56 protein-coding genes and 1 tRNA gene (1 of these 57 running past the window's edge) are annotated in these 57434 nt (G+C 52.0%); 37 read left to right on the top strand and 20 right to left on the bottom strand.

The annotated features are described in order from the left end of the window. Positions 1–500 carry the 3' end of a pitrilysin gene (gene ptrA / locus EYY67_RS15900; protein WP_131693858.1) on the top strand. It extends 2386 nt beyond the left edge of the window, so 500 of the gene's 2886 nt are visible here — the last part of the coding sequence; the start codon falls outside the window, past its left edge; the stop codon is at positions 498–500. A gap of 75 nt (positions 501–575) precedes the next feature. On the opposite strand, the gene argA is transcribed toward ptrA, so the two are convergent. Next, positions 576–1901 carry an amino-acid N-acetyltransferase gene (gene argA / locus EYY67_RS15895; protein WP_095923236.1) on the bottom strand — a complete coding sequence of 442 codons (1326 nt, stop codon included), beginning with the start codon at positions 1899–1901 and terminating at the stop codon, positions 576–578. A 228-nt stretch (positions 1902–2129) separates the two neighbouring features. On the opposite strand from argA, the gene amiC reads away from it, so the two are divergent. Continuing rightward, positions 2130–3380 (top strand): N-acetylmuramoyl-L-alanine amidase AmiC, encoded by a 1251-nt coding sequence (gene amiC, locus EYY67_RS15890; RefSeq protein WP_131693857.1) that lies wholly within the window; start codon positions 2130–2132, stop codon positions 3378–3380. Positions 3381–3486: 106 nt separating this feature from the next. Here amiC and EYY67_RS15885 read toward each other — a convergent pair. Next, positions 3487–3563 (bottom strand) — tRNA-Met (locus EYY67_RS15885). A gap of 220 nt (positions 3564–3783) precedes the next feature. Between EYY67_RS15885 and mltA the strand changes: the two genes are divergently transcribed. After that, positions 3784–4896 (top strand): murein transglycosylase A, encoded by a 1113-nt coding sequence (gene mltA / locus EYY67_RS15880; protein WP_013574173.1) that lies wholly within the window; start codon positions 3784–3786, stop codon positions 4894–4896. A 33-nt stretch (positions 4897–4929) separates the two neighbouring features. Next, positions 4930–5745: a tRNA cyclic N6-threonylcarbamoyladenosine(37) synthase TcdA gene (gene tcdA / locus EYY67_RS15875; protein WP_119822832.1), complete on the top strand. Its 816-nt coding sequence runs from the start codon at positions 4930–4932 to the stop codon at positions 5743–5745. On the opposite strand, the gene csdE is transcribed toward tcdA, so the two are convergent. Then, complete coding sequence (csdE, locus tag EYY67_RS15870) at positions 5733–6167, bottom strand: cysteine desulfurase sulfur acceptor subunit CsdE (protein ID WP_119822831.1); 435 nt, start codon at positions 6165–6167, stop codon at positions 5733–5735. The genes tcdA and csdE overlap by 13 nt on opposite strands. A gap of 26 nt (positions 6168–6193) precedes the next feature. Further along, positions 6194–7399: a cysteine desulfurase CsdA gene (gene csdA, locus EYY67_RS15865; protein ID WP_119822830.1), complete on the bottom strand. Its 1206-nt coding sequence runs from the start codon at positions 7397–7399 to the stop codon at positions 6194–6196. A 187-nt stretch (positions 7400–7586) separates the two neighbouring features. Between csdA and EYY67_RS15860 the strand changes: the two genes are divergently transcribed. The 4 genes from EYY67_RS15860 (at position 7587) to rlmM (ending at position 10800) form a co-directional block, all read left to right on the top strand. Continuing rightward, entirely contained in the window at positions 7587–7808 is a 222-nt protein-coding gene (locus EYY67_RS15860; protein ID WP_095923231.1) for a YgdI/YgdR family lipoprotein, read from the top strand. A 483-nt stretch (positions 7809–8291) separates the two neighbouring features. Next, entirely contained in the window at positions 8292–9212 is a 921-nt protein-coding gene (locus EYY67_RS15855; RefSeq protein WP_095923230.1) for a transcriptional regulator GcvA, read from the top strand. Between the two features lie 93 nt (positions 9213–9305). Beyond that, complete coding sequence (locus EYY67_RS15850; protein WP_095923229.1) at positions 9306–9701, top strand: DUF423 domain-containing protein; 396 nt, start codon at positions 9306–9308, stop codon at positions 9699–9701. Further along, positions 9694–10800, top strand: a complete 1107-nt coding sequence (gene rlmM, locus EYY67_RS15845; protein ID WP_095923228.1) for a 23S rRNA (cytidine(2498)-2'-O)-methyltransferase RlmM — start codon at positions 9694–9696, stop codon at positions 10798–10800. Before EYY67_RS15850 ends, rlmM begins: the two co-directional genes overlap by 8 nt. A 119-nt stretch (positions 10801–10919) precedes the next feature. Here rlmM and xni read toward each other — a convergent pair whose 3' ends face one another. From xni to queF, 3 genes are all read right to left on the bottom strand, one after another. Further along, positions 10920–11672 carry a flap endonuclease Xni gene (gene xni, locus EYY67_RS15840; protein WP_119822829.1) on the bottom strand — a complete coding sequence of 251 codons (753 nt, stop codon included), beginning with the start codon at positions 11670–11672 and terminating at the stop codon, positions 10920–10922. Positions 11673–11750: 78 nt separating this feature from the next. After that, positions 11751–13115 (bottom strand): nucleotide 5'-monophosphate nucleosidase PpnN, encoded by a 1365-nt coding sequence (gene ppnN / locus EYY67_RS15835; protein ID WP_095923226.1) that lies wholly within the window; start codon positions 13113–13115, stop codon positions 11751–11753. 169 nt (positions 13116–13284) lie between these two features. Continuing rightward, positions 13285–14130 carry an NADPH-dependent 7-cyano-7-deazaguanine reductase QueF gene (gene queF / locus EYY67_RS15830; RefSeq protein ID WP_119822828.1) on the bottom strand — a complete coding sequence of 282 codons (846 nt, stop codon included), beginning with the start codon at positions 14128–14130 and terminating at the stop codon, positions 13285–13287. 76 nt (positions 14131–14206) lie between these two features. Here queF and syd point away from each other — a divergent pair, with 76 nt between their 5' ends. Beyond that, positions 14207–14758 (top strand): SecY-interacting protein, encoded by a 552-nt coding sequence (gene syd / locus EYY67_RS15825; RefSeq protein ID WP_131693856.1) that lies wholly within the window; start codon positions 14207–14209, stop codon positions 14756–14758. Between the two features lie 636 nt (positions 14759–15394). Here syd and EYY67_RS15820 read toward each other — a convergent pair. Next, entirely contained in the window at positions 15395–16633 is a 1239-nt protein-coding gene (locus EYY67_RS15820; protein WP_131693855.1) for an MFS transporter, read from the bottom strand. A gap of 189 nt (positions 16634–16822) precedes the next feature. Between EYY67_RS15820 and EYY67_RS15815 the strand changes: the two genes are divergently transcribed. The 3 genes from EYY67_RS15815 to EYY67_RS15805 are packed head-to-tail and all read left to right on the top strand — an operon-like array spanning position 16823 to position 18422. Continuing rightward, positions 16823–17137, top strand: coding sequence for a YqcC family protein (locus tag EYY67_RS15815; RefSeq protein ID WP_095923222.1), 315 nt, complete (start codon positions 16823–16825; stop codon positions 17135–17137). A gap of 1 nt (position 17138) precedes the next feature. Continuing rightward, positions 17139–17918, top strand: a complete 780-nt coding sequence (truC, locus tag EYY67_RS15810) for a tRNA pseudouridine(65) synthase TruC (protein WP_131693854.1) — start codon at positions 17139–17141, stop codon at positions 17916–17918. Positions 17919–17972: 54 nt separating this feature from the next. Beyond that, positions 17973–18422 (top strand): flavodoxin, encoded by a 450-nt coding sequence (locus EYY67_RS15805; RefSeq protein ID WP_095923220.1) that lies wholly within the window; start codon positions 17973–17975, stop codon positions 18420–18422. An 89-nt stretch (positions 18423–18511) separates the two neighbouring features. Here EYY67_RS15805 and EYY67_RS15800 read toward each other — a convergent pair whose 3' ends face one another. The 4 genes from EYY67_RS15800 to map all read right to left on the bottom strand — a co-directional run bounded on the left by EYY67_RS15800 (position 18512) and on the right by map (position 23498). Further along, a complete protein-coding gene (locus tag EYY67_RS15800; RefSeq protein ID WP_013574189.1) occupies positions 18512–18901 on the bottom strand; it encodes a DUF3461 family protein in 390 nt (129 codons plus the stop codon). Positions 18902–19036: 135 nt separating this feature from the next. After that, complete coding sequence (dapD, locus tag EYY67_RS15795; RefSeq protein WP_119822824.1) at positions 19037–19861, bottom strand: 2,3,4,5-tetrahydropyridine-2,6-dicarboxylate N-succinyltransferase; 825 nt, start codon at positions 19859–19861, stop codon at positions 19037–19039. Positions 19862–19907: 46 nt separating this feature from the next. Further along, positions 19908–22598 carry a bifunctional uridylyltransferase/uridylyl-removing protein GlnD gene (gene glnD / locus EYY67_RS15790; protein WP_131693853.1) on the bottom strand — a complete coding sequence of 897 codons (2691 nt, stop codon included), beginning with the start codon at positions 22596–22598 and terminating at the stop codon, positions 19908–19910. Between the two features lie 108 nt (positions 22599–22706). Beyond that, a complete protein-coding gene (gene map, locus EYY67_RS15785) occupies positions 22707–23498 on the bottom strand; it encodes a type I methionyl aminopeptidase (RefSeq protein WP_131693852.1) in 792 nt (263 codons plus the stop codon). A gap of 367 nt (positions 23499–23865) precedes the next feature. On the opposite strand from map, the gene rpsB reads away from it, so the two are divergent. From rpsB to EYY67_RS15680, 21 genes are all read left to right on the top strand, one after another. Continuing rightward, positions 23866–24591 (top strand): 30S ribosomal protein S2, encoded by a 726-nt coding sequence (gene rpsB, locus EYY67_RS15780; RefSeq protein WP_095923217.1) that lies wholly within the window; start codon positions 23866–23868, stop codon positions 24589–24591. Positions 24592–24738: 147 nt separating this feature from the next. Beyond that, a complete protein-coding gene (tsf, locus tag EYY67_RS15775) occupies positions 24739–25590 on the top strand; it encodes a translation elongation factor Ts (protein ID WP_131693851.1) in 852 nt (283 codons plus the stop codon). 158 nt (positions 25591–25748) lie between these two features. After that, positions 25749–26480, top strand: a complete 732-nt coding sequence (gene pyrH / locus EYY67_RS15770) for a UMP kinase (protein ID WP_095923215.1) — start codon at positions 25749–25751, stop codon at positions 26478–26480. Between the two features lie 108 nt (positions 26481–26588). Continuing rightward, positions 26589–27146 carry a ribosome recycling factor gene (gene frr, locus EYY67_RS15765; protein WP_013574196.1) on the top strand — a complete coding sequence of 186 codons (558 nt, stop codon included), beginning with the start codon at positions 26589–26591 and terminating at the stop codon, positions 27144–27146. Positions 27147–27302: 156 nt separating this feature from the next. Further along, positions 27303–28496 (top strand): 1-deoxy-D-xylulose-5-phosphate reductoisomerase, encoded by a 1194-nt coding sequence (gene ispC / locus EYY67_RS15760; RefSeq protein WP_131693850.1) that lies wholly within the window; start codon positions 27303–27305, stop codon positions 28494–28496. Positions 28497–28783: 287 nt separating this feature from the next. After that, positions 28784–29542, top strand: a complete 759-nt coding sequence (ispU, locus tag EYY67_RS15755) for a (2E,6E)-farnesyl-diphosphate-specific ditrans,polycis-undecaprenyl-diphosphate synthase (protein ID WP_095923213.1) — start codon at positions 28784–28786, stop codon at positions 29540–29542. Positions 29543–29551: 9 nt separating this feature from the next. After that, positions 29552–30400: a phosphatidate cytidylyltransferase gene (cdsA, locus tag EYY67_RS15750; RefSeq protein ID WP_095923212.1), complete on the top strand. Its 849-nt coding sequence runs from the start codon at positions 29552–29554 to the stop codon at positions 30398–30400. 41 nt (positions 30401–30441) lie between these two features. Then, positions 30442–31797, top strand: a complete 1356-nt coding sequence (gene rseP, locus EYY67_RS15745) for a sigma E protease regulator RseP (protein WP_095923211.1) — start codon at positions 30442–30444, stop codon at positions 31795–31797. Between the two features lie 36 nt (positions 31798–31833). Continuing rightward, complete coding sequence (bamA, locus tag EYY67_RS15740; RefSeq protein WP_095923210.1) at positions 31834–34254, top strand: outer membrane protein assembly factor BamA; 2421 nt, start codon at positions 31834–31836, stop codon at positions 34252–34254. Between the two features lie 152 nt (positions 34255–34406). Continuing rightward, on the top strand, positions 34407–34904 hold the full coding sequence (gene skp, locus EYY67_RS15735) for a molecular chaperone Skp (protein ID WP_095923209.1): 498 nt from the start codon (positions 34407–34409) through the stop codon (positions 34902–34904). 2 nt (positions 34905–34906) lie between these two features. Next, on the top strand, positions 34907–35929 hold the full coding sequence (gene lpxD, locus EYY67_RS15730; RefSeq protein WP_095923208.1) for a UDP-3-O-(3-hydroxymyristoyl)glucosamine N-acyltransferase: 1023 nt from the start codon (positions 34907–34909) through the stop codon (positions 35927–35929). A gap of 148 nt (positions 35930–36077) precedes the next feature. Beyond that, a complete protein-coding gene (gene fabZ / locus EYY67_RS15725; RefSeq protein ID WP_095923207.1) occupies positions 36078–36533 on the top strand; it encodes a 3-hydroxyacyl-ACP dehydratase FabZ in 456 nt (151 codons plus the stop codon). Between the two features lie 3 nt (positions 36534–36536). Beyond that, complete coding sequence (gene lpxA, locus EYY67_RS15720; protein WP_095923206.1) at positions 36537–37325, top strand: acyl-ACP--UDP-N-acetylglucosamine O-acyltransferase; 789 nt, start codon at positions 36537–36539, stop codon at positions 37323–37325. Positions 37326–37343: 18 nt separating this feature from the next. Then, complete coding sequence (lpxB, locus tag EYY67_RS15715) at positions 37344–38492, top strand: lipid-A-disaccharide synthase (RefSeq protein WP_131693849.1); 1149 nt, start codon at positions 37344–37346, stop codon at positions 38490–38492. Beyond that, on the top strand, positions 38489–39085 hold the full coding sequence (gene rnhB / locus EYY67_RS15710; RefSeq protein ID WP_119822817.1) for a ribonuclease HII: 597 nt from the start codon (positions 38489–38491) through the stop codon (positions 39083–39085). Before lpxB ends, rnhB begins: the two co-directional genes overlap by 4 nt. A 71-nt stretch (positions 39086–39156) precedes the next feature. Further along, a complete protein-coding gene (gene dnaE / locus EYY67_RS15705; RefSeq protein WP_131693848.1) occupies positions 39157–42639 on the top strand; it encodes a DNA polymerase III subunit alpha in 3483 nt (1160 codons plus the stop codon). A gap of 12 nt (positions 42640–42651) precedes the next feature. Next, the gene (accA, locus tag EYY67_RS15700) at positions 42652–43611 is read left to right on the top strand and encodes an acetyl-CoA carboxylase carboxyl transferase subunit alpha (protein WP_013574209.1); all 960 of its coding nucleotides are present in this window, start codon (positions 42652–42654) and stop codon (positions 43609–43611) included. A gap of 190 nt (positions 43612–43801) precedes the next feature. Continuing rightward, positions 43802–45949: a lysine decarboxylase LdcC gene (locus tag EYY67_RS15695; RefSeq protein WP_131693847.1), complete on the top strand. Its 2148-nt coding sequence runs from the start codon at positions 43802–43804 to the stop codon at positions 45947–45949. Between the two features lie 86 nt (positions 45950–46035). Next, positions 46036–46425, top strand: coding sequence for a VOC family protein (locus tag EYY67_RS15690; protein WP_131693846.1), 390 nt, complete (start codon positions 46036–46038; stop codon positions 46423–46425). A gap of 7 nt (positions 46426–46432) precedes the next feature. After that, positions 46433–47779 (top strand): tRNA lysidine(34) synthetase TilS, encoded by a 1347-nt coding sequence (tilS, locus tag EYY67_RS15685; RefSeq protein WP_131693845.1) that lies wholly within the window; start codon positions 46433–46435, stop codon positions 47777–47779. A gap of 56 nt (positions 47780–47835) precedes the next feature. Next, complete coding sequence (locus EYY67_RS15680) at positions 47836–48156, top strand: c-type cytochrome (protein WP_131693844.1); 321 nt, start codon at positions 47836–47838, stop codon at positions 48154–48156. A gap of 66 nt (positions 48157–48222) precedes the next feature. On the opposite strand, the gene rof is transcribed toward EYY67_RS15680, so the two are convergent. Next, a complete protein-coding gene (gene rof / locus EYY67_RS15675) occupies positions 48223–48483 on the bottom strand; it encodes a Rho-binding antiterminator (RefSeq protein WP_095923198.1) in 261 nt (86 codons plus the stop codon). Then, positions 48470–48670 (bottom strand): YaeP family protein, encoded by a 201-nt coding sequence (locus EYY67_RS15670; protein WP_015696108.1) that lies wholly within the window; start codon positions 48668–48670, stop codon positions 48470–48472. Before EYY67_RS15670 ends, rof begins: the two co-directional genes overlap by 14 nt. A 215-nt stretch (positions 48671–48885) precedes the next feature. Here EYY67_RS15670 and EYY67_RS15665 point away from each other — a divergent pair, with 215 nt between their 5' ends. The 3 genes from EYY67_RS15665 (at position 48886) to nlpE (ending at position 50606) form a co-directional block, all read left to right on the top strand. Next, positions 48886–49446 (top strand): YaeQ family protein, encoded by a 561-nt coding sequence (locus tag EYY67_RS15665; protein WP_095923197.1) that lies wholly within the window; start codon positions 48886–48888, stop codon positions 49444–49446. Next, the gene (gene arfB, locus EYY67_RS15660; RefSeq protein WP_408637201.1) at positions 49413–49862 is read left to right on the top strand and encodes an alternative ribosome rescue aminoacyl-tRNA hydrolase ArfB; all 450 of its coding nucleotides are present in this window, start codon (positions 49413–49415) and stop codon (positions 49860–49862) included. Before EYY67_RS15665 ends, arfB begins: the two co-directional genes overlap by 34 nt. Before the next feature lie 66 nt (positions 49863–49928). Next, positions 49929–50606 carry an envelope stress response activation lipoprotein NlpE gene (gene nlpE, locus EYY67_RS15655; RefSeq protein WP_131693843.1) on the top strand — a complete coding sequence of 226 codons (678 nt, stop codon included), beginning with the start codon at positions 49929–49931 and terminating at the stop codon, positions 50604–50606. 78 nt (positions 50607–50684) lie between these two features. Here nlpE and proS read toward each other — a convergent pair whose 3' ends face one another. From proS to metN, 6 genes are all read right to left on the bottom strand, one after another. Further along, positions 50685–52403, bottom strand: coding sequence for a proline--tRNA ligase (gene proS, locus EYY67_RS15650; RefSeq protein ID WP_119822813.1), 1719 nt, complete (start codon positions 52401–52403; stop codon positions 50685–50687). Between the two features lie 118 nt (positions 52404–52521). Continuing rightward, a complete protein-coding gene (gene tsaA, locus EYY67_RS15645) occupies positions 52522–53229 on the bottom strand; it encodes a tRNA (N6-threonylcarbamoyladenosine(37)-N6)-methyltransferase TrmO (RefSeq protein ID WP_131693842.1) in 708 nt (235 codons plus the stop codon). After that, a complete protein-coding gene (rcsF, locus tag EYY67_RS15640) occupies positions 53226–53633 on the bottom strand; it encodes an Rcs stress response system protein RcsF (RefSeq protein WP_015696113.1) in 408 nt (135 codons plus the stop codon). Before rcsF ends, tsaA begins: the two co-directional genes overlap by 4 nt. A 185-nt stretch (positions 53634–53818) precedes the next feature. Next, positions 53819–54634, bottom strand: coding sequence for a MetQ/NlpA family lipoprotein (locus EYY67_RS15635; RefSeq protein ID WP_095923192.1), 816 nt, complete (start codon positions 54632–54634; stop codon positions 53819–53821). 62 nt (positions 54635–54696) lie between these two features. Next, positions 54697–55350: a methionine ABC transporter permease MetI gene (locus EYY67_RS15630; protein WP_015696115.1), complete on the bottom strand. Its 654-nt coding sequence runs from the start codon at positions 55348–55350 to the stop codon at positions 54697–54699. Next, on the bottom strand, positions 55343–56374 hold the full coding sequence (gene metN / locus EYY67_RS15625) for a methionine ABC transporter ATP-binding protein MetN (protein WP_095923191.1): 1032 nt from the start codon (positions 56372–56374) through the stop codon (positions 55343–55345). The genes EYY67_RS15630 and metN overlap by 8 nt, the downstream gene beginning before the upstream one ends. Before the next feature lie 178 nt (positions 56375–56552). Here metN and gmhB point away from each other — a divergent pair, with 178 nt between their 5' ends. Then, positions 56553–57119, top strand: coding sequence for a D-glycero-beta-D-manno-heptose 1,7-bisphosphate 7-phosphatase (gmhB, locus tag EYY67_RS15620; RefSeq protein WP_095923190.1), 567 nt, complete (start codon positions 56553–56555; stop codon positions 57117–57119). Positions 57120–57434 lie beyond the last annotated feature (315 nt).

Raw genomic sequence — 57434 nt, 5'->3', positions numbered from 1 at the left:
AACAGTTAGGCTATGCCGTGTTTGCTTTCCCTATCCCGGTCGGGAAGCAGTGGGGGATTGGTTTCCTGCTGCAAAGCAACAGCAAGCAACCCGATTATCTGTATCAGCGTTATCTGGCGTTTTATCCGCAGGCTGAAAAGCGTCTGCGTGAGATGAAGGATGATGAGTTCCTGCAATATAAGCAGGGACTGGTAAATGAAATGCAGCAGCGTCCGCAGACCTTAGATGAAGAAGCCGATCGTCTTGGCAATGACTTCAGTCGCGGGAATCCTCAGTTTGATACCCGTGCGAATGTCATCCGGGTGATTGCGGGGCTGACACAAACTCAACTGGCGGATTACTTCCATCAGGCCGTGATTCAACAGGATGGTCTGGCGATGTTGTCACAGGTTTCGGGGAATGACAGCAAGACGCCGCAATATGCCGCGCCTGCAGGCTTTAAAACCTGGCCGGATACCTCAACGTTGCAACAGGCGTTTGAGCCTCACGCCGCTAGATAACCTGATGATATTCAGGGAAAAACAAAAGGACACATGAGCGTCCTTTTTTACGGCTTAAGAATGGTTTGCAGGTTTCTAGAGTTCAGCAATCAGGATTTTTGAACGACGCTGGTAGTTGTACATTTCCTGTTTCTGAATCGGCAGAACATCCACTTCCGCAGGTTTGAAGCCGCGCTCCTGGAACCAGTGAATGCTGCGGGTTGTCAGGACAAACAGCCGGTTCAGCCCCATCAGTTTCGCCTGGCTGGCAACACGTTGCAGCAGCATTTCACCGCGTGAGGAACTGCGGTAATCCGGGTGAACCGCCACGCAGGCCATTTCGCCGATCCCTTCATCATGGAACGGGTAGAGCGCCGCGCAGGCAATGGTCAGGTTGTCCCGCTCGATAATGGTGAATTTATCGATTTCCATTTCCAGCTGTTCGCGGGAACGGCGCACCAGAATACCTTGTTGTTCCAGCGGCCGGATAAGCTCAAGGATGCCGCCAATATCATTGATTGTGGCGCGGCGCACTTGTTCGGCACTTTCCATCACGATTTGCGTACCAATGCCGTCGCGGGAGAACAGTTCCTGAACCAGCGCGCCATCTTCCTGATAACTGATCAGGTGGCTGCGGCGGACACCGCTGCGGCAGGCTTTTACCGCGCCACGCAGGAACCGCACGGTACCGGAAAGATAATCTCCGCTGGATTCCATCTTGTCGATTCGCAGCTGTGCATCATTCGGGAACAGTTCGGAAATGATGTTGCCTTCCTCGTTGATCACTCCCTGCGAAGAACAGAAGCCGATCATTTTTTCCGCTTTCAGCTTAATCGCCAGTTGCGTCGCCACTTCTTCCGACGTCAGGTTGAAGCTTTCACCCGTGACAGAAACCGCTACCGGGCCGAGCAACACAATGGCGTTGCTGTCGAGCTGACGGTGAATGGCTTCTTCATCGATACGGCGGATACGGCCACTGTGGCAGTAATCAATCCCGTCATCGACGCCCAAAGGCTGAGCGATGATAAAGTTACCGCTGACCACGTTGATGTGCGCGCCTTGCAGTGGCGTATTATTCAGACTCATCGAGAGCCGCGCCGTGATATCGAGCTGTAACAAGCCGGCTGCCTGCTTGACCAGTTCGAGAGCACGGGCATCGGTGACGCGAATGTTTTTATGATAAATCGGTTCGTAATTATGCTCAGAAAGGTTCTCATCAATCTGCGGGCGGGCGCCATACACCACCACCAGACGGATGCCTAAACTGTGTAACAGTCCGATATCATTGACAATGTTGCTGAAGTTCTCATGTTCAATGGCTTCTCCACCGAGCATTACAACGAATGTTTTGCCACGGTGAGCATTAATATAGGGAACTGAGTGGCGAAATCCCTGAACCAGTTCAGTACTACGTTCCTTCACGGCAAAACCTCGTTTGAATTTTTATTCGTAATTTTTGTATTTTTATTCTTTTGTGGGGCTGTGGCAAGTAGGAAATCTCTGTTTTTGTTTTAACACTTATGACAAACAGTCAACAAACTGATTAATCGGGTAAATGTTTAGGAATGACTTGCAGGATATGATTCGTTAGAATTCGTAATCTGCTTTTTTTATCCTCTGTTTTTACTTTTGAAGACTTTTTGAGACTGCATGACTGACGATACTCACAATCCCGGAAGACGACGCCTCCTGCAAACCGTAGCTGCTTCCTGGATGCTCAGTGTGAGTAAAGTGGGTTTTGCTGCCAGCTCGCAGGTGATCGCCGTGCGTATCTGGCCTTCTTCAACCTATACCCGCATCACCCTCGAATCCAGCACCCCCTTAAAATATAAACAGTTTTTGCTCAGCGATCCGCCGCGCGTGGTCATTGATATCGAAGGCGTTCATCTCAACAGCGTCCTTAAAGGTCTGGGTGAAAAGGTTCAGCAGAGCGATCCTTATATCCGTCAGGCGCGGGTGGGGCAGTTTGATCCCAAAACGGTTCGCATGGTGCTGGAACTCAAACGCGCCATCAACCCGCATGTTTTCACTTTGAAACCGGTCGCGGAGTTTCATAACCGGCTGGTGGTTGATCTGTATCCGCAAGAGGGGGAAGTCACCGCACAAGATGATCCGCTGCTGGCCTTGCTGGAAGATTATAACCGCGGGGATGTGGCGAAAAACCTGCCGCCGGAAACGCCGAAAGACGGACAGGCGGGCAGAAGCCGTCCGCTGGTGATCATGCTCGATCCCGGGCATGGCGGCGAAGATCCGGGGGCTATCGGCAAATATAAAACCCGTGAAAAAGACGTGGTGCTACAGATTGGCCGCAAGTTACAAAAACTGATCGCGCGTGAACCCAACATGAAAGCGCACATGACGCGTAATGAAGACGTGTTTATTCCCCTGAAAGTGCGTGTGGCCAAGGCGCGAAAGCTACGGGCCGATCTTTTTATCTCTATCCATGCGGATGCCTTTACCAGCCGTGCCGCGAAAGGCTCGTCGGTATTTGCCTTGTCGACCAAAGGTGCCACCAGTTCAGCAGCACGTTTTCTCGCACAAACGCAGAATGAATCTGACCTGATAGGCGGCGTCAGTAAAAGCGGCGACCGGTATCTGGATCATACGATGTTTGATCTGGTTCAGACCGCGACCATCAGCGACAGCCTGAAATTTGGCAAAGAAGTGCTGACCCGTATGGGGAAGATTAATCATCTGCACAAAAACAAAGTGGATCAGGCTGGATTCGCCGTGCTGAAAGCGCCGGATATTCCGTCCATTCTGGTCGAAACGGCGTTTATCAGTAACATCAATGAAGAGAAAAAATTGCGAACGTCCCATTTTCAGCAGCAGGTGGCGGAATCCATTCTGGCAGGGATCAAAGCGTACTTCGCGCAAGGTGGGATGTCGGCGAGGGGATGAGTAAGGCAGGGCGGGACGACGACTCCCGTGGTTTGCCGGAATTCAGATACAAAAAAACACCCGTTAAGGTGCTTGTTGTTTTTACTTTACTGCTTGTTTTAGTAGTTGGTTGCGGGGGCCGGATTTGAACCGACGACCTTCGGGTTATGAGCCCGACGAGCTACCAGGCTGCTCCACCCCGCGTCCGATGGAGGCGAACTATACTCCCCATGAGATTTCGTGCAACCCTTTTTTGAATTTATTCAAATAAAGCACTTAGTTGCTGGCTTTTTATCCACAAAATGGCCGTTTGAGGTCCAATTTGGCTCAGTACACTTTTTTCGACTGTGGCAATTCCTTTCTGATAGTCCGTTTGTTATCGTTTCGCCAGTCATTTCCCTGAAAGTAAGAGAGCGCGGCAATAATGAAAGGACGTTGGAGTAAGTATCTGCTGGGTGGTTTGGTGCTGGCGGTGCTGGCGGGTTGTTCTTCGCGACCGACTGACCGGGGTCAGCAATATAAGGATGGCCGTCTGGATAACGCGCTCGAATACGTGAATGAGCCGAACGCCACAGGCAAGCCGGTGAATGCGCTGGATTACTCCAATCAGGTGGCCGCCGTTCAAATCGCCTCTTCTTCTTTATATGGCCGCAATAACACCACCTTTCAGGCCGTCGAGCAGTGGCTGCGCTCCGGCGCGGATACCCGCAATCTGAGCCAGTACGGCATCAGTGCCTATCAGATGGAAGGGGCCGACAATTTTGGTAACGTGCAACTGACCGGCTATTACACGCCGGTGGTGCAGGCACGCTATACCCGTCAGGGCGAATTCCAGTACCCGCTTTACCGGATGCCACCTAAACGTGGACGTCTGCCGGATCGCGCCTCTATTTACTCCGGTGCGCTGAGCGATAACTACGTCGTGGCCTGGACCAACTCCCTGATGGATAACTTCATGATGGAAGTGCAGGGCAGCGGCTATGTCGATTACGGCGACGGTCGTCCGTTTATGTTCTTCGGTTATGCCGGTAAAAACGGCCATGCTTACCGCAGTATCGGCAAAGTGCTGATTGACCGTGGCGAAGTGGCGCGCGAGAACATGTCGATGCAGGCGATCCGCCAGTGGGCAGATACCCACAGCCCGGCAGAGGTGCGCGAGCTGCTGGAGCAAAACCCGTCTTTCGTGTTCTTCAAACCTGAGCCTTTCGCCCCGGTGCGCGGTGCCAGCGGTGTGCCGCTGATTGCCAAAGCCTCCGTGGCGTCTGACCGTTCGCTGATCCCGGCGGGCACCACGTTGCTGGCAGAAGTGCCGGAGCTTAACGATAAAGGCAAGTTCACCGGTAAATATCATATGCGCCTGATGGTCGCGCTGGATGTTGGCGGGGCGATTAAAGGACAACATTTCGATATGTATCAGGGGATTGGCCCTGACGCCGGACATTCCGCAGGATTTTATAATCACTACGGGCGCGTCTGGGTGTTAAAATCAGCGCAGAACGGCAAACCGCTGTTCACGGCTTACGCACCATCAAACTAGATTTCGACATAACGTACTGAGGTTTATTTTTTCATGACAGCAACATACTCCGACGCTTATCAGCAACGCTTTGGCGGCACTGCCCGGCTTTATGGCCAGCAATCGCTTGAGCTGTTCTCACAGGCTCACGTCTGTGTGATTGGTATTGGCGGAGTGGGGTCATGGGCGGCGGAAGCGCTGGCCCGTACGGGAATTGGCGCGATCACGCTGATTGATATGGATGATGTCTGCGTGACCAACACCAACCGGCAAATCCACGCGTTACGTGAAAATGTCGGGCAGGCGAAAACGGAAATCATGGCGCAGCGTATTCTGGCGATTAACCCGGAATGCAAGGTGACCTGTATCGACGATTTCATCACGCCGGACAACGTAGAGATGCTCAGTCAGGGATTTAGCTATGTGATTGATGCCATCGACAGTGTGCGGCCAAAAGCGGCGCTGCTGGCCTATTGCCGCCGTTTTAAAATCCCGGTGGTGACTACCGGCGGCGCGGGCGGACAGATTGACCCGACACAAATTTCCGTCGTGGATCTGGCGAAAACCATTCAGGATCCGCTGGCGGCAAAACTGCGCGAACGGCTGAAAAATGATTTCAACGTGGTGAAAAACAGTAAAGGGAAGCTGGGGATTGATTGTGTCTTTTCCAGTGAACCGCTGATGTACCCGCAGGCGGATGGCTCAGTATGCGCTTCACGGGCAACGGCAGAAGGCCCGAAACGAATGGATTGCGCGTCCGGGTTCGGCGCGGCGACGATGGTCACCGCCACCTTTGGTTTTGTCGCCGTGTCTCACGTTCTGAAAAAAATGATGGCGAAAGCGCAGCGTCAGGCGGCTCAGGCAGCCTGACGGGCAAGGGCGATCACGCCTTCTGCCAGCGCGTTCAGTCCGCTGGAACGGCTGGTGCTGAGTTGTTCCCGCAAACCTAGAACATCAAACAACGCCAGCGGATCCCGCTTTAAGATTTCTTGCGGTGTTTTGCCTTCCACGGCGGTCAGCAGAACCGCCAGCAAACCTTTGACGATCCGCCCTTCACTGTCGCCATAGAAGTGCATCGTCCCGTTCTCCGTTTTTTCCGCACCGAGCCAGACGCGATTTTCACAGCCAGACAGTTCGTGGTCGGGTGTTTTCAGTGACGGATCCAGCGGTGGCAACGATTTCGCCAGCAGGATTAACTGACGATAACGATCTTCCCACTGACTGAATGACGCGAATTTCTCCGTCAGTGAGGATTCAGTGATCTCATGGCCGAAAGGATGTGGCGCTGACATGGTGTTCCTCGAAGTCTTCAATGATGTTAATCCGCCAGCAGGTCGAGCGCATAGTGAACTGCCGTGACCAGCCGGGTGACGTCCTGCTCATTATTATAAGGCGCGAACGAGGCACGCAATGTTCCGCTGATGCCCAGCGCCTCCATCAGGGGCTGGGCGCAATGTTGCCCGGCACGTAGTGCAATCCCCTGTTCTGCCAGTAACGCCACCAGATCACTGTGATGCACACCGGCAATATCAAATGCCAGCAGCGATGAATTCTGACAGCGGAAACTGCGGAAACCTTCAAGTGCAGAAAGCTGCTGTTCAGCCAGCGTCGCAAGACGTTGTGCATGCGCTTCGGCAGCGGGCATATCGACCTCTTTCAGCCAGGTCAGCGCGGCCGCCATTCCTATTACTCCGGCAATATTTGGCGTACCGGCTTCGAAACGATGCGGCACCGCCTGAGGGATAAATCCCGTCATGGATGCCCGGGTCAGCATTTTGCCCCCGCCTTGCCACGGTGCCATGCTTTCCAGTAATGCCGTTTTGCCGTACAGCACGCCGATACCGGTCGGCCCGTAAAGCTTATGACCGGAAAAGGCGTAAAAGTCGATATCCAGCTGCTGAACGTCCGGCGGACAATGCACCACACCTTGTGCGCCATCGATCATCACCGGCGTACCGTTAGCGTGTGCCAGCTCGATGGCGCGGGCAATATCGGGCATGCCGCCGGTGACATTCGACATTTGCGTCAGCGCCAGCAGGCGGGTTTTGCTGTTCAGCAGGGCAGGGAGCGCCTGAACATCCGGTACGCCGTCAGTATCCAGCGGCAGCGTGATGACCTGCGCCTGACACTGTTCAGCCACGATAAGCCACGGGATCAGGTTCGCGTGATGTTCCGCCTGACTGACAATGATTTCATCGCCGGGCTGTAAACGCGGGCGTAGCCAGCCTTGTGCCACCATATTGACGGATTCTGTGGTCCCCCGTGTCCAGACGATATCCTCAGAACGCGGCGCGTTAATCCATTGTGCGGTCAGCGTTCTGGCCTGTTCATAGGTTTCAGTCAGGTTTTGCGCGGCACGATGCTGGCTGCGGTGAACGGTGGCCCCTTCCTGAGAATAGAAATTCAGGGTGGCGTCGATCACGGCCTGCGGTTTCAGTGCTGTGGCGGCGCTGTCGAGATAACACTGCCCCTGAGACAGCGCGGGAAACTGTTGACGGAAATCAGCAGGATTAAAATCAGTCATACGAAATCGGATCCTTCGGCCTGAGTGAGAAATACAGGTGTATCTGTAACACAAGCCACTTATTCATTTTAGGAATGGTTACCTGGAAATTTATCAGAGGTTTGTTATGCTGAATTACGATGACTAGAAGCATTAGCCTGGAGTCTTACCAGGAATTTAAAGCATTTTAATCTGCAAGGAGTCTATGATGAAGAAGATCGCCGCCGTAATTTCTGCTGCACTGCTGACGACAACACTTGCCGCCTGTTCGAGCAACTACGTGATGCATACCAACGATGGCCGTACCATTGTTGCGGATGGCAAACCGAGCACCGACAGTGATACCGGTATGATCAGTTATACCGATGCGTATGGCAACAAGCAGCAGATCAATAAATCTGAAATCAAAGAAATGGCAGAAGGGAATTGATCCCCGATGTGAACACCTTGAGTCTGATGCTCAGGTAACCTCACACTGTGCTTTATGACAAAACCGGCCCCTCTTGCGATGTGGCCGGTTTTGTCACATTATGCGCTCGCCTGACGACCCTTTTGCCCGCATCGCACAGCATGAACGGCAAAAAAAGGGTAAAAAAAAGCACCGCAAATTGCGGTGCTAAAAAATCACTTTGGACAGACAGGGTAATGTACAGGAAGTGAAAAGTTTGTAGCATTCAAGCTACGTGTCCGGATTGCCAGACAATTGCAAACACAACATCACAACCACAAGCCAAAAGTATTTCAGCATCCTCATACCAATCTACTTTTCGTTCCGGCTCAGGAAGTGGCGCCACTATAGGTTTTTGCCTGTACATCCTCAACGGACAAATTATAATGTCTCGGATTAAAAAAACTAATATCTAAACCCACGGACAGGCGTTCCGCTTACCGGCGAATAAGAAGTATCCATTCTATGTCAAAACGTTTACCGCCTTTGAATTCACTGCGGGTGTTTGATGCCGCAGCGCGCCACCTTAGTTTTACTAAGGCTGCCGAGGAATTGTTCGTCACGCAGGCCGCTGTTAGCCACCAGATTAAGTCACTTGAGGACTTTTTAGGGCTAAAACTGTTTCGGCGGCGAAACCGGTCTTTGTTACTGACCGAAGAAGGGCAGAGCTATTATCTGGATATTAAAGAGATATTCTCATCCCTGAATGAAGCCACGCGCAAACTGCAGGCGCGCAGTGCAAAAGGGGCGCTGACCGTCAGTTTGCCGCCAAGCTTTGCGATTCAATGGCTGGTGCCAAGATTGTCTGGCTTTAACTCAGCTTATCCGGGCATCGATGTGCGCATTCAGGCTGTCGACCGTGAAGAGGACAAATTGTCCGACGATGTTGACGTCGCTATTTTCCATGGACGGGGCAACTGGCCGGGGTTACGGGCAGAGCGTTTATATGCGGAATATTTACTGCCCGTTTGTTCTCCCTCTTTGCTGATGGGCGATAATCCGCTGAAGGAACCGGCCGATTTAAGCCATCACACGTTACTGCATGACGCTTCCCGCCGCGACTGGCTGGCTTACACCAAGCAACTGGGTTTGCAGCAGGTGAATGTGCAGCAGGGGCCGATTTTCAGCCACAGTGCGATGGTGGTGCAGGCGGCGGTTCACGGGCAGGGCATCGCGCTGGTGAATAATGTTATGGCGCAGACTGAAATTGAGGCCGGGCGTCTGGTGTGTCCGTTCAGTGAAGTGTTGATCAGCAAAAATGCTTTTTATCTGGTTTGTCATGACAGTCAGGCAGAACTGGGTAAAATAGCCGCCTTTCGTCAGTGGATCCTCGCCCGCGCAGCCAGCGAGCAGGAAAAACTGCGTTTTCGTTTCGATCAGGCATAAGGCCAGATCGCCGGGGATAGAAAGTTGTAAGTCTGTCGATATGACTGTTTTGTCAGGGTTTTATCGGCACATAATGATAACAGGTAACGCATAATGACCAGTCGTTCAATGTTGATCTTTGCCGCCATCAGCGGCTTTATTTATGTCGCTTTCGGAGCCTTTGGCGCACACGTGTTGAGCCAGTCGCTCGGCGAAGCGGAAATGGCATGGATCCATACCGGGTTAACTTATCAAAGTATTCATACGCTGGCGGTGATGATTCTGGGTGTTGCGATGCAGCGCCAGCGCAATGTGTGGTTCTACTGGAGCAGCGCCTTTTTAGCGCTGGGAACCGTTTTATTCAGCGGCAGCCTCTATTGTCTGGCGCTGTCACATCTCCGTTTATTCGTTTTTGTCACTCCGATTGGCGGTACCTTGTTCCTGGTCGGTTGGATTTTGTTGTTGATCGGCGCATTGCGCCTGAAGAAAAAGGCCGAACGCCATGAATAAAGTTGCTCTCTACTGCCGTCAGGGTTTTGAAAAAGAATGCGCAGCAGAAATTACCGACAAAGCCGCGAAGATGGAAATCTTCGGGTTTGCCCGCGTAAAAGAAAACAGCGGATATGTGCTGTTTGAATGTTATCAGCCGGATGATGCTGACAAGATTGCGAAGAATTTGCCGTTCCGCGAACTGATTTTTGCCCGTCAGTTAATTGTGGTCGGTGAATTGCTGAAAGATTTACCGCCGGAAGATCGCGTTTCTCCGATCGTCGGCATGGTCCAGAACGTGATCACCAACGGTGGCGAGTTGCGCGTGGAAGTGCCGGACACCAATGAAAGTAAAGAACTGACCAAGTTCTGTCGCAAACTGACGGTGCCGCTGCGTGCTGCGATGCGTGAACGTAAGGTTCTGGGCAAGAAAGAGAATGCGTTGCGCCCTGTCGTCCATGTGTTCTTCATTGCGCCGGGTTGCTGTTATGTCGGGTATTCCTACAGTAATAACAATTCACCGTTCTATATGGGGATCCCGCGCCTGAAATTCCCTTCCGAAGCGCCAAGCCGTTCAACGCTGAAACTGGAAGAAGCTTTCCACGTCTTTATTCCTGCCGATGAGTGGGATGAGCGTCTGGCAAGCGGCATGTACGCCGTCGATTTGGGCGCGTGTCCGGGCGGCTGGACCTATCAGCTGACACAACGCAGCATGATGGTAACGGCCATCGATAACGGCCCGATGGCACCAAGCCTGATGGAAACCGGTCAGGTGATCCATCTGCGTGAAGATGGCTTCCGCTATAAATCCACCAGTACCAAGAACTACTGGCTGGTGTGTGACATGGTAGAAAAACCGGCGAAAGTGGCGGCACTGATGTGTGACTGGCTGGTCAACGGCTGGTGCCGTGAGGCGATTTTCAACCTGAAGCTGCCAATGAAAAAGCGTTACGAAGAAGTGTCGAACATTCTTGAGCGCATCGACGAACGTCTTAAAGAAAATGGCGTGAATGCCGAGATCTTCGCCAAGCAGCTGTATCACGATCGCGAAGAAGTCACTGTGCACATTCGCCGTTTCTGGTCGGCAATTGGCGGACGTCGCGATGAGCGCGATCGCTGATACTGGTCATACTTCGGGTTGCTGATGCGTTGGCTGCGTGTGTTCACCCTGCCGCCTTCCTGCCACTCGGATTATTCAGAGTATCTTTCCTGAGCGCTTCCTTTTGAGAAGCGCTTTTTTTATGGCAGGCGCAGTTGCTGTAAGTTGCCGTCCAGCGCGACGTCGGTTTGCAGCGTCGACACCCGTTTGCAGGCATAGGCCAGTTCCCGGTGCTCCTCCAGCTTATGACGCCATTTTTCCGGCACGCCTTCCAGATTGTCGTAAAGTGCATCCAGCGAGCCAGTTTGCGTCAGCAAGGTGACCGCTGTTTTCGGGCCAATGCCCGGCACGCCCGGAATTTTGCTGCTGCTGATCCCCGCCAGTCCCCAGTAGTCGGTCAGCTGGTGCGGCAATACACCAAAGGTTTCCTGCACAAAAGGCATATCCAGCCAGCGTTTCTGAAAATAATCGCGGATCTGGATATTCGGTGCCAGTAACTGACAGTAACCTTTGTCCGTTGAAACGATAGTGACCTGATGACCGCCCGCCGACACTTTTGCTGCCAGCGTCGCCGCCAGATCATCGGCTTCATTCCCCGCCGAGTGCCAGCAGGCGATGCCCTGCGCTTCGAAACCGGCTTTCAGGCTGGGCATTTCCGCGAACAGGTTGTCCGGCATCGGTGAACGTCCGGCTTTGTAGTCCGGCAGGCACTGATGCCGCCAGCTGTCGGCCCGGTCGTCTTCATCGAACACGGCGACGGCATGAGTGGGTTGTGTATGTTGGATCAGTTGCCCGATAGCATTCTGGCAGGTCACCAGACAAGGCGAGCCCTGCACCGCATGGATCCGGCGGATCAGGTTCAGGGCATCGATAATCAGCAGATGTATAGCCATGATAATCTCCATAATAAAGGCGACTCGCGTCGCCCTTAGATCTGCTTCAGAAGTGTGACTGGTCGTATATTCAGCCGGTCAGGCACAAATCTCATAACAAGGGATGTACGCGCTGCCCGGCAATTTCATGCGGTGCTGTGCGACAAAACCTTGCAGCAGGCTGTCCATTTTTTTCATTAAGGCCGGGTCACCGTGCAATTTGAAGCGCCCGTGTTTTTCGATGGCGTGGATCCCAAATTCTTTGACGTTACCGGCCACAATCCCGGAGAAGGCGCGGCGCAGGGCAGCGGCCAGTTCCTGTGGTGGCTGGTTTGGATAAAGATTCAGGTTCGCCATGTTTTCATGATTTGGCTCGAACGGATGCTGTAAATCAGGCGCAATACGAATCGACCAGTTGAAGCTGTAGGCATCACCGCTGTTACGGCGGTTCTCTTTCACCAGCGGCATAGCGTGTTTCATCTGACGGGCGACTTCGGTCGGATCGTCGATAATGATGGTGTAGAACTTACAGGCTTCCTCACCCAGCGTCTCTTTAATGAAGGCATCGAGAACGTGGAAATAGTCGGCGCTTTCTTTCGGGCCGGTGAGGATCAGCGGTAAAACCTGATCGCTGTTTTCCGGATCCATCAGAATGCCCAGCAGATACAGCAATTCTTCTGCCGTGCCCACGCCGCCCGGGAAAATAATGATCCCGTGGGCAATGCGTACGAACGCCTCAAGCCGTTTTTCGATATCCGGCATGATGATCAGTTCGTTAACCAGCGGATTCGGTGGCTCGGCGGCAATAATCGAAGGCTCGGTCATGCCGATGAAGCGTCCGGCTTTGTAGCGCTGCTGCGCATGCCCCACGGCGGCCCCTTTCATCGGCGCTTCCATCGCACCCGGCCCACAGCCGGTACAAATGTTCAGTTCGCGCAATCCCAGCTGGCTGCCGACGTTACGGGCGTACTGGTATTCGATTTCATTGATGGAATGGCCGCCCCAGCAGACCACCATGTTCGGATCTTCATCCAGATGCAGGGCGCGGGCGTTGCGTAAAATAGAAAACACCAGGTTAGTCAGATGCGCTGAATTTTCGGTATTCAGATTCTGGTAGCGACCGGCGTTGTCGATTTGCCCGCTGACGAAGAGGATATCGCGCAGGACGGCAAACAGGTTGGCCTGCAACGAGCGGATAATCCGGCCATCAACAAATGCATCTTCCGGCGGGTTCACCAGTTCAAGTTTCACGCCACGCTCTCTGCGCAGCACATTGATATCAAAGCTTTCGTAACGATCGAGGAGTTCTTTACTGCTGTCAGTCTGGCTGCCGCTGTTAAGCACGGCCAGAGAACAATTCCGGAAAAGTCGGTACAGGTCGCTGCTCGCGGTGCGTTTAAGCATGTCCACTTCCAGCTGCGACAACAAATCCATTGAGCCTAACGGGCTGATATGTGTAATCAAAGTTGCTCCTTGACACCAACGGGTGCAGTGATTAGTTCTGCTACCTGATGACGGCGTATGATTTTTCGGATCATGTTTTTTGCGCCGTCTGTGATTAACAGTAACCGCGTCATCAGGCTTTTACCAATGCTGACAGAGCGTTAGCTCAGATCTTGAGCAACGTCTCGCATTATTGTCTGACAAGTCTCGCTGTTGCAGGTTCAAACGGGAAGTTGGATCGCCATGGGTTGATGTCCAGACCGCCGCGGCGCGTATACCGTGCATAGACGGCAAGCTTTTCCGGCTGGCAGAAGCGCAGAAGATCATTGAAGATGCGTTCGACACATTGTTCGTGGAATTCGTTGTGATGGCGGAACGACACCAGATAGCGCAGCAAAGCTTCGCGGTCGATTTTCGGGCCGCGATACTGGATTTGCACGGAACCCCAGTCAGGCTGATGGGTGATCAGGCAATTGGATTTCAGCAGATGGCTGACCAGTGATTCTTCAACGATATCCTCGCCTTTGGCCGTCGCCAGATAATCCGTGCTGAATTCGTAACTGTCGATTTCAATGTCCTGATCATCGATGCAAACGCCGTCAAAATGCCCGACCGGTGAGCCTTCAATCTCCGACAGGCGGCTGACAGTTACCGTAACATCACCTTGTGCGCAGGCGCTTAAATCGCGGGTTAAGGTTTCCTGCACGGACTGCCAGTCCGGGAATACCGTCTGGTTGAAACTGTTCAGATAGAGCTTGAAGCTTTTGGACTCGATCAGGTTCTGGCTGTTAGCATTCAGACTGATTTCGCCCACGGCAACCTGCGGCAACCCTTTAGCATTGAGCCACGACAGTTCATACAGCGTCCAGATATCTGCGCCATGAAAGGGCAGGTTGTCAGGGTATAAACCCAGGGGTTCGCGGTTCATGCTGCGTGGCACGGCCTGTAATAAAGACGCGTCGTAGTGATCGACATAAGCCGTACTTTTACCCAGCGTCAGTTGCGCCAGGGCGGGGTTATCCTGATATGAGGACATGCTGTCACCTTACGAAATAGGTACAATAAAGAATAATCCCTAGTTTACCCCAGCCTTACCGGAAGATGAGAGAATTATGGAGTCTGAAGTTTCTGTAGCATTGCGTGAATTTACTCAGCGTTATGTCGATCTCTGGCAACAGGAAACCGGCATGCCGCCCGCCAGCGAAGCCCTTTTGGGTATGGCGTCACCTTGTGTGGTGAAAACGGAGGAAGATAAGGTTTACTGGCTGACGCAGACGTTTATCCCTGAAGCAACGCTGCAAAATGTGGAGCGCGCGCTGGAATTACAATTGCGTCCCGAAGCCCATGCGTTTTACACCACGCAATATGCCGGTGACATGACCGCCAGCTGGCAGGGAAATGCGCTGACGTTATTGCAGGTCTGGAGCGAGGATGATTTCACCCGCTTGCAGGAAAATCTGATCGGCCATCTGGTGACGCAAAAGCGGCTGAAACTGACGCCAACAGTCTTTCTGGCGACCACCGATTCTGATCTGGATATGGTCTCGTTATGCAATGTGACCGGCAATGTGCTGCTCGAACAATTCGGCAGTAAAAAACGCACTATACTCTCGCCATCGTTGCCAGAATTTCTTACAATGCTGACCGCTGTTTACCCCGCCTGATTTATATCCGTTGAACACCCCATCCCGCAGAGCACAAATGGCTCACAAGCGTGTGAGAGATCTCTCACAAAGGCTGTAAGAGATCTCGCTAATTTGACTTAATTATCTTCTGCGGTAAATGTGTTAACTATTTAAAAACAACACTTTAGGTTTTAAACGGGGTGTGAGGCGGCTTACGCGCCCTGGATATGGCTTACAGCCTGTCTTGCCCGGAAGGGCGAAATCAACGATTCTAGTCGGGCAGAAAGGAAGCATGAAACAGAACATCAGGATGATGGCTGATTCATCAAGAAGGGGACGACTCAGGAAGAGTCAGGACGGCATCGGATTATGCCAGGATGTTTCAGGACGAAACCAGGGACACCTCCAGGACGGAGAAGAGAGCTCACAAAGGAAGCTGAGCGGGTCACAGATGACCAAGGGATTTCAGTCAGGATGACTTAGGACAGACCGTCAGGATGAAAGTTGGACGATGCGAAGGACAGCCGGTTAGGATAACCGCAGGAAAAGTTTTCAGGGATTGAGCAGGGAGCACTTAGGTAGCTGGATTGCTATAAAACGAACCGGGGGCACTGTGTAAACAGTGCCCCCAACTTTTTGTCTCAATAAAATTTTCCCGCCGGACACTCCCGCCTGTCAGCCGATTGCCCCTAATACATCATCCTGTCCCTGCTTTTTCGGTAACAGGAATAACGTGGCGAAAATATCCAGCAGATAAATTGCCGCCAGCAAAGTAATGGCCGCGGTAAATGACACCTGCGCCACCAGCATGCCGATCACCAGCGGACCAAAACCGCCGACACCGCGTCCAAGGTTAAATAACAGATTTTGCGCCGTCGCCCGGACACGCACCGGATAGAGATCGGAAATCAGCCCGCCGTAACCGCCAATCATGCCATTCACAAACATGCCCATCAGCGCGCCCGCGAATAACATCAGCGTCGGGTCAGTCAGTTGTGCGTAACACACCACCATCACGACCGCACCAATCTGATAAATCAGGAAGATTTTCCAGCGCGGGAAACGATCCGACAACATGCCGAACAGCCAGATGCCAAAGGTCATGCCGATCACGGTTACGGCGGTCCACAGGCCGGATTTGGTCAGCGAAAAACCAAAGTTTTTCGACAGGTAACTTGGCATCCAGATCATCAGTCCGTAATAGCCAAAGTTCTGCACGGAACAGAGGATCAGAATGCCGAGGCTGGCTTTGGTGGTGGCTTTATCGCGGAACAGTAATTTAATGCGGCTGAACAGAGAGCCGTCATTGCTGGCGGTGGCGCTTTTTACGAAGGCTTCCGGTTCGCCCATCGTCCGGCGGATCAGGAAAGACGCCAGCGCGGGCAGCAGACCGACCAGGAACATGCCGCGCCAGCCGATAATACCGAGCAGAAGTGGCGTCAGGAAGGCCGCCATTAACACGCCGAGCTGCCAGCCCATGCCGACGTACGCCGAGGCACGGTTGCGTTTTTCGGCAGGCCAGGCTTCTGCTATCAGCGCCATGCCGATCCCAAATTCACCGCCCAGTCCGACACCGGCCAGCGTGCGGTAAATCAGTAAATCCCAGTAACCTTGTGCAAAGGCACACAAACCGGTGAACAGGGAGAACATCAGGATAGTGAAAGTCAGGACGCGGATACGGCCGAAACGGTCGCTGATCGGACCAAAAATCACGCCGCCCAGCACCGCGCCAATCAGCGTCCAGGTCACCAGTGAACCGCTTTGTGAGGATGACAGGCCAAATTCGCTGGTGATGGCCGGGAGCATGAAACCGAGGATCAGTAAATCGAAACCGTCCATGGCGTAGCCGGTGACGGACGCCAGCATGGCTTTTGCGGGGGTTGCATGGGCTTTTTGAGTGTGTTTTGCGGACATGAGGACACATCTGTAAAGAAAAAAGTGGCGGTAGTTTGCCCGTATCGGGCGTTTATCGCCACCATGAAAATCTTATGGTTGAATAGATAAAATGGATACGATGCAGAAAGTTGGGGCATCAGTCCTTCAATGTTATGCTTTGCGCCCCCGGCGGAGGCTGCCCGGGGCCATGAACGAAGAGAGTCATTGATGAATACAGAAAACCAGGTTCGCCAGATTTTAGAAGACATCGAGCAGGCTATGCGCGATGACAAATTGTGGCATGCCACGCCGCCGGAACCGGAAGCCTTTGAAAGCAAAGAGCCGTTCTCCGTGGATACCCTGTCGGCTGAGCAATGGTTGCAGTGGGTGCTGATCCCGCGCATGTACGCCTTGCTGGAAGCCGATGCGGCACTGCCCACCCGTTTTGCTATCACCCCCTATTTTGAAGTCGCGATGCCGGAAGCAATCCGTTTGCTGACCCAGCTGCAACGCCTCGACGATTTGCTGAATATAGAAGACTGACATGCTGGAAATTTTGTATCAGGACGAACATCTGGTCGCAGTGAATAAACCTGCGGGCATGCTGGTTCATCGCAGCTGGCTCGACCGGCATGAAACGGTGTTTGTGATGCAGACATTGCGTGACCAGATTGGTCAGCATGTGTTTACGGTTCACCGGCTGGATAAGCCGACATCCGGCGTTTTACTGCTGGCGCTGTCCAGCGACGTGGCGCGTTTGCTGTCGCAGCAGTTTGAAAATAACCAGATGAGCAAGACGTATCACGCCGTGGTGCGCGGATATGTGCCGCAGGACGGCACCCTTGATTACGCGCTGACCGAAGAGCTGGATAAAATCGCGGATAAGTTTGCTAACCCGGATAAAGCGCCACAGCCCGCCGTCACGCATTATCGCGTGGTGGCGCAGGTGGAAATGCCGGTGGCGGTCGGGCGTTATGACACGGCCCGCTACAGCCTGATGGAACTGAAACCGGACACCGGCCGTAAACACCAACTGCGCCGGCATATGTCGCATTTGCGCCATCCGATTATCGGTGACAGCGCCCATGGTGATTTAAAGCAAAACCGCGGCATGACGCAGCATTTCGGCTGTTCAGGATTGATGCTTCACGCCAGCCATATGCAACTGCCGCATCCGGTGACCGGCGAATTATTATCGCTGCACGCCCGCTGGGATCACCGCTGGCAAAACGTGGTGACGCAGTTTGGCTGGCAGGGGAAAATCCCTGGGCTTGAAAGGGTTGAGTTTGCTGAAACTTGCCGTCAGGATAATGAACAAATTTAAGATCTCCGCACGATATTTTGGCGGGGGAGCGACCATCACACAGGAGTGAAGCTCATGGCAGAAGTCGGAATTTTTGTCGGTACGGTATACGGCAATGCGTTACTCGTCGCAGAAGAAGCGGAAACCGTGCTGAAAGGCCAGGGCCATGACGTGAAACTGTTTGAAGAAGGCACGCTGGAAGCCTGGCAGTATTACCGTCATCACTTTGTGCTGATCGTGACATCCACCACCGGTCAGGGCGATTTGCCGGACAGCATCGCGCCGCTGTATGTGGCGATCCGCGACACCGTGGGTTATCAGCCGGAACTGCGTTACGGCATGATTGCGCTGGGCGACATCAGTTACGATCATTTCTGCGGCGGTGGTCATAAGCTGGATGATTTATTGCAGGAGCAGGGCGCATCACGCGTGGGCGAAATGCTGGAAATCGATGCCATGGAAACCGCCGAGCCGGAAACTGTTGCTATCCCGTGGGTAGAAAAATGGGGCCAGTTGCTGAAATAAAAAGCCGCTGTTCTCCGGTTTCGCGCAATTAAAAAGGTCAGGCAAATGCCTGACCTTTTTTGTATTCAACGTATTCCCTGCGGAATTTATCAGCGACCGTTGGTGAGTTTTTCCAGATCAGATTCAATCTCAGAAATTTTATTCGCCACCACGGATTCGAGATGACGCAGGTCATCAAGAATTTTACGTTTCAGATCCACTTCCACCTGATCGCGCTGACAAATCTGATCCAGCTCATCAATGACATAACGCAGGTTCGGGCTGATTTCATGGATTTCTTTGTAGCCTTGCCCTGCGTTGTCGGCAACGATGGTTTTGCGCTGGCGCGGGTATTTAAACTTCACGCTTTTTGCAAAAAACTCGCCTTTATCTCTGCGGAAATAGATCTTCAGAATGTCGTTATTGGCCTCCTGACGCAGGCTGTAACGATCAATATCGTCGGGATTATTAATGCCCAGGCTTTTCAGATTGTCATACATAGCGCTACCTTCGTTTAGGAGAATATTTAACGGTCATGATGAACCGAAGAAGAATTCGAATCGTTGATTAATGACACAATTTGCCATCAGCAAGATAAAAAAATAGCGGGTAACTGATACCCGCTATTTTTAATCTTAGTCGATGGTACGCAATAACTCATTCAGGCCGGTTTTGCCCAGGGTTTTTGCATCCACTTTCTTGACGATAACCGCGCAGTACAGGCTGTATTTACCGTCTTTGGACGGCAGGTTACCGGAAACCACTACCGAGCCAGCCGGCACGCGACCGTAATGCACTTCGCCGGTTTCGCGGTCATAAATTTTGGTGCTCTGACCGATGTAAACGCCCATGGAAATCACAGAGCCTTCTTCAACGATCACGCCTTCAACGATTTCTGAACGTGCGCCGATGAAGCAGTTGTCTTCGATGATGGTCGGGTTAGCCTGCAACGGCTCCAGCACGCCGCCGATGCCCACGCCGCCGGACAGGTGTACGTTTTTACCGATCTGCGCGCAAGAGCCGACAGTCGCCCAGGTGTCTACCATGGTGCCTTCATCAACGTAAGCGCCGATGTTGACGTAGGAAGGCATGAGCACGGTGTTGCGGGCAATGAATGCGCCTTTACGCACGGCAGCCGGTGGCACCACGCGGAAACCTTCACGCTGGAAACGCGCTTCGTCGTAGTCAGCGAATTTCATTGGCACTTTATCGAAGTAACGGCTTTCACCGCCTTCCATTACCTGGTTGTCATTGATTCTGAACGAGAGCAGTACCGCTTTCTTCAGCCACTGATGCGTCACCCATTCGCCATCAATCTTCTCAGCCACGCGCAATTCGCCGCTGTCGATTTTGCTGATAACCTGAGTGATGGCGTCGCGCGTTACGCTGTCAACGTTAGCCGGGGTGATGTCCGCACGGCGCTCGAAGGCTTGTTCAATAACGGTTTGTAGTTGCTGCATCCTGTTCTCTTTCCTGAATTGGTTTTAAAAGATAGTGGTACTTGTATCACATTTTATCGCCAGGGTTGAGTGCCTCAGTTAATCGGCGTGTGATTTCCTGGCGGGTTTGCTTATCCAGCGCGCGACGCTCGCCATTTGCCAGAATAAATAAGTCCTCAACGCGTTCGCCGATGGTGGAGATTCGCGCACCGTGCAGCGAAAGCCCGAGATCAGAGAACACTTCCCCGACGCGGGCCAGCAGGCCGGGCTGATCGAGCGCCACCAGTTCCATATACGTCCGGCGATCCGTATGCGTTGGCAGGAAACTCACTTCCGTCTGTACGCTGAAATGCCGCAGTTTCGGCGAAGGACGTCGGGCACGCGGCGGCTGATAAGCCTGCGTCATCGACTGTTCCAGCGCATAACGGATCGCTTCATGGCGATCCTGTGCCAGCGGGCTGCCGTCCGGCTCGAGCACGATAAAGGTGTCCATCGCCATGCCGTCGCGGTTGGTGAAAATTTGCGCGTCATGAATGCTCAGATTGCGCCTGTCGAGCTCACCGGCAACGGTGGCAAACAGATACGGGCGGTCGGGGCTCCAGATAAAGATCTCCGTCCCTCCGCGTGTTGCCTGACGGCTGACCAGCACCAGCGGTTTGGTGGAGTCATGTTCCAGCAGATGTCTTGCGTGCCACGCCAGCTGATTCGGCGAGTGACGCAGGAAATAATCCGCCCGGCAACGGCTCCAGATCCGGTGCAGCGCTTCTTCATCAATGTTATCCATGCGCAGCAATGCCAGTGCCTGCAAACGGTGATGACGCACACGTTCGCGCAGATCCGGCGTGTTTTGCATACCGCGGCGCAGCTGTTTTTCAGTGGCAAAATACAGTTCGCGTATCAGGCTCTGTTTCCAGCTGTTCCATAAGGTTTCGTTGGTGGCGCAGATATCCGCCACGGTCAGACTGACCAGATAACGCAGACGCACTTCGCTTTGCATTTCGGCAGCGAACTGCTGAATTTCGTTAGGATCCTGAATATCGCGCCGCTGTGCCGTGACCGACATCAGCAAATGACAGCGAACCAGCCACGACACCAGCTGGGTTTCGCGGGAGTTCAGCCCGTGCAGCTCAGCAAATTCCAGCACATCCTGCGCGCCGAGAATGGAGTGATCGCCGCCACGGCCTTTGGCGATATCGTGGAACAACGCCGCCATTAACAACAATTCAGGCTGCGGCAGGCGCGGGTACAATTCCACGCACAAAGGATGCTTTGGCCGCGTCTCTTCATGGGCAAAACTTTCCAGTTTTTGCAGCACGCGGATCGTGTGTTCATCCACGGTGTAGGCGTGGAACAGATCAAACTGCATCTGCCCGACGATTTGCCCCCATTGCGGCATATACGCCCACAACACGCTGTGGCGATGCATCGGCACCAGCGCGCGCGAGACGGCACCGGGATGGCGCAGGATAGCCATAAACAGCTCGCGCGCCTGCGGGATCATGCACAGCGGCTCTTTGAGATGGCGGCGTGCATGGCGCAGCAGGCGCACGGTGGTGGAATAGATACCTTTGATTTCACGGTGGCGCACCATCAGATGGAACATGCTGATAATGGTTTCCGGACGGCGCTCAAAGAGCGTGCTGTCGCGCAGATCAATCAGATCACCACGCAACTGGAAATCGTCATCCAGCGGGCGCGGTTTCTCATTCGGGCCGATGGCCAGAATCGCCTCATCGAACAACTGCAATAACATCTGATTCAGCTCGCCGACCCGGCGGGTCATGCGGTAGAAATCCTTCATCATGCGTTCGACAGGCTGGTTGCCTTCGCCCTGATATTGCAGCAGTTGCGCCACGCTTTGCTGACGGTCAAACAGCAGACGGTTGTCGTAGCGGGGCAGCAGCAAATGCAGCGCAAAACGGATGCGCCACAGGAAACTCTGGCATTCGAGCAGTTCGTTGCGCTCGGCTTTGGTCAGAAAACCAAACGCTACCATTTCATCGAGCGAGGTCGCGCCAAAATGACGGCGGGCGACCCACAGAATCGTGTGAATGTCGCGCAGGCCGCCTGGGCTGCTTTTGATGTCCGGCTCAAGGTTATAACTGGTACCGTGATAACGCTGATGACGTTCATTCTGTTCATCAATCTTGGCGCGGAAAAAGTTTGGCGAAGGCCAGAATCCGTCGCTGAAAATGTGCTTCTGCATGCTGAGAAACAGCGCGACATCGCCGCAAATCAGACGGGATTCGATCAGGTTGGTAGCTACCGTTAAATCGGCCAGCCCTTCCAGCAGACACTCTTCCAGCGTACGGACGCTGTGACCGACTTCCAGCTTGAGGTCCCACAGCAAGGTAATCAGTTCGCCAATCCGCAATGCCTGTTCATCGTTAAGGCGTTTCTGACTGAGCACCAGCACGTCGATATCAGATAAAGGATGCAGCTCACCACGTCCGTAACCGCCCACGGCAACCATCGCGGTTTCCGGAATATTGTCGAAGCCGTAGAACGTCCACAGACGTTGCAACAGCTGATCGATGTAATGCGTCCGGGCATCCACCAGCTCTTCCGCCCGTTGCCCCGCATTGAAGGCATCCGCCAGCCACGCCTGAAACTGTTCCATATGCTGTTTCAGGCTCTGACGGTTTAAATCGTCATCCGGATAAACAGAAGGGGACGCGGGCTGTGGCGGAAAAGTGCGGGTGAGATCCTGCGGGGTTTGCAGTTGCAGGTTCTTTTCAGCAGAGAAGTTTTCAATCATGGGTGCGCAGCCCTACACGTGAGAGACCAATAAACGTGAAAGATAAAAAAACCGGCTTTCGCCGGTTTGATTCACAGATTTATACCCTCTCCGCAGAGCGGGTGACTGTTAGTCGTGCGTCAGAATAGCCGGGATGGTGTCATCCTTACGCAGCGTCATAATTTCACAACCGTTATCTGTCACCACAATAGTATGCTCGTACTGAGCCGACAAGCTGCGATCTTTAGTTTTTACTGTCCAGCCGTCTTTCATGGTGCGGATACGGTAATCGCCCGCGTTGACCATAGGTTCAACCGTGAACGCCATCCCCGCCTGCAACACCACGCCGCCGTCATCCGCATCGTAATGCAGAACCTGAGGTTCTTCGTGGAAACCTTCACCGATGCCATGACCGCAATATTCGCGCACCACCGAGAATTTCTCGGCTTCCACGAACTTCTGGATCTCTTTACCCAGCGTGCGCAGGCGGATACCCGGCTTGATCATGCGCAGCGCGATATACAAACTTTCCTGGGTGATGCGGCACAGGCGTTCGCCAAGGATCGTGGGTTTACCCGCGATGAACATTTTTGAAGTGTCACCGTGGAAACCGTCTTTAATGACGGTCACGTCAATGTTGACGATATCGCCATCTTTAAGGATTTTATCTTCGCTCGGAATGCCGTGGCACACCACTTCGTTAACGGAGATACACACGGATTTCGGGAAACCGTGGTAATCCAGACAGGCAGAAACCGCCTGTTGTTTGTTCAGGATATGATCGGCACAAATGCGATCCAGCTCGCCGGTGCTGACGCCCGGCTTGACGAAAGGCTCAATAATTTCCAGCACTTCCGCGGCCAGACGGCCCGCCACGCGCATTTTTTCGATATCTTCAGGGGTTTTGATTGAAATAGCCATGTGTTGTCCTGCAGGTTCTGTGCATCAGGTGTGCTTTATTTCTACACCGATGTCGTCAATAATTAGCTGTGGCTTATGGTATCAGCCCTGATATTTGCTGCCAAACTATCATTTCCCGGAGAGCAATCCGGTGAACAAAAGTTGCTGCCGGGCCGTTATTTATGGTATAAAGCGCGCCGGCAATCCGCTCTGAGTCTTACGACGCTGAGGGATTAAAGCCAAAATCACTCATTGTGTACTTATTAACGTAAGTAATAACACACACGTATCGACACATACGCCGGGGTGCCCTGGGAATTCGTTCTACAGGGTCGGTTGTATGGGATACGTGGAGGCATAACCCCAACTACTTAATAGAGGTTTTATCATGGCAACTGTTTCCATGCGCGACATGCTCAAGGCCGGTGTTCACTTCGGTCACCAAACCCGTTACTGGAACCCGAAAATGAAGCCATTCATCTTCGGCGCTCGTAACAAGGTTCACATCATCAACCTTGAGAAAACTGTTCCAATGTTCAACGAAGCTCTGGCTGAGTTGCAGAAGATCTCCTCCCGTAAAGGTAAGATCCTGTTCGTTGGTACTAAACGCGCAGCAAGCGAAGCGGTAAAAGAAGCTGCACACAACTGCGACCAGTTCTTCGTGAACCATCGCTGGTTGGGCGGCATGCTGACTAACTGGAAAACCGTTCGTCAGTCCATCAAACGTTTGAAAGATCTGGAAGTTCAGTCTCAGGACGGCACTTTCGAGAAGCTGACCAAGAAAGAGGCGCTGATGCGTACTCGCGAACTGGCTAAGCTGGAAAACAGCCTGGGTGGTATCAAGGATATGGGTGGTCTTCCTGATGCTCTGTTCGTTATCGACGCTGATCACGAACACATCGCAATCAAAGAAGCTAACAACCTGGGTATCCCGGTATTCTCCATTGTTGATACCAACTCCGATCCGGATGGCGTTGACTTTGTTATCCCTGGTAACGATGACGCAATCCGTGCAGTAAATCTGTACCTGAGCGCTGTTGCTGCCACTGTCCGTGAAGGCCGTTCGCAAGATCTGGCTGTTCAGGCAGAAGAAAGCTTCGTAGAAGCTGAATAATAAGGCTAGCTCAGCAGAGCCCTTATTAACCAGGTATTGAAATATGTTGGTTAGGGGGCCTTTATTGGCCCCCTTTGCTTATCTTAAATGCGAGAAATATCTCACCGCAAAATACTTTTTTGTCCTGAGATAATCGAGGAAAATACAATGGCTGATATTACCGCTGCCCTGGTAAAAGAACTGCGCGAACGTACTGGCGCGGGCATGATGGATTGTAAGAAAGCTCTGGTTGAAGCAAATGGCGACATCGAGCTGGCAATCGAAAACATGCGTAAATCTGGCGCGATCAAAGCTGCGAAAAAAGCAGGCAACGTTGCTGCTGACGGCGTGATCAAAACCAAAATCGAAGGCAACTTCGGCGTGATTCTGGAAGTTAACTGCCAGACTGACTTCGTGGCTAAAGATGGTGGTTTCCAGGCATTCGCTGACAAAGTGCTGGACGCTGCTGTTGCAGGCAAAGTGACTGATGTTGAAGTCCTGAAAGCTCAGTTCGAAGAAGAGCGTATTCAGCTGGTTGCTAAAATCGGTGAGAACATCAACATCCGTCGCGTTGCGATCCTGGAAGGCGATGTACTGGGTAGCTACCTGCACGGCGCACGTATCGGTGTTCTGATTGCTGCTACCGGCGCTGATGAAGAACTGGTTAAACAAGTTGCGATGCACGTTGCAGCAAGCAAACCAGAATTCGTTAAGCCTGAAGATGTGTCTGCTGACGTAGTCGAAAAAGAGTACCAGGTTCAGCTGGACATCGCGATGCAATCTGGCAAGCCAAAAGAAATCGCAGAGAAAATGGTTGAAGGCCGCATGAAGAAATTCACCGGCGAAGTTTCTCTGACTGGTCAGCCTTTCGTTATCGACCCAAGCAAAACTGTGGGCCAGGTTCTGAAAGAGCACAACGCTGACGTGACTAACTTCATCCGCTTTGAAGTGGGCGAAGGTATCGAGAAAGTTGAGACTGACTTTGCTGCTGAAGTTGCAGCAATGACCAACAAGTCTTAATCATTACCTGATACACCCAAAATGGAACCGCTGCGAAAGGGCGGTTCCGTTTTATCCAGCCCCATATTCCTATTACATTGTACGTATCGTCATTCAGACCGCGCTATGATGTAAAGACCGACTATCCATTAAGACACATTGCTTCTAGGACAGACACCATGGCTACCAATGCGAAACCCGTTTATCAACGTATCCTGCTCAAACTCAGTGGCGAAGCCCTGCAGGGTAGTGAAGGTTTTGGTATCGACGCGAGTGTATTAGATCGTATGGCTCAGGAAGTGAAAGAGCTGGTCGAACTCGGCATTCAGGTAGGCGTTGTGATCGGCGGCGGTAACCTGTTCCGTGGCGCTGGCCTCGCACAGGCGGGCATGAATCGTGTTGTAGGCGACCATATGGGTATGCTGGCGACTGTCATGAACGGCCTGGCAATGCGCGATGCATTACACCGTGCGTATGTTAACGCACGCCTGATGTCTGCAATTCCTCTGAACGGTGTTTGTGATAATTACAGCTGGGCGGAAGCCATCAGCTTGCTGCGTCATAACCGTGTGGTGATTTTCTCCGCCGGTACCGGCAATCCTTTCTTTACCACTGACTCTGCAGCGTGCCTGCGTGGTATCGAAATCGAAGCTGATGTGGTATTAAAAGCCACCAAAGTTGACGGCGTTTATTCTGCTGATCCGGTGAAAAATCCGGAAGCGACGCTGTATGAAAGACTGACCTATCAGGAAGTGCTGGAACAGGAATTGAAAGTGATGGATCTGGCGGCCTTTACCTTGGCCCGCGATCACAATCTGCCAATTCGTGTTTTCAACATGAATAAGCCTGGCGCACTGCGTCGCGTGGTGATGGGTGAAAATGAAGGGACGCTGATTTCTAAAGCGGAGTGATCCTTCACAATTGAACATTGCGTTCAGCCAGCCTCTGCTGGCACGAGTATTCACGGACTATACTGATGTTATGGTCTGCCAGGTAACCCGCTTTCAAAGGTTAACAACGTGATTAACGAAATCAAAAAAGACGCTGAAATTCGTATGGAAAAATGCGTCGAATCATTCAAAACGCATATCAGCAAAATCCGCACCGGCCGTGCTTCACCAGGCATTCTGGATGGCATCATGGTGGAATACTACGGTTCAGCCACGCCTTTGCGTCAGCTGGCGCAGGTCACGGTAGAAGATTCCCGTACTCTGGCCATTTCCGTATTCGACCGTTCTATCAGCGCAGCCGTTGAAAAAGCGATCATGACCTCTGATTTGGGTCTGAACCCCTCTTCAGCCGGCGCAACGATCCGTGTTCCATTGCCAGCACTGACCGAAGAACGTCGTAAAGACCTGATCAAAGTCGTTCGTGGCGAAGCAGAGCAGGGTCGTGTCTCTGTGCGTAACGTCCGCCGCGATGCGAACGACAAAACCAAAGCACTGTTGAAAGATAAAGAAATCAGCGAAGACGAAGATCGTCGTTCTCAGGACGACATCCAGAAGCTGACTGACATCTTCATCAAGAAAATCGACGTTGCTCTGAGTGAGAAAGAAGCCGAGTTAATGGAGTTTTAATCCGGCCTGAATCTCTGCCAAAGCGCCGCAATTGCGGCGCTTTGTTTTTAAGGAGATTTAATTTTTTACCGGTTCGCACAATCTCATAGACAAGCCAGATAAGAGGTTTCAGACTGTGCACTTTCCGAATTTACGAGCGCTATCCCGGGCATTTTCATGAAACAAATGACTATTCTTGGTTCGACAGGGTCTGTCGGCACCAGCACGCTTTCCGTTGTCCGGTCTAATCCTGACGATTTCTCTGTTAAAGCACTGGTTGCAGGATGCAATGTTGACGTTATGGCGCAACAGTGTCTTGAGTTCCGCCCTGCGTATGCCTGCATGGCAGATGAATCCTCCGCCCGCCTGTTGCGGGCAATCCTGACCGAACAGGGAAGCCGCACTGAAGTTCTCTCCGGCCCTGACGCGGCGATGGAACTGTCTGCCCTTGATGATGTGGATCAGGTGATGTCAGCCATTGTTGGCGCTGCGGGATTGTTACCGACGCTGGCTGCGGTTCGTGCAGGCAAACAGGTACTGCTGGCGAACAAAGAATCGCTGGTGACCTGCGGCCGTATCTTTATGGATGCCGTTCGTCAAAGCCAGTCTCAGCTTCTGCCTATCGACAGCGAACATAATGCGATTTTCCAGAGTTTGCCTGAATCCGTTCAGAAACAGCTGGGATATGCTTCACTCAAAGAGCATGGGATTTCCCGTATCGTGTTAACCGGCTCCGGCGGGCCTTTCCGTGAATTACCGCTCGACAGGTTCAGCGACGTCACGCCTGATCAGGCCTGTGCACATCCGAACTGGTCGATGGGACGGAAAATCTCCGTCGATTCGGCGACCATGATGAATAAAGGGCTGGAGTACATTGAGGCGCGCTGGTTGTTCAATGCATCGGCAGCGGAAATGGAAGTCATTATCCATCCTCAGTCGGTGATCCATTCTATGGTGCGATATTGCGACGGAAGTGTGCTTGCTCAGCTGGGTTCCCCAGATATGCGCACGCCGATTGCGCATGCGATGGCTTACCCGCAAAGAGTGAAAACCGACGTCGACGCGCTGGACTTTTGTAACATGGGCGCAATGACCTTCAGTGCGCCAGATTATGCCCGCTATCCGTGCCTGCAACTGGCCATTGAAGCCAGCAATACCGGGCAGGCAGCCACGACGGCGCTCAATGCGGCTAACGAAATTTCAGTCGCGGCTTTCCTCAATGGCGAGATCCGCTTTACGCATATCGCGTCGGTTAACCGCCAGGTGATGGAAGCGTTAGTCAGCGCTGAACCCACTTCCGTTGAGGAAGTGCTGGAGATCGACACACAGGCGCGTGCCAGTGCAAGAGAAAAACTTCGTACATTTGCGTGATAACGCTGTTTTAGTACTTATGCAGCAGTTTGTTAGCATCACATTGAAATGGTATAGTCTGCGCCACACTGACAGTAGATTCGGCTTTTCACAGCCTGAACAGTACAGGTGGAATCGGTGAGCTGTCAGCGCAAGCCGTGCCTGCAAGGGAGACACGGCTTTTTTGCGCGTGTAGTCGCATCATGATAAACAGGCGCAGCGCAAGCTAACCGTCACGGCGTAAGCCAGAAAGAGTTAGGCACGCTGGAAAGCCGTTGTGTTCTGATAAAAGGAAATGAGTACGCGTTATGTCCCTCGAAAATCAACAGATGTCTGATATGTGTTGTTCTCAACCTCGCCATGTTGCCATTATCATGGACGGTAACGGACGCTGGGCAAAACGTCAGGGTAAAATGAGGGTATTCGGTCATAAAGCGGGAGTGAAATCAGTGCGCAAAGCGGTCAGTTTTGCTGCCAGTCATCATTTAGATGCTCTCACGCTTTATGCCTTTAGCAGTGAAAACTGGAATCGTCCGGCTCAGGAAGTCTCTGCATTGATGGAGCTGTTCGTCCGTGCACTGGACAGTGAAGTCAAAAGCTTGCACAAACATAATGTCAGGCTGCGGATCATTGGCGATGTCAGCCGTTTTAGTGCTCGTCTGCAGGAACGCATTCGTCGTTCAGAAACACTTACTCAAAATAACGACGGTCTTACGCTCAACATCGCTGCAAATTACGGTGGCCGGTGGGATATTATTCAAGGCGTTAAGACGCTGGCGGGTCAGGTCGAAGCCGGTACTCTGCGGGCAGAGCAAATTACAGAAGAATTGCTGAATTCAGCGGTCTGTATGAGCGAACTGGCACCCGTCGATTTGGTGATCAGAACCGGTGGGGAACATAGGATCAGTAACTTCCTGTTATGGCAAATTGCCTATGCAGAACTGTATTTTACCGATGTCCTCTGGCCTGATTTTGATGAAAATACCTTTGAAGGTGCGCTGACTGCTTTTGCACAACGTGAGCGCCGCTTCGGGGGGACTACACCTATCGGCGCTGATGCGTCCTAGGGAGAACATTTGCTGAAGTATCGCATTATCACAGCTCTGATTTTAATACCGATTGTTATTGCTGCACTCTTTTTACTGCCGCCGGTCGGCTTTGCCATCGTGACACTGGTTGTGTGCATGTTGGCGGCATGGGAGTGGGGACAACTTGCCGGACTCGCCACACGTAATCAGCGTATCTGGCTGGCGATTTTATGTGGTTTTCTGCTGGCGGCAATGATGCTGAGCATTCCCGCTTATCAGCAAAGTGTACATTTGTTGCAAGTCGGTGGCTCGTTATGGGCGGCACTTGCCTGGTGGTGCGTGGCGCTGGTGCTGGTCGTGGGTTATCCCGCTTCCGCCGCGTTCTGGCGTGAGTCCCGCGTATTGCGCGTCTTGTTCGGTGTGCTGACGATTGTGCCGTTTTTCTGGGGCATGCTCGCATTACGCCAATACGGTTATACCGAAAATCATCATACTGGCGCATGGTGGTTGTTATATGTGATGCTACTGGTCTGGGGTGCGGATTCCGGCGCTTACCTGTTTGGTAAACTGTTCGGCAAGCATAAACTGGCACCGAAAGTGTCTCCGGGGAAAACCTGGGAAGGTCTGATCGGGGGGCTTCTGACCTCGGCGCTGATCGCCTGGTTGTTTGGCCGTTACGCACCGCTGAGTGTGCAACCCGCCACCTTATTGATTTGTTCCGTTGTCGCGGCGCTGGCTTCAGTGCTGGGTGACCTGACGGAAAGTATGTTCAAACGCGAGGCAGGCATCAAAGACAGTGGTCATATGATCCCTGGCCACGGTGGGATCCTGGACCGTATAGACAGCCTGACGGCTGCGGTCCCTGTATTCGCCTGTCTGATGCTGTTAGTGTATTAATCCGTCGCAGACGGTGAAGTTTCTAAGGAATAGTTAGACATATGATGAACATACTCTGGAGCCTGGCCGCCTTTATCGTCGCATTGGGGGTGCTTATCACCGTGCACGAGTTCGGCCATTTCTGGGTTGCTCGTCGCTGTGGTGTGCGTGTTGAACGTTTTTCTGTCGGTTTCGGGCGTGCGCTGTGGCGTCGTACGGACCGGCAGGGGACGGAATATGTTCTGGCTATCATTCCTCTCGGGGGCTACGTGAAAATGCTCGACGAACGTGTCGAGGCCGTAGCCCCTGAATTTCGTCACCAATCTTTCAATAACAAAAAAATCTGGCAACGTGCTGCTATCATCAGCGCCGGGCCAATTGCCAATTTCATTTTTGCCGTTTTTGCATACTGGCTGGTCTTCGTGATCGGCGTGCCAAGCGTGCGTCCTGTTATCGCAAATATCACTGAAAATTCAATCGCTGCTCAATCCAATATTTCACCAGGAATGGAACTAAAGTCTGTTGCTGGTATCGAAACGCCTGATTGGGATTCAGTTCGTATGGCGTTAGTTGGCGAAATTGGCGATGATCAAACGACCGTGGGAGTGGCGCAATTTGGCTCGACTCAGGTGACTGAGAAAACGCTCGATTTGCGTCAATGGCAGTTTGATCCTGAAAAGCAGGATCCGGTGGTCTCTCTGGGTATGATTCCCCGCGGGCCGCAGATAGAATCTGTTCTGCAGGAAGTGCAGCCAGATTCCGCCGCGCAAAAGGCGGGTTTGCAAGCCGGAGACAGGATCGTTAAAGTCGATGGTCAGATTCTGGAAAATTGGCAGTCGTTTGTCATACAGGTACGTGACAATCCGGGCAAACCAATTGCACTGGAAGTTGAGCGGGCGGGAAATCCTGTCCCGTTAACACTGACGCCGGACACGAAGTCCGCAGGCAAAGGCAAGATACAGGGTTTTGCTGGTGTGGTACCGAAGGTGATACCGCTGCCTGATGAATATAAAACAATCCGTCAGTATGGTCCGTTCGTGGCGTTTTATGAGGCCGGGGATAAAACCTGGCAACTGATGAAACTCACCGTGAGCATGCTGGGTAAGTTAATTACCGGGGATGTAAAGCTGAACAATCTGAGTGGCCCAATTTCCATCGCACAGGGCGCAGGAATGTCAGCTGAGTATGGTTTGGTGTCTTACCTCACGTTCCTGGCACTCATTAGTGTCAATCTGGGGATCATCAACCTCTTCCCGTTACCGGTATTAGATGGTGGACACCTGCTGTTTCTCTTAATAGAAAAGCTCAAGGGTGGGCCAGTTTCCGAGCGAGTTCAGGACTTCAGTTACCGCATTGGTTCAGTTTTGCTGGTGTTGTTGATGGGGCTTGCACTTTTCAATGATTTCTCCCGTCTTTAAGGCCGGAGATTAGGTTAGGAAGAACGCATAACAACGATGGCGATCAAAAAGTTGCTCATAGCGTCGCTGCTGTTTGGCAGCGCCACCGTATACGGTGCAGACGGTTTCGTAGTGAGAGATATTCATTTCGAAGGCCTGCAGCGAGTTGCCGTCGGTGCGGCGTTACTCAATATGCCGGTTCGCGTCGGTGATACGGTTACTGAAGATGATATCAGTAACACCATTCGTGCATTGTTTGCCACTGGCAACTTTGAGGACGTTCGCGTCCTGCGTGATGGTGATTCTCTGATTGTTCAGGTTAAAGAACGTCCAACCATTGCCAGCATTACTTTCTCCGGTAACAAATCGGTGAAAGATGACATGCTGAAACAAAACCTGGAAGCCTCTGGCGTCCGTGTTGGCGAAGCCCTTGACCGTACAACCATCGGCAGTATCGAAAAAGGTCTTGAAGACTTCTACTACAGCGTCGGTAAATACAGTGCGTCGGTAAAAGCGGTTGTGACCCCTTTACCACGTAACCGTGTTGACCTGAAGCTGGTCTTCACCGAGGGTGTTTCTGCAAAAATTCAGCAGATCAACATTGTTGGTAACCATGCCTTCACGACCGATGACCTGATTTCACGCTTCCAGCTGCGTGATGAAGTGCCATGGTGGAACGTGGTCGGTGACCGTAAATACCAGAAACAAAAACTGGCAGGTGACCTTGAAACCCTGCGCAGTTTCTATCTGGATCGCGGTTATGCCCGTTTCAATATTGATTCGACGCAGGTCAGCCTGACGCCGGACAAAAAAGGCATCTACATCACGCTGAACATCACAGAAGGTGATCAATACAAACTTTCTGGCGTTGAAGTGACCGGCAGCATGGCGGGTCACTCAGCAGAAGTACAAAGCCTGACTAAAATTGATAAAGGCGAGCTGTATAACGGCGCCAAAGTCACCAAAATGGAAAACGACATCAAGCAGATGTTGGGGCGTTATGGTTATGCCTATCCACGTGTGACGACACAGCCAGAAATTAACGATGCAGACAAAACCGTTAAACTGCATATCAACGTGGATGCGGGTAACCGTTTCTACGTGCGTCATATCCGCTTTGAAGGGAATGACACCAGTAAGGACAGCGTACTGCGCCGTGAAATGCGTCAGATGGAAGGTGCCTGGTTAGGCAACGATCTGGTCGATAAAGGTAAAGAACGTCTGAACCGTCTGGGTTACTTCGAAACGGTTGATGTGGATACGCAGCGCGTTCCGGGTTCACCGGATCAGGTTGATGTTGTCTACAAAGTGAAAGAACGTAACACCGGTAGCTTCAACTTTGGTGTGGGCTACGGTACTGAAAGTGGTGTCAGCTTCCAGGTGGGTGTCCAGCAGGACAACTGGCTGGGTACGGGTAACTCCGTCGGCATCAGCGGTACCAAGAACGATTACCAGACGTATGCCGAATTCACTATCACTGACCCGTACTTCACCGTTGATGGCGTAAGTTTGGGTGGTCGTATCTTCTATAACGACTTTAAAGCAGATGATGCGGACCTGTCTGACTATACCAACAGAAGTTACGGTATTGGCGGCAACCTTGGTTTCCCAATCAATGAGAACAACTCATTGCGTCTGGGTCTGGATTACGTACATAACGATCTGTCCAATATGGAACCTCAGATCGCCATGTTCCGTTATCTGAACTCTGTTGGCCTGAAACCTGCGGTGACCACCAGTGACAACGCGGATGCTGACTTCAGTGCGAATGACTTCTTCGCCAATATCGGCTGGGGTTATAACAACCTCGACCGTGGCTACTTCCCGACAGCCGGGACGAAAGCCAGCCTGAACGGTAAAGTGACTGTTCCGGGCTCTGATAACGAATATTACAAAATCACTTTTGATTCAACCAGTTATCTGCCACTGAATCAGGATCGTGATTGGGTGCTGATGGGCCGTGCGCGTGCAGGTTACGCTGATGGTCTCGGCGGCAAAGAAGTGCCGTTCTACGATAACTTCTATGCCGGTGGTTCAAGCAGTGTTCGTGGTTTCCAGTCGAACACCATTGGTCCAAAAGCGGCATATTACAAATGTACTACGGCTAATACCTCGTACAGCGGTTGTCCGATTGATAACTCGGACGATGCAGTCGGTGGTAACGCAATGGCTGTATTGAGTGCGGAATTGATCGTTCCTACTCCGTTTGTTAGCGAGAAATACGCTAACTCCTTGCGTACTTCCCTGTTCGTGGACAGCGGTACCGTCTGGGATACCGGTTGGGAAAACACCCCGCAAACTATTGCGGCCGGCGTTCCTGATTACAGTAAACCAGGCAACATTCGTGTTTCTTCAGGTCTTGCGTTGCAGTGGATGTCTCCACTTGGGCCATTGGTCTTCTCTTACGCACAACCGATCAAGAAATACGAAGGCGACAAGGCAGAACAGTTCCAGTTTAACATTGGTAAAACCTGGTAACGTCCTGCCTGAACAGAGTTTGTTCAGCAGAATCGCAATGGCCTGATGCTGAAAGTGATACACGGGTTTCGGCCCGTGTATTGTTTTAGCATCCGGTGTTTTGTGTAATTTACTGTGCCAGATGGCACAACGGGTGATGGAAGGAGTTTATAGTGAAAAAGTGGTTATATGCCGCAGGCCTCGGTTTAGTTATGGCTTCTTCAGCCAGCGTTCAGGCTGCTGATAAAATTGCTATCGTTAACGTAGCAAGCATTTTCCAACAAATGCCTGCACGTGAAGCTGTAGCAAAACAGCTGGAAAACGAGTTCAAAAGCCGCGCGACAGATTTGCAATCTCAGGAACGTGATCTGCAAACCAAAATGCAACGTCTGCAACGTGATGGCTCAACCATGAAAGCCAGCGATCGTTCTAAACTCGAAAAAGACGTAATGGCTCAACGCGAAGCGTTCTCAGCTAAAGCGCAACAATTCGAGCAAGATAACCGTCGTCGTCAGGCTGAAGAACGTAACAAAATCCTGAGCCGTATTCAGGATGCTGTGAAATCTGTAGCCAGCAAAGAAGGTTATGATGTTGTTATCGATGCAAACGCCATCGCGTATGCTGACAATGACAAAGATATTACTGCTGATGTGCTGAAACAGGTTAAATAAACATGTCTTCAATTCGACTGGCTGATCTCGCACAGCAGTTGGATGCACAATTGCACGGTGATGGCGAAATTGCCATCACCGGCGTTGCTTCAATGCATTCCGCACACTCTGAGCAAATCACGTTTTTATCAAACAGCCGTTACCGTGAACAGTTGGCCTCCTGTACCGCAGGTGCCGTAGTGTTGACGGAAGCGGATCTGCCATTTTGCCCTACAGCGGCATTAGTGGTTAAAAACCCTTACCTGACCTATGCGCGTATGGCGCAATTGCTGGATACGACACCAGCACCTGCACAGGATATTGCTGCGAGTGCGGTGATCTCTGACAGTGCTTCTTTAGGTAAGAATGTCTCGGTTGGCGCAAATGCAGTCATCGAATCCGGCGTGGTGTTAGGTGACAATGTGGTCATCGGTGCCGGCTGCTTTATCGGTAAAGAAGCGAAAATTGGCGCAGGTACGCGTCTGTGGGCCAATGTTTCAATTTATCATCGTGTTGAAATCGGTGAGATGTGTCTGATTCAGTCCGGCACAGTGATCGGCGCTGATGGTTTTGGCTATGCCAACGATCGGGGTAACTGGATCAAGATCCCTCAGCTGGGCACCGTGATTATCGGTGATCGTGTTGAGATCGGAGCCTGTACCACCATCGACCGTGGTGCACTTGATGATACGATCATCAGTAACGGTGTCATCATTGATAACCAATGCCAGATTGCACACAACGTCGTGATTGGAGACAATACGGCGGTTGCGGGCGGTGTTATCATGGCCGGTAGTCTGAAAATCGGTCGTTACTGCCAGATTGGCGGAGCCAGTGTTATCAATGGTCACATGGAGATTTGTGACCAGGCCGTTGTGACAGGAATGGGAATGGTAATGAGACCAATCACTGAACCTGGGGTATACTCCTCCGGTATCCCGTTACAACCGAATAAAGTTTGGCGTAAGACGGCTGCATTGGTAATGAATATTGACGAGATGAATAAGCGCTTGAAAGCTGTCGAGCGTAAAATCGAAAAAGACTAATTACCACCTACGGTGCTGCTTTGTGTTCCCTTCGTTGAGTGAACCTGCGACATACGTTCCTATTTGCGGCCTGCCTGATGACCTTCTTTTGGGGTCTGGCAGGCCGTGTTATTGATGCCATCAGTTTTTTATAGACAGGAAGAGTATTTTGACTACTGACACTCATACTCTGCGTATTGAAGAGATACTGGATTTACTGCCACACCGTTACCCGTTCTTACTGGTTGACCGCGTGCTGGATTTTGAGAAAGGGAAATTTTTGCGCGCTGTGAAAAACGTTTCTTTTAACGAACCGTTCTTCCAGGGCCACTTCCCGGGCAAACCGATTTTCCCAGGTGTTTTGATTCTGGAAGCGATGGCGCAGGCCACCGGCATTCTGGCGTTCAAAAGCGTAGGAAAACTGGAGCCAGGTGAATTGTATTACTTTGCAGCAATTGACGATGCACGCTTTAAACGTCCGGTCTTGCCGGGTGACCAGATGGTTCTGGAAGTTGAATTCATTAAAGAGCGTCGTGGCGTTGCTCGTTTTAAAGGTGTCGCTAAAGTCGATGGTGAGATCGCTTGTGAGGCATCAATGATGTGCGCCCGTCGCCGGGAGTCCTAATACATGATAGACAAAACCGCCTTTATTCATCCAAGCGCTATTGTTGAAGACGGTGCCGTAATCGGCGCCGGAGTGCATATCGGTCCTTTCTGCTACGTGGGTTCCCAGGTAGAAATCGGAGAAGGTACCGAGCTTAAATCACACGTAGTTCTTAATGGCGTGACCAAAATTGGTCGCGATAACCGCATTTTCCAGTTCGTTTCCATCGGTGAAATTAACCAGGATCTGAAATATGCCGGTGAACCAACACGCGTTGAGGTCGGCGATCGCAACAATATTCGTGAGAGCGTCACCATTCATCGTGGTACCGTTCAGGGCGGTAGTCTGACAAAAGTGGGCAGCGATAACCTGTTGATGGTTAACGCGCATATCGCTCATGATTGTGTCATTGGGAATCGCTGTATTCTGGCGAACAACGCGACCCTTGGTGGCCACGTTGAAGTCGATGATTTCGCGATCATTGGCGGTATGACCGCAGTGCATCAGTTCTGCATTATCGGCGCGCATGTGATGGTTGGCGGGTGTTCTGGCGTGGCTCAGGACGTTCCTCCGTTTGTCATTGCGCAGGGTAACCACGCGACACCATTCGGTATCAATATCGAAGGGCTTAAACGTCGTGGTTTCGAAAAAGCCGATCTGCACGCTATCCGCAATGCTTATAAGTTGCTGTATCGCAGTGGTAAAACGCTGGAAGAAGCACAACCGGAAATCGCTGCTATCGCGGCTGAATTCCCGAAAGCTAAACCCTTCAGCGATTTCTTTGCCCGCTCAACACGCGGCATTATTCGCTGATCTGCGCTACGGAAAACAATGCAAAAGCCTGTTCTGACAATTGGTCTGGTAGCCGGTGAAACATCCGGCGATATTCTTGGCGCGGGTCTCATTCGTGCGCTGAAAAAGTATCATCCTGATGCCCGCTTTGTCGGAGTTGCAGGTCCGCTGATGCAAGCGGAAGGATGCGAAGCCTGGTACGAAATGGAAGAACTGGCGGTGATGGGCGTGGTGGAAGTGTTAGAACGGCTGCCACGCCTGTTGAAAATCCGCAAAGATCTGACCCGTCGTTTTAGCGAACTGCAGCCTGATGTGTTTGTGGGCATCGATGCCCCTGATTTCAACATTACGCTGGAAGGGCGCTTAAAGCAGCGCGGTATCCGCACGATTCATTATGTCAGCCCGTCTGTCTGGGCCTGGCGACAAAAACGTGTTTTCAAAATCGGGAAAGCCACGGATCTGGTTCTGGCATTTCTGCCTTTCGAAAAAGCGTTTTACGACAAATTCAATGTTCCCTGCCGTTTCATTGGCCACACGATGGCTGATGCAATGCCGTTGCATCCTGATAAACAGGCTGCGCGTCAGACTCTCAATATTCCTGATGATGTGCACTGTCTGGCGTTACTGCCGGGAAGCCGTCATGCTGAAGTTGAAATGCTCAGTGCGGATTTCCTCAAAACCGCGTTGCTGTTGCGGCAGACCTATCCTGATTTGCACATTGTTGTGCCACTGGTGAATGCCAAGCGCCGCGAGCAGTTTGAGCGTATTAAAGCGGAAATTGCCCCTGATTTACCGGCCCACTTGCTGGATGGCCAGGGTCGCGAAGCGATGATCGCCAGTGATGCCGCGCTGCTGGCTTCGGGCACGGCTGCGCTGGAGTGCATGCTGGCAAAATGTCCGATGGTTGTCGGTTACCGTATGAAGCCTGCCACTTACTGGCTGGCAGAGCGTCTGGTGAAAACACCCTATGTTTCTTTGCCGAATTTGCTGGCAAGACGGGAAATTGTGACCGAACTCCTGCAGACTGAATGCGTGCCGGACAAACTCTCTGCGGCATTGCTGCCTTTACTGGCCGGCGGTGAGAAAAGTCAGGCGCTGCGCGAGACTTTCCTTGAGCTGCATGAAAGCATCCGCCGCGATGCAGACGAACAGGCTGCTCAGGCCGTGATGGAGCTGGCAAACCGATGAGCGATATATTTATCTATCCGCAGGCCGTGTGTATCGCCGGCGTGGATGAAGTCGGGCGTGGCCCGTTGGTGGGCGCCGTGGTCACCGCTGCCGTCATCCTTGATCCCGCAAGACCGATCCTGGGGCTGGCGGATTCCAAGAAGCTGACGGAAAAGCGTCGTGAGGCGCTCTACATCGAAATTAAAGAGAAGGCGCTGGCCTGGAGCCTTGGGCGCGCTGAGCCGCACGAAATCGATGAACTGAATATTCTTCATGCCACCATGCTGGCGATGCAGAGAGCCGTTGCCGGTTTGGCTATCACGCCTGATATGGTGTTGATCGACGGTAACCGTTGTCCGAAGCTGCCAATGGCCTCACAGGCGGTGGTGAAAGGGGACAGCAAAGTGGCTGAAATCAGTGCGGCATCTATTCTGGCGAAGGTCACCCGCGATCGTGAAATGGTTGAACTGGATTTACAGTTCCCTGAATATGGATTTGCCAGGCACAAAGGTTATCCGACGCCGGTGCATCTCGAAAGCCTCGCCCGTCTCGGCGCAACCGCACATCATCGTCAGAGTTTTGCACCGGTGAAACGCGTACTCGGGCTGGCATAACGCCTCATGTGTTACTGCCCGCCCGGGTGAAAGAAATACACTTTTAATTCACTCATTTCTGGATCCTGGATATGGCCGAACCTCGTTTTATTCATCTGCGTGTACATAGCGACTATTCCATGGTGGATGGGCTCGCCAAAGTCGGCCCGCTGGTGAAATGCGCAGCGTCGCTCGGCATGCCTGCTCTGGCGATTACCGATTTTACCAACCTCTGTGGTCTGGTGAAATTTTACGGCGCGGCGCACGGTGCAGGCATTAAGCCGATCATTGGTGCTGACCTGAATGTGCAAAGTGAAATTCTCGGTGATGAGCTGGCTCAACTGACTGTTCTGGCGATGAACAATCAGGGTTATCAGAACCTGACGCTGTTGATTTCACGCGCCTATCAGCGTGGCTACGGCGCGGCCGGGCCGATTGTTGACCTCGACTGGCTGGCAGAACTCAATGAAGGGCTGATCCTGCTTTCCGGCGCAAGAATGGGCGATGTCGGTAAGTTTCTGACCCGTGGCAATGATTTACAGGTCAGTCAGTGTCTCGACTTCTACCAGCAGTATTTCCCCGATCGTTATTATCTCGAACTGATCCGTACCGGCCGTGCGGAAGAAGAAAACTATCTGCATGCCGCAGTCGCGCTGGCGACTGAACGCGGTCTGCCGGTGGTGGCAACCAATGACGTGCGCTTTATGGTGCCGACCGATTTTGACGCCCATGAGATCCGTGTTGCGATCCACGACGGCTTCACGCTGGATGATCCTAAGCGTCCGCGCAATTACACCTCACAGCAATATATGCGCAGCGAAGATGAGATGTGTGAGCTGTTTGAGGATGTACCGGAAGCGCTGCAAAACAGCGTGGAAATCGCCAAACGCTGTAACGTCACTATCCGTCTCGGCGAGTATTTCCTGCCGCAATTCCCGACCGGTGACATGACCACCGAAGATTTTCTGGTGGAGAAATCAAAAATCGGCCTGGAAGAGCGTCTGGAATTTCTGTTCCCTGATCCGGAAGTTCGCGCACAACGACGTCCTGAGTATGACGAGCGTCTGGATATCGAACTGAAAGTGATCAACCAGATGGGTTTCCCCGGCTACTTCCTGATCGTCATGGAGTTCATCCAGTGGTCGAAAGATAACAGTGTACCGGTGGGGCCGGGGCGTGGGTCCGGTGCGGGTTCTCTGGTGGCGTATGCCCTGAAAATTACCGATCTGGATCCGCTCGAATTTGACCTGCTGTTCGAACGTTTCCTTAACCCCGAACGTGTTTCCATGCCCGACTTTGACGTCGACTTTTGCATGGAAAAACGCGACCGGGTGATCGATCACGTTTCAGAAATGTATGGCCGTGAAGCCGTTTCGCAGATCATCACGTTTGGTACCATGGCAGCCAAAGCGGTTATCCGCGATGTGGGCCGCGTTCTGGGCCATCCGTATGGTTTCGTTGACCGTATTTCCAAACTGGTGCCGCCTGATCCGGGGATGACGCTGGAGAAAGCGTTTGCCGCTGAGCCGCAGTTGCCGGAAATCTATGAGGCTGACGAAGAAGTTAAGTCGCTGATTGACATGGCGCGTCAGCTGGAAGGCGTCACCCGTAACGCCGGTAAACACGCCGGGGGTGTGGTGATCGCACCGACAAAAATTACCGACTTCGCACCGCTGTATTGCGATGCTGAAGGCAACCATCCGGTTACCCAGTTCGATAAAAATGACGTGGAATACGCCGGGCTGGTCAAGTTCGACTTCCTCGGTCTGCGTACGCTGACCATCATCGACTGGGCGCTGGCGATGATTAACGCCCGTCGTGCAAAATCCGGCGAAGCCCCGCTGGATATCGCTGCCATTCCGCTGGATGACAAAAAAAGCTTCGACATGCTGCAACGCTCGGAAACCACGGCGGTGTTCCAGCTTGAATCCCGCGGCATGAAAGATTTGATCAAGCGTCTGAAGCCCGACAGCTTCGAAGATATGATCGCACTGGTGGCGCTGTTCCGTCCGGGGCCGTTGCAGTCAGGCATGGTAGATAACTTTATCGACCGTAAACACGGCCGCGAAGAGATTTCCTATCCGGATATTCAGTGGCAGCATGAATCCCTGAAACCTGTTCTGGAGCCGACCTACGGCATCATCCTGTATCAGGAACAGGTCATGCAGATCGCGCAGGTCCTGGCGGGTTATTCGCTGGGTGGCGCGGACATGTTGCGTCGTGCAATGGGTAAGAAAAACCCGGTAGAAATGGCCAAGCAGCGCGGCGGTTTTGAAGACGGTGCGAAATCACGCGGCATTGACGGCGAACTGGCGATTAAAATCTTCGATCTGGTAGAGAAATTTGCGGGTTACGGTTTTAACAAATCCCACTCCGCAGCCTATGCTTTAGTGTCGTATCAGACGCTGTGGCTGAAAGCGCACTATCCGGCGGAGTTCATGGCAGCGGTAATGACCGCCGATATGGATAACACCGAGAAAGTGGTCGGGCTGGTGGATGAATGCTGGCGTATGGGGCTGAAAATCCTGCCGCCTGATATCAACAGCGGCCTGTACCATTTCCACGTGAACGACGAAGGTGAAATCGTTTACGGCATTGGCGCAATCAAAGGCGTGGGTGAAGGCCCGATTGAAGCCATCATTGAAGCACGTAATGAAGGCGGCTATTTCAAAGAGCTGTTTGATCTCTGCGCACGCGCCGACGTCAAAAAGCTCAATAAACGCATTCTTGAAAAACTGATCATGTCCGGGGCATTTGACCGGCTGGGGCCGCATCGCGCCGCGCTGATGAGCTCGCTCAGTGATGCGCTCAAGGCGGCTGATCAGCATGCCAAAGCGGAAGCCATCGGTCAGGTGGATATGTTTGGTGTGCTGGCAGAGGCTCCTGAGCAGGTTGAAAAGTCCTACTCGAACGTGATGCCATGGCCGGAACAAACGGTTCTCGATGGTGAACGTGAAACGCTCGGGTTGTATCTCACCGGCCATCCGATCACCCAGTATCTGAAAGAAATTGAACGTTATGGCGGCGGCCAGCGTTTAAAAGATATGCATCCGACGGAACGGGGCAAAATGACCGTTGCGGTGGGGCTGGTTCTCGCCGCGCGTGTCATGGTCACCAAACGGGGTAACCGTATTGGGATCTGTACGCTTGACGATCGTTCCGGTCGTCTCGAAGTGATGTTGTTCACCGAAGCGTTGGAAAAATTCCAGCATTTATTGGAAAAAGACCGTATCCTTATCGCCACAGGACAGGTCAGCTTTGATGACTTCAGTGGCGGGCTTAAAATGATGGCCCGCGATGTAATGGACATCAGTGAAGCACGGGAAAAATATGCTCGCGGTCTTGCTATCTCGCTGACTGACAGGCAAATTGATGACCAGCTTTTGAACCGTCTCCGCCAATCGTTGGAACCACATCGATCGGGGACGATACCAGTGCATCTGTATTACCAACGAGAAAACGCAAGAGCCCGGCTACGATTCGGGGCGTCATGGCGTGTTACGCCAACGGACAAACTATTGCTGGATTTGCGAGGCCTGGTCGGTACTGAGCAGGTGGAACTGGAATTTGACTAAAATAGGAATGCTATGAGTCTGAATTTTCTTGATTTTGAACAGCCGATTGCGGAACTGGAAGCGAAAATTGACTCGCTGACTGCAGTCAGCCGTCAAGACGAAAAATTAGATATTAATCTGGACGAAGAAGTTGCACGCTTGCGCGAGAAAAGCGTTGAACTGACCCGTAAGATTTTCTCTGATCTGGGTGCCTGGCAGATTGCCCAACTGGCACGCCATCCTCGTCGCCCTTATACGCTCGATTACATCAAACATATTTTTACTGATTTTGATGAACTGGCGGGCGATCGTGCCTTCGCAGACGATAAAGCTATCGTTGGCGGTATTGCTCGTTTGGGTGAACGTGCAGTGATGATCATTGGTCATCAGAAAGGCCGTGAAACGAAAGAGAAAATTCGTCGTAACTTCGGCATGCCTGCACCAGAAGGGTATCGTAAAGCGTTGCGTCTGATGGAAATGGCTGAGCGTTTTAAACTGCCAATCATCACCTTCATCGACACCCCGGGCGCTTATCCGGGTGTGGGCGCGGAAGAACGTGGTCAGTCTGAAGCGATCGCCCGTAACCTGCGTGAAATGTCCCGTCTGAACGTTCCGGTTATCTGCACCGTTATCGGTGAAGGTGGCTCCGGTGGCGCACTGGCGATCGGCGTGGGTGACAAAGTTAACATGCTGCAATACAGCACCTATTCGGTGATCTCGCCGGAAGGTTGTGCGTCAATTCTGTGGAAGAGTGCGGATAAAGCCCCTCTGGCTGCGGAAGCGATGGGCATCATTGCACCGCGTCTGAAAGAGCTGAAACTGATCGACTCCGTGATCCCGGAACCTCTGGGCGGCGCTCACCGTAACGTAGAGGCGATGGCCGCTTCCCTGCGTGCACAACTGGAAGCTGACCTCAGCGATCTGGATGTGCTGAGCACGGAAGAATTGCGTAACCGTCGTTATCAGCGTCTGATGACGTACGGCTACTGCTGATCCTGAATGTGATTTCCGAAAGGCCGCGCACTGCGTGGCCTTTTTTTATGGCACGTTTTCTCTCTCCAATTTTCCTGCATTCTTAAATTTCCCTCTTTTCACCTTAAACTCAATGGCGAAGGGTACCCTGCAGGGACTAACCGTGTTTCTATAATTACCTGAGAGAATTAACAACAGAAGGATTTGTCCGATGAATATTATCGCTATCATGCGCCCGGAAGGGGCCTACTACAAAGATGAGCCAATCCGTGAACTGGATAGCGCACTGACGCTTCTCGGGTTTCAGATCATTTATCCGCGCGATCGGGCTGATCTGCTCAAACTCATTGAAAACAACGCCCGCATTTGCGGCGCTATTTTCGACTGGGATCAGCACAGCGAGGAGTTGTGCACAGCCATTAACGAGCTGAATGAGTATCTGCCGCTGTATGCTTTCATCAATACACATTCGACGCTGGACGTTGATGTGAACGAAATGCGCATGGTGCTGTATTTCTTTGAATATGCCCTGAGTGCGGCGGAGGATATTGCCAAACGCATCCGCCAGTACACCGATGAATACATCGACACCATCACGCCGCCGCTCACCAAAGCGTTGTTTACCTACGTGGAAGAGGGGAAATATACCTTCTGTACACCGGGGCATATGGCCGGTACGGCATTTCTGAAAAGCCCGGTCGGGACGCTGTTCTATGATTTCTTTGGCGCGAAAACGCTGAAAGCCGATGTGTCGATTTCGGTGACGGAACTGGGTTCCTTACTGGATCACACCGGACCGCACCTCGAAGCGGAAGAGTATATCGCCCGCACATTTGGCTCCGAGCAAAGTTATATCGTCACCAACGGGACCTCGACAGCCAATAAAATTGTCGGAATGTATGCCGCACCGGCGGGCAGTACGGTATTGATTGACCGCAACTGCCATAAATCGCTGGCTCACCTGATGATGATGACCAATATCGTGCCGGTCTATTTGCGGCCGAACCGTAATGCCTATGGCATTCTCGGCGGAATTCCTAAGCGGGAATTCACCCGCGAAAGTATCGAGGCGAAAATCGCACAGACTGAGAATGCCACCTGGCCCGTCCATGCGGTGATCACCAATTCCACGTACGATGGCTTGCTGTACAACACGGATTACATCAAAAGTACGCTGGATGTGCCGTCGATTCATTTCGATTCCGCCTGGGTGCCATACACCAATTTCCACCCGATTTATGACGGTAAAAGCGGGATGAGTGGCGAACGAATTCCGGGAAAAGTCATCTACGAAACGCAATCCACGCATAAGTTACTGGCGGCTTTCTCACAGGCTTCGATGATCCACATTAAAGGGGATTACGATGAAAGCACCTTTAATGAAGCTTATATGATGCACACCACCACATCGCCGAACTACGGCATTGTGGCTTCCGCAGAAACTGCCGCAGCAATGTTGCGGGGCAATCCCGGGCGTCGCCTGATCAACCGCTCGGTGGAACGTGCGCTGCATTTTCGTAAAGAGATCCAGCGGCTGCGTGAAGAAACCGAGGGCTGGTTCTTTGATATCTGGCAGCCCGAACATATTGATGAAGCCGAATGCTGGCCGCTGAATCCGGATCAAAACTGGCATGGTTTCGCGAATGCAGATACGGATCATATGTATCTGGATCCGATCAAGGTGACGATCCTGACACCCGGTATGGATGAAACAGGCAAACTGGAAGAAGAGGGGATCCCGGCCGCATTAGTGGCGAAATTCCTCGATGAACGCGGCGTGGTGGTGGAAAAAACCGGGCCGTATAATCTGCTTTTCCTGTTCAGCATCGGCATTGATAAAACCAAATCCATGAGCCTGATGCGCGGGTTGACCGATTTCAAACGCAGTTACGATCTCAATCTGCGCATCAAAAATATGCTGCCGGACCTGTACGCAGAAGATCCTGATTTTTATCGCAATATGCGTATCCAGGATCTGGCACAAGGGATCCACAAACTGATCGTCCGCCATGACCTGCCGCGTTTAATGCTGGAAGCGTTCGATGTGTTGCCGGAAATGAAAATGACGCCATATGAAATGTTCCAGCATCAGGTTCGTGGTCATATTGATGAATGCGACATTGATGAACTGGTGGGCAAAGTATCAGCCAACATGATCCTGCCTTATCCTCCTGGCGTGCCGGTGGTGATGCCGGGTGAGATGATCACGGAGGAAAGCCGCGCGGTACTCGATTTCCTGATTATGCTTTGCTCGATCGGCGAACGTTACCCGGGATTTGATACGGATATTCATGGAACCCGTCTCACAGAAGACGGGCGCTATCTGGTGAAAGTCTTAAAACTTCCGGAAGCCAGCTAACAAACCGCCCTCTTCATGAGGGCTTTTTATTGACGAGTTCAGACGCCCTGAGTAACGTGCACATCAGAAATCAACAGGACATGACAATGCTAAATCTTCGCCAGATCCATCACATCGCCATCATCGGTACTGATTATCAGACTAGCAAACGTTTTTACTGTGACATTCTCGGGTTCACGTTGCTGGGCGAGTTTTACCGCGAAGAACGCGATTCCTGGAAAGCCGATCTGGCGCTGAACGGTCAGTACACCATTGAACTCTTTAGTTTTCCGCATCCCCCGGCCCGGCCAAGCCGTCCTGAAGCCTGCGGATTGCGCCATCTGGCGTTCAGTGTGGAAGATATCGGACAGTCTGTTTCCGCGCTGACGGACGCGGGAGTTATCTGTGAACCGGTAAGAACCGATCCTTATACCGGGAAAAAATTCACATTCTTCAACGATCCTGATGGATTACCCCTGGAACTGTACGAATCCTGATAATTCTATGAACTCAAAAACAGCCGCAACATTCCTTGCTGAACATCTGCGCACGAAGATCGGCAACGCGCGAAAGCTGTGCGTGGCGTTCAGTGGCGGCCTGGATTCCTCGGTTCTGCTGGCCGGGGTGGCCAGGTTGCGCGACAGTACACAGCCTGATATCGAATTGCGCGCGCTGCATATCCATCATGGATTAAGCCGTTTTGCGGATGACTGGGTCGTTCACTGCCAGACGTTTTGTCAGCAACGCAATATTCCCTTCTCCGTAGTAAAAGTGCAGGTCAATGCGCAGGAAGGTGGGATTGAAGCGGCGGCGCGAACGGCACGTTATCTGGCATTTTCTGAAAATCTGACTGACGGCGAAGTATTACTGACTGCGCAGCATCTGAATGACCAATGCGAAACCTTCATGCTGGCGCTTAAGCGTGGCAGCGGGCCAGCCGGTCTCTCGGCGATGAGCGCCGACAGCTCCGCTCACGGCTATCGTTTATTGCGGCCGTTGCTTGATCTCAGCCGAGAACAGCTTGAGGCATACGCGGCGCAGCATCAGCTGAACTGGATTGAAGATGACAGTAACCGCGATGACCGTTTCGATCGTAATTTTTTGCGCCTGCAAATTCTGCCCGATCTCTATGAACGCTGGCCGCACTTTGCTCAGGCTACCGCCCGCAGCGCCTTGCTTTGCGCAGAGCAGGAAGCATTGCTTGATGAGTTACTCAGTGAATCTCTGGAAACCCTCACCGATCGGCAGGGGAGCTTGTCCGTCGATGGCCTGAGTCAAGTTTCGGCAGTGAGACGCCCGGCGTTAATACGCCGCTGGCTGGCAACCTGTGGCGCAAAAATGCCCTCGCGTGAACAATTGCAGAGAATATGGGATGAAGTGGCACTCAGCCGCGAAGATGCGCAGGCGCAGTTAGTGCTGGGTAAACGGGTCGTCCGGCGTTTTCGTCAGCGTCTGTATTTATTGCCAGAATTTCAGTCCCTGAGGGAACTGGTTATCCGCTGGGATCCGGCGGAAAAACTGATGCTGCCGGACGGGCTGGGCTTTCTTGCTGTCGATCCTGATCTCACCGCAGAGGTGAATGGCTGTGCGATTCGACAGCCACGTGCTGATGAAACGATCACTGTGCGGTTTCAGGCGCAGGGAATGATCGAAAAAGTCGGGAGGGATCGCGCGCGTCAGGCTAAAAAATTGTGGTCAGAGTTGGGGATACCTCCCTGGCAGCGGGATCGTATCCCGTTGATTTATTACAATGAACAACTGATGGCTGCGCCGGGGTGGTTTATTACCCGCCAGGCTCTGGCCGAAAATAATGAAGCGCAATGGCAGGTTATCTGGTCGGTTGCGTCATAAAAATGAAAGATTTAGTTGGGCGAAGGTGATTCGTCCGCGGAGGCGTAATGCAGGTAATGGCAAAACTCATGGCAGGAATCGCGGGACTTGTGCTCGCAAGTACACCGGCGCTGGCGGGCGGGAATATCGCTGACGGGCAGGCTAAGTCCGCCAGTTGCGCGGCATGCCACGGTGCAGCGGGAAAAGCCGTTAATTCGATTTACCCTAATCTGGCCGGGCAAAATGCAGATTATCTGGCGCTTTCGCTGCATGCTTACAAGAAAGGTGACCGAAGTGGCGGGCAGGCTGGTGTGATGCAGGCTTTTAGTTCGTCATTGTCCGATCAGGATATCAGTGATTTATCGGCTTATTACGCCAGTCTGACGCCGCTGAAATAGGGCTGTCGCAGAAATGCAAACGGGCAATCCTGAGATTGCCCGTTAGGTAAACTGAGACGGTTGTCGCTATTCTGCGCTGACGACAACGGTGCCAATTTCCGGATGGCTAAAGCTTTCAATGTGATCCAGACGCAGATCCCGTTGTTCGCCGTTCGCCTCTACCACCAGATATTCCACTTTCTTACGCATTAATAGATCGTTCGCTTTAGCCTCAACGACTTCTCCACTACGTAGCTTCAGCGTCAAAACCAGGTGATGCTGGCAGGCGAGCTCGAGATTATCGTAGTCATCACAATTGATGGGTTGGTACTCATCATTCATCGACATAATCGCTCACCAATAAGTTAGCGGCGGCGTAGGCCGCCTGGTCCCTAACGGAAGACGGAAGTTCAGCATTTGCTGCGACTTCGTCCAATGCTTTCAATACACAGCCCAACGCATCGGGCACATATCCAAGATCGCCACTGGCGATTTCGGAATATTTACGGCGTACCAACTCACAGTATTGTTGCATAAGTTCTCCCTAAAAAGCGTATCCCTCTGAGGAAAGCGCAGAAAGATAAGCTCTCAGTATTTAACGACTATAGCACAGGAGAGTGTGAGTTATTAGCAGCCCTGTAAAGGTAAATCGTTTGCGTAAAGCCATTATTGAGGATAACCATCGGGGGAAAACTGGTCGCGGCAGGATGCTTTCAAGTACACTGTGCGTCTATTATCAAGGGGTTTACCATGGCGTTAAAAGCAACCATTTATAAAGCAGCGGTCAATATCGCTGATATGGATCGTAATTTCTTTCATGACGCCAGCCTGACTCTGGCACAGCATCCTTCAGAAACAGAACAACGCATGATGCTGCGTCTGCTGGCATGGATTTACCATGCCGACGAACGACTGACTTTTACCCGCGGACTGAGTGCCGAAGACGAGCCTGAAATCTGGCGTAAGAATGACCACAATGGCATCGAGTTATGGGTCGAACTGGGTTTACCTGATGAGAAGCGTCTGAAAAAGGCCTGTAACCAATCGCGTGAAGTCGTCCTTTACGCGTATGGTGAGCGTGCGGCGAAAGTCTGGTGGTCGCAAATCGAAGGGAAAGTCAGAGGTTTTGAGAACCTGCGCATCCGTTATTTAGAAGATGAGTTGTTGAATCAGCTGACTGCTTTTGGCAGCCGGACCATGAATCTACAGGCGACGTTGCAGGACGGAACTATCTGGCTTTCTGATGCTCAGAGTAATTTGGAAATTCATTTTTCTGAATGGAAAGAGTCTGTTGTAAAAGAAACCAGGTAATCAGCGTGCTAATCCTTTCTGAAAAACTGGAAATACCCGACAGCGAGATCGAATTAACGGCGATCCGTGCGCAGGGTAACGGCGGTCAGAACGTCAATAAAACCTCAACGGCTATCCATTTACGCTTTGATATTAAAGCGTCGAGTTTGCCAGAATATTATAAAGAGCGGTTACTGGCGTTTAATCATCATTCTGTGACCGCTGACGGCTGGGTGATTATCAAGGCTCAGGAATACCGGAGTCAGGAGATGAATCGTGAAGCGGCTCTTGCCCGCTTGAGCTCATTGATTTCGCAGGCGATGGTTATTGAAAAACCGCGCCGGGCAACAAAACCGACCCGGGGATCGAAAATTCGTCGGGTAGAAAGTAAGGTTCGCAAAGGTGCGACGAAAGCATTGCGGGGCAAGATTCGTTAGCCCTAAATTCGTGCTGCAGGACATTTTTTATCGCAGCACCGGGATAAAAGCAGTAGGGGAGAAACTGTGAAAAAAATCATTATTAGTGCAGTGCTGGCGCTCGGGGCGCTGTCACTGTTTGGCTGTCATACCGCCGCGTTTAATCATGAAAAACCCTTGCAGGCGATGCAGCAAAGTTACAGCGGCGTATTGCCTTGTGCCGACTGCAGTGGCCTGAAGACGTCACTTTTCCTTCAACAGGACGGAACCTATATCCTGCAGGAAATTTATCAGGGAAGTAAAGACGGCGATCAGGCGTTCGCCAGTTACGGAAGTTGGGCACGGACGGCTGATAAACTGGTACTGACTGGAAACGATGGTGAGAAACGCTACTTCCATCCGAAAGATGAAAATCTGGAAATGCTGGATCAAAGCGGGGAGCCGATCACCTCCACATTCAATTACACGTTGAAGCCGGTGCAGCAGAATTTGCCGAAGACGCCGATGGCATTGACCGGAATGATGCAATACAGCGCCGATGCGGCATCCTTTAAGGATTGCGCGACCGGCAATGTATTCCCGATGTCAGCCAATAAATCGCTGGAAGAAGGGTATCTTGCAGCGCGGAAAACCCCGAATCAGCTGGTCTTTCTTTCAATGGACGGACATTTCATGACAGAACCGTCAATGGAAGAAGGGCAGATGCAGAAGGCTGTAGTGGCAGATAAAAATGTCAGGTTTGATGCCACCAAATCCTGTCCGTAATGACGCTCACTGAACTACACAAAGAAAAATGCCCGCATTATGCGGGCATTTTTACAGGCAAATGATCGTCAGCTGATCTTAACGCGGGATCTGGCTCAGCAGATACTCAACGATATCACTTTGTTTGATCATCTGTTTTTCGCCAGTGCGACGGTTTTTGTATTCCAGCTCTTCAGCATCCAGATTACGATCACCAATCACCACGTGATGCGGCACACCGATCAGTTCCATATCCGCGAACATGACGCCCGGACGTTCTTTGCGATCGTCGAGGATCACATCAATACCGTGTGAGCGCAGTTCTTTGTACAACGCTTCTGCGGCATCTTTCACGCGGAAAGATTTATGCATGTTCATTGGCAGAATAGCGACCTGGAATGGTGCGATAGCATCCGGCCAGATAATGCCGCGATCGTCATGGTTCTGCTCAATCGCCGCAGCGACCACACGGGTCACGCCGATACCGTAACAACCCATGGTCATCACCTGGTTTTTGCCATCTTCGCCCTGAACGGTCGCGTTCATCGCTTCTGAGTATTTTGTCCCCAGCTGGAAGATATGACCGACTTCAATCCCGCGTTTGATCACCAGCGTACCCTGACCATCCGGGCTTGGATCGCCTGCGACCACGTTACGGATATCGGCGACTTCTGGCAGCGCAGTATCGCGATCCCAGTTAATACCGAAATAGTGTTTACCGTCGATGTTTGCGCCTGCGCTGAAATCGCTCATGGCGGCAACAGTGCGGTCGGCAACAATTGGCATTGGCAGATTTACCGGGCCGAGTGAACCCGGGCCAGCCGCAACGATTTCACGAATTTCAGCTTCTGTTGCAAAGGTCAGTGGTGACGCCACTTGCGGCAGTTTTTCGGCTTTGATTTCGTTCAGCTCATGATCACCGCGAACCAGCAGGGCGACCAGCTTATGGCCGCTTTCCTCTGTTGCGTGAACCATCAGGGTTTTCACGGTTTTCTCAACCGGAACCTGGAACTGTTCAGTCAGTTCAGCAATGGTTTTTGCGTCCGGCGTTTCAACAACACGCATCTCTTCGGTTGCAGCAGCACGTGGCGTACTTGGTGCCAGTGCTTCAGCAAACTCAATGTTGGCGGCAAACTCAGAAGAGTCAGAGAACACCACATCATCTTCGCCGCTTTGTGCTAGTACCTGGAACTCATGGGAGGCGCTGCCGCCGATAGAACCGGTATCCGCCAGCACGGCACGGAAATCCAGACCCATGCGGTTGAAAATCTGGCTGTAGGCCGCGTACATCGCGTCATAGGTTTCCTGCAAAGATTCCTGCGTCGTGTGGAACGAGTAGGCATCTTTCATCAGGAATTCACGGGAGCGCATCACACCAAAACGCGGGCGAACTTCGTCACGGAATTTGGTCTGGATCTGGAAGAAGTTCAGTGGCAGCTGTTTGTACGAGCTGACTTCATTACGGATCAGATCGGTAATCACTTCTTCGTGGGTTGGACCCAGAACGAAAGGACGCTCGCCGCGATCAACGAAACGTAATAATTCCGGACCATATTGTTCCCAACGTCCGCTCTCCTGCCATAAGTCGGCGGGCTGAACTACCGGCATCGACACTTCAATAGCGTTCGCGTTGTTCATTTCTTCGCGTACGATGTTTTCAACTTTTTTGAGAACACGTAAGCCGGTCGGCAGCCAGGTATACAGGCCCGAGGCCAGTTTACGGATCATCCCCGCGCGCAGCATCAGCTGGTGGCTGATAACTTCCGCGTCGGCTGGCGTCTCTTTCAGTGTAGAGAGCAGATATTGAGTAGTACGCATGATGTGTTGGTTCCGTTAGCACTGCAAATTGCAATCGGGCTGCCATAGGCAGCCAAAACGTGAAAAGTGGCTTAGTTTACCAGCGAGTTGCTGTTGCCAAAAGAGACGCAGAGGAAATTTAGTTTTTGTCGAGGGACAATACCTGATTCAGAGAACCCACAACCCGCCAGCGGACATTAAATTCCAGCAGGCGAACAGCGTAATCGCGTTCTGCGGATTCCCCTTTGCGGTAAGCAGGACGCGGATCCTGACCTAAAACCTGCGTGATGAAACGGCGCAGATGTGGGTAGCGCCGCGCTTGTTCCGCCAGCTGTTGTTCAGCCTGAGGTAAAAACTCGACCGGCATATCGGCATCCGGCGCGTGCTGGGCAAACCCGGCGCGCGCATCAGGATGGCTTTCCGCAAAAGGCAGATAGGGTTTGATATCGACAACCGGCGTGCCATCCACTAAATCCAGACTGCCAAGTTGCAGAACGACATTCTGTCCCTGACAGCGGATCCCTTTCAGTTCAACCAGAGACATGCCGAGCGGGTTAGGCCGAAAAGTGGACCGTGTGGCAAAAACACCGGTGCGTGCATTGCCACCAAGGCGTGGCGGGCGAACCGTCGGGCGCCATCCTCCCTCCATCGTCTGATGAAAAATGAACATCACCCATAAATGGCTGAACTCTTCCAGCCCGCGAACGGCTTCAGGCTGGTTGTAAGGCGCATGCAGATGTAATTCACCGCCGCCATCCTGAATCAAACCAGGCTGACGCGGGACAGCAAACTTCTCTTTATAGGGCGAGTGAATTGTCCCTATTTGTTCAAAAGCAAAAGAGGTCATTTAAACGTGACGTTCAGGGCAGAACCCTGACAAATTGCCTGCTGGAAGCAGCCTGGCACACCGCTGATGATCTGGCACTGATGCAGCAACACGGCATTGGCTTTCATATAAGATGCGCGGGTCAGCATTCTCTTACGCGCCGTTGCCAGACTTGGCGGCGTATCGTTTTGAGCGCTCTGGCAGGACTCTCCGGAGACTTCACCCAGATCACGGAACGGCGTTCCGACTAAAGCTTCTGCATCTTTATACAGTTTTACAGGAGCAGGGCGCACTGGAGCCGGCTTTGGTTTGACTGGTTTTGGTTCTTCTTTAACAACAGGCGCAGGAGGTGTTGGCTGTGTGTGTTGAGTCAGGGAACAACCCGCCAGCAAAAGTGCCGACAAACAGAGAGGTAAAGCACGCATGGTATATCCTCTGCTTTTTAATATGTTTACAGGAAAGAATGTGGCGTTATTGAACCAAGGTATTGAGAAAATAACAAGGCGGGCAACTGCCCGCCTTGTTATTTATTTCTGAAAAAGGTCTTTGAGAAAGTAATATTTGAGAAATGAATCGCCCGGAGAAATCCTCAGCGGCTCATTTCACGTCATTACCAGCCTTTTACAGCGCCGCCGTTGAAGATTTTGTTCGCAGCAGCGTTCACTTCGTCAGACTGATACGCCTGAACGAATTTCTTCACGTTTTCTGCGTCTTTGTTATCTTCGCGTGCAACGATCAGGTTTACGTATGGAGAATCTTTATCTTCTACGAAGATACCGTCTTTTTCCGGCGTCAGGTTGATCTGGCTGGCGTAAGTGGTGTTGATAACTGCCAGTGCGATTTTCGCATCATCCAGTGAACGTGGCAGTTGCGGAGCTTCCAGCTCGACCAGTTTCAGGTTTTTAGGATTCTCAGTCACATCCAGAACGGTCGGCAGCAGGCCAACACCGTCTTTCAGTTTGATCAGACCTTGTTTTTGCAGCAACAGTAAAGAACGGCCGAGGTTAGTCGGATCGTTTGGCAGTGCAACCTGATCGCCATCTTTCAGTTCATCAATTGATTTGATTTTCTTAGAGTAACCCGCGATAGGGTAGACGAAGGTGTTGCCGACCGGCACCAGCTTATAGCCACGATCTTTAATCTGCTGATCAAGGTAAGGTTTGTGCTGGAAAGCGTTAACATCAATATCGCCTTTGCTCAACGCTTCGTTAGGCAATACGTAATCGTTGAATGTCACCAGCTCAACATCAAGACCGTATTTTTCTTTTGCCACTTTCTGTGCAACTTCAGCAACCTGCTGTTCAGAACCGACAATCACACCCACTTTGATGTGGTTTGGATCTTGTTCTTTTGGCCCGCAGCCAACTAAAGCCAGCGATCCCAGAAGCGCGCCGACAACTGCAATGGATTTGAATTTGTTAGACATGTCCTTTCCTCAATAAGCGGATAAAAATCATTCACAGGGTAGCTATTACCGCTGTTGTTTCGTTATTTATGTGTGACTGCTTTTACGATGCGGTCGCCACAAAACTGAATTAAATACACCAAAACCACTAACAGGACTAATACCGTATTCATCACCGTGGCGTCATAACCGATATAACCGTACTGATAACCGATTTGCCCCAGACCACCGGCACCGACAGCACCACCCATAGCAGAATAGCCTACGAGAGTGATCAATGTGATGGTGGCGGCATTGACCAGACCTGGCAGGGCTTCCGGTAACAGGATTTTACGGATGATCTGCATCGGCGTTGCGCCCATTGCGCGGGAAGCTTCCACCAGACCGCTTGGGATCTCCAGCAGGGCGTTTTCAACCATACGGGCAATAAAGGGTGCGGCACCCACAGTCAGCGGGACAATTGCCGCCTGTAGACCGATAGAGGTACCCACAATCATGCGGGTGAACGGAATCATCCACACCAGCAGGATAATAAAAGGAATGGAACGGAAAATGTTCACCAACGCCGACATCACGCGGTAGACATTTTTATTCTCTGCAATCTGGCCCGGACGGGTGACATACAGCAGCACGCCAAAAGGCAGACCCAACACAAAACCAAAGAAACCAGAGGTCAGCGTCATGATGACCGTTTCCCAGATACCCCGGCCCATTAACCACATCATTGCCTCAGACATAACCGAGCACCTCTACTTTCACCTGATTCTCATGCAGGAACTGAATAGCCGCCTGAGTGTTTTCTTCTGAACCGTGCATTTCCGTCAGCATAATCCCGAACTTCACACCGCCGGCATAATCCATCTGAGCACTGATAATATTGTTGTTAATGTCAAAGCGACGTACAGCTTCTGACAGCAGCGGAGCATCCACTGACTGACCTGTAAATTCCAGCCGCAGTAAAGGCACACGACCTTCTTCCGCTGTGGGGATCATGCGCACGGCGTAATCTTCCGGGATATCCAGATGTAAGGTCGACTGAATGAACTGCTGAGCCAGCGGCGTTTTAGGATGAGAGAACATTTCGCTCACTTTATCCTGCTCAATCAGTTTGCCATCGCTGATCACGGCAACCTGGTCGCAAATGCGTTTTACAACATCCATCTCATGAGTGATCAGCAGAATGGTCAGTCCCAGACGACGGTTGATATCTTTCAGCAGTTCCAGAATGGCGCGGGTGGTTGCCGGATCCAATGCACTGGTGGCTTCATCACACAGCAATACTTTAGGATTACTGGCCAGCGCACGGGCAATCGCCACACGTTGTTTTTGTCCGCCGGAAAGATTAGCCGGATAAGCGTCATGCTTATCTTCCAGACCGACCAGCTTAAGAAGTTCGGAGACGCGCGTCTTAATGTCTGCGGAAGAGAGATTATCGAGTTCCAGTGGCAATGCTACGTTGCCATACACGGTACGTGACGACAGCAGATTAAAATGCTGGAAAATCATGCCAATCTGGCGACGTGCACGGGTCAGCGCTTTCTCTGAGAAAGACATCAGATCCTGACCATCGACCAAGACCTGGCCTTCCGTCGGACGTTCCAGCAAATTGACGCAGCGGATTAACGTACTTTTCCCCGCGCCGGAAGAGCCGATAACGCCATAAATTTGTCCGGCAGGGACGTGAAGACTCACGTCAGAGAGCGCGACAATCTGGCGCGAACCCTGCTGGAAAACCTTGGTGATGTTTGAAAGTTTAATCATATTTTTTTTATTCTGTCTTTTTGCCGTGACGTGGTGAAATTAACTCTGCGGGGCTCTCCCCCGTAGCATGTCGTGGATGCTAAGGCGTCTAGACGTCTAAGTCAACCAGGTTAGCATTCTCACGGACATTGAAAACATGCGATACTGGCGCCGTTAATCAGCCATCAGGAGCAAATTCGTGGCACAACCTGTTTCAGCAATCTTTCTCGACCGTGATGGCACTTTGAATGTCGATCACGGTTATGTACATGAAATCGATGATTTCCAGTTTATCGACGGTGTCATTGATGCCTGCCTTAAATTAAAGGAAATGGGCTTTTTACTGGTGCTGGTCACCAATCAGTCCGGTATCGCGCGGGGTAAATTTACTGAAGAGCAGTTTATGACGCTCACAGAGTGGATGGACTGGTCACTGGCCGACCGCGGTGTGGATCTGGATGGTATCTACTTCTGCCCGCATCATCCGGAAGGTGCCGTGAAAGCGTTTACTCAGGTCTGTGATTGCCGTAAGCCGCAACCGGGTATGTTTTTGACGGCCAAAGAAGAGCTAAACATTGATATGGCCTCTTCTTATATGGTGGGCGATAAGCTTGAAGATATGCAGGCCGCTGCCGCCGCAGGCGTAGGACATAAGATTTTAGTTCGTACCGGTAAGCCTGTGACCGCAGAAAGTGAAAGTGCGGCGGACATGGTACTGGAAAGCCTTGCTGCATTGCCTTCCTTTATAGCAAAAGGGCAGAAATAGCAGCCTTTGGATAAAAAAACGGCAAACGAAATAAAACTGTATTTATTCGCTTGCCATTAAAATCCAACTCCCTATAATGCCGCTCCATCGACAGGGAACAACGTGAACAACATCACGAAGTAACCGGGTCGGAAAGATTAAAAACAGTGATGACCGGATGAAATAAACGGTTGACACTGAATGAGGAAAGCGTAATATACGCCACCTCGAGTTAGCAAGCGAAAGCGCGTAACTCACTGCTCTTTAACAATTTATCAGACAATCTGTGTGGGCACTCACAAGACGATATCAGCCACTTCGGTGGCAAAAAATATC

Origin of the sequence: Rahnella victoriana, from assembly GCF_004330295.1 — a bacterium.
GTDB classification, from domain to species: Bacteria; Pseudomonadota; Gammaproteobacteria; order Enterobacterales; family Enterobacteriaceae; genus Rahnella; species Rahnella victoriana.
This window is presented reverse-complemented; position numbering and strand designations above follow the sequence as displayed.

Excerpts from the sequence above, each read along its gene's own strand:
- amiC (WP_131693857.1), top strand. The coding sequence starts at position 2,130 with ATGACTGACGATACTCACAATCCCGGAAGACGACGCCTCCTGCAAACC.
- mltA (WP_013574173.1), top strand. The coding sequence starts at position 3,784 with ATGAAAGGACGTTGGAGTAAGTATCTGCTGGGTGGTTTGGTGCTGGCG.
- tcdA (WP_119822832.1), top strand. The coding sequence starts at position 4,930 with ATGACAGCAACATACTCCGACGCTTATCAGCAACGCTTTGGCGGCACT.
- csdE (WP_119822831.1), bottom strand. The coding sequence starts at position 6,167 with ATGTCAGCGCCACATCCTTTCGGCCATGAGATCACTGAATCCTCACTG.
- csdA (WP_119822830.1), bottom strand. The coding sequence starts at position 7,399 with ATGACTGATTTTAATCCTGCTGATTTCCGTCAACAGTTTCCCGCGCTG.
- EYY67_RS15860 (WP_095923231.1), top strand. The coding sequence starts at position 7,587 with ATGAAGAAGATCGCCGCCGTAATTTCTGCTGCACTGCTGACGACAACA.
- EYY67_RS15855 (WP_095923230.1), top strand. The coding sequence starts at position 8,292 with ATGTCAAAACGTTTACCGCCTTTGAATTCACTGCGGGTGTTTGATGCC.
- EYY67_RS15850 (WP_095923229.1), top strand. The coding sequence starts at position 9,306 with ATGACCAGTCGTTCAATGTTGATCTTTGCCGCCATCAGCGGCTTTATT.
- rlmM (WP_095923228.1), top strand. The coding sequence starts at position 9,694 with ATGAATAAAGTTGCTCTCTACTGCCGTCAGGGTTTTGAAAAAGAATGC.
- xni (WP_119822829.1), bottom strand. The coding sequence starts at position 11,672 with ATGGCTATACATCTGCTGATTATCGATGCCCTGAACCTGATCCGCCGG.
- queF (WP_119822828.1), bottom strand. The coding sequence starts at position 14,130 with ATGTCCTCATATCAGGATAACCCCGCCCTGGCGCAACTGACGCTGGGT.
- syd (WP_131693856.1), top strand. The coding sequence starts at position 14,207 with ATGGAGTCTGAAGTTTCTGTAGCATTGCGTGAATTTACTCAGCGTTAT.
- EYY67_RS15820 (WP_131693855.1), bottom strand. The coding sequence starts at position 16,633 with ATGTCCGCAAAACACACTCAAAAAGCCCATGCAACCCCCGCAAAAGCC.
- EYY67_RS15815 (WP_095923222.1), top strand. The coding sequence starts at position 16,823 with ATGAATACAGAAAACCAGGTTCGCCAGATTTTAGAAGACATCGAGCAG.
- truC (WP_131693854.1), top strand. The coding sequence starts at position 17,139 with ATGCTGGAAATTTTGTATCAGGACGAACATCTGGTCGCAGTGAATAAA.
- EYY67_RS15805 (WP_095923220.1), top strand. The coding sequence starts at position 17,973 with ATGGCAGAAGTCGGAATTTTTGTCGGTACGGTATACGGCAATGCGTTA.
- EYY67_RS15800 (WP_013574189.1), bottom strand. The coding sequence starts at position 18,901 with ATGTATGACAATCTGAAAAGCCTGGGCATTAATAATCCCGACGATATT.
- dapD (WP_119822824.1), bottom strand. The coding sequence starts at position 19,861 with ATGCAGCAACTACAAACCGTTATTGAACAAGCCTTCGAGCGCCGTGCG.
- glnD (WP_131693853.1), bottom strand. The coding sequence starts at position 22,598 with ATGATTGAAAACTTCTCTGCTGAAAAGAACCTGCAACTGCAAACCCCG.
- map (WP_131693852.1), bottom strand. The coding sequence starts at position 23,498 with ATGGCTATTTCAATCAAAACCCCTGAAGATATCGAAAAAATGCGCGTG.
- rpsB (WP_095923217.1), top strand. The coding sequence starts at position 23,866 with ATGGCAACTGTTTCCATGCGCGACATGCTCAAGGCCGGTGTTCACTTC.
- tsf (WP_131693851.1), top strand. The coding sequence starts at position 24,739 with ATGGCTGATATTACCGCTGCCCTGGTAAAAGAACTGCGCGAACGTACT.
- pyrH (WP_095923215.1), top strand. The coding sequence starts at position 25,749 with ATGGCTACCAATGCGAAACCCGTTTATCAACGTATCCTGCTCAAACTC.
- ispC (WP_131693850.1), top strand. The coding sequence starts at position 27,303 with ATGAAACAAATGACTATTCTTGGTTCGACAGGGTCTGTCGGCACCAGC.
- ispU (WP_095923213.1), top strand. The coding sequence starts at position 28,784 with ATGTCCCTCGAAAATCAACAGATGTCTGATATGTGTTGTTCTCAACCT.
- rseP (WP_095923211.1), top strand. The coding sequence starts at position 30,442 with ATGATGAACATACTCTGGAGCCTGGCCGCCTTTATCGTCGCATTGGGG.
- bamA (WP_095923210.1), top strand. The coding sequence starts at position 31,834 with ATGGCGATCAAAAAGTTGCTCATAGCGTCGCTGCTGTTTGGCAGCGCC.
- lpxD (WP_095923208.1), top strand. The coding sequence starts at position 34,907 with ATGTCTTCAATTCGACTGGCTGATCTCGCACAGCAGTTGGATGCACAA.
- lpxA (WP_095923206.1), top strand. The coding sequence starts at position 36,537 with ATGATAGACAAAACCGCCTTTATTCATCCAAGCGCTATTGTTGAAGAC.
- lpxB (WP_131693849.1), top strand. The coding sequence starts at position 37,344 with ATGCAAAAGCCTGTTCTGACAATTGGTCTGGTAGCCGGTGAAACATCC.
- rnhB (WP_119822817.1), top strand. The coding sequence starts at position 38,489 with ATGAGCGATATATTTATCTATCCGCAGGCCGTGTGTATCGCCGGCGTG.
- dnaE (WP_131693848.1), top strand. The coding sequence starts at position 39,157 with ATGGCCGAACCTCGTTTTATTCATCTGCGTGTACATAGCGACTATTCC.
- accA (WP_013574209.1), top strand. The coding sequence starts at position 42,652 with ATGAGTCTGAATTTTCTTGATTTTGAACAGCCGATTGCGGAACTGGAA.
- EYY67_RS15695 (WP_131693847.1), top strand. The coding sequence starts at position 43,802 with ATGAATATTATCGCTATCATGCGCCCGGAAGGGGCCTACTACAAAGAT.
- EYY67_RS15690 (WP_131693846.1), top strand. The coding sequence starts at position 46,036 with ATGCTAAATCTTCGCCAGATCCATCACATCGCCATCATCGGTACTGAT.
- tilS (WP_131693845.1), top strand. The coding sequence starts at position 46,433 with ATGAACTCAAAAACAGCCGCAACATTCCTTGCTGAACATCTGCGCACG.
- EYY67_RS15680 (WP_131693844.1), top strand. The coding sequence starts at position 47,836 with ATGGCAAAACTCATGGCAGGAATCGCGGGACTTGTGCTCGCAAGTACA.
- rof (WP_095923198.1), bottom strand. The coding sequence starts at position 48,483 with ATGTCGATGAATGATGAGTACCAACCCATCAATTGTGATGACTACGAT.
- EYY67_RS15670 (WP_015696108.1), bottom strand. The coding sequence starts at position 48,670 with ATGCAACAATACTGTGAGTTGGTACGCCGTAAATATTCCGAAATCGCC.
- EYY67_RS15665 (WP_095923197.1), top strand. The coding sequence starts at position 48,886 with ATGGCGTTAAAAGCAACCATTTATAAAGCAGCGGTCAATATCGCTGAT.
- arfB (WP_408637201.1), top strand. The coding sequence starts at position 49,413 with ATGGAAAGAGTCTGTTGTAAAAGAAACCAGGTAATCAGCGTGCTAATC.
- proS (WP_119822813.1), bottom strand. The coding sequence starts at position 52,403 with ATGCGTACTACTCAATATCTGCTCTCTACACTGAAAGAGACGCCAGCC.
- tsaA (WP_131693842.1), bottom strand. The coding sequence starts at position 53,229 with ATGACCTCTTTTGCTTTTGAACAAATAGGGACAATTCACTCGCCCTAT.
- rcsF (WP_015696113.1), bottom strand. The coding sequence starts at position 53,633 with ATGCGTGCTTTACCTCTCTGTTTGTCGGCACTTTTGCTGGCGGGTTGT.
- EYY67_RS15635 (WP_095923192.1), bottom strand. The coding sequence starts at position 54,634 with ATGTCTAACAAATTCAAATCCATTGCAGTTGTCGGCGCGCTTCTGGGA.
- EYY67_RS15630 (WP_015696115.1), bottom strand. The coding sequence starts at position 55,350 with ATGTCTGAGGCAATGATGTGGTTAATGGGCCGGGGTATCTGGGAAACG.
- metN (WP_095923191.1), bottom strand. The coding sequence starts at position 56,374 with ATGATTAAACTTTCAAACATCACCAAGGTTTTCCAGCAGGGTTCGCGC.